General features: G+C 69.8%; 47 protein-coding genes (1 of these 47 running past the window's edge). 15 read left to right on the top strand and 32 right to left on the bottom strand.

What is annotated here, in order from left to right; genetic code table 11:
• Positions 1–790: 790 nt before the first annotated feature.
• Positions 791–3634 carry a S8 family serine peptidase gene (locus VDQ83_RS14895; protein WP_455435570.1) on the bottom strand — a complete coding sequence of 948 codons (2844 nt, stop codon included), beginning with the start codon at positions 3632–3634 and terminating at the stop codon, positions 791–793.
• A gap of 188 nt (positions 3635–3822) precedes the next feature.
• Between VDQ83_RS14895 and VDQ83_RS14900 the strand changes: the two genes are divergently transcribed.
• The 6 genes from VDQ83_RS14900 (at position 3823) to VDQ83_RS14925 (ending at position 9623) form a co-directional block, all read left to right on the top strand.
• Complete coding sequence (locus tag VDQ83_RS14900; protein WP_263397729.1) at positions 3823–4998, top strand: thiolase family protein; 1176 nt, start codon at positions 3823–3825, stop codon at positions 4996–4998.
• Between the two features lie 123 nt (positions 4999–5121).
• Positions 5122–5463 carry a hypothetical protein gene (locus VDQ83_RS14905; RefSeq protein WP_263397728.1) on the top strand — a complete coding sequence of 114 codons (342 nt, stop codon included), beginning with the start codon at positions 5122–5124 and terminating at the stop codon, positions 5461–5463.
• Positions 5464–5871: 408 nt separating this feature from the next.
• The gene (locus tag VDQ83_RS14910) at positions 5872–6231 is read left to right on the top strand and encodes a hypothetical protein (RefSeq protein WP_309912706.1); all 360 of its coding nucleotides are present in this window, start codon (positions 5872–5874) and stop codon (positions 6229–6231) included.
• Positions 6232–6900: 669 nt separating this feature from the next.
• Entirely contained in the window at positions 6901–8610 is a 1710-nt protein-coding gene (locus VDQ83_RS14915; RefSeq protein ID WP_455435535.1) for a diguanylate cyclase, read from the top strand.
• A 105-nt stretch (positions 8611–8715) separates the two neighbouring features.
• On the top strand, positions 8716–9258 hold the full coding sequence (locus tag VDQ83_RS14920; RefSeq protein WP_263397725.1) for a bactofilin family protein: 543 nt from the start codon (positions 8716–8718) through the stop codon (positions 9256–9258).
• Positions 9255–9623: a hypothetical protein gene (locus tag VDQ83_RS14925; protein ID WP_003479271.1), complete on the top strand. Its 369-nt coding sequence runs from the start codon at positions 9255–9257 to the stop codon at positions 9621–9623. Before VDQ83_RS14920 ends, VDQ83_RS14925 begins: the two co-directional genes overlap by 4 nt.
• A gap of 138 nt (positions 9624–9761) precedes the next feature.
• Here the strand turns inward: VDQ83_RS14925 and VDQ83_RS14930 are convergent, their stop codons facing one another.
• Positions 9762–11417: an acyl-CoA dehydrogenase family protein gene (locus VDQ83_RS14930; RefSeq protein WP_455435571.1), complete on the bottom strand. Its 1656-nt coding sequence runs from the start codon at positions 11415–11417 to the stop codon at positions 9762–9764.
• A 96-nt stretch (positions 11418–11513) separates the two neighbouring features.
• Between VDQ83_RS14930 and VDQ83_RS14935 the strand changes: the two genes are divergently transcribed.
• Genes VDQ83_RS14935 through pdeM form a run of 4 tightly spaced genes read left to right on the top strand, consistent with a single transcriptional unit; the run spans position 11514 to position 17284 of the window.
• Complete coding sequence (locus VDQ83_RS14935; protein ID WP_455435536.1) at positions 11514–12518, top strand: ligase-associated DNA damage response exonuclease; 1005 nt, start codon at positions 11514–11516, stop codon at positions 12516–12518.
• Positions 12515–14107, top strand: coding sequence for an ATP-dependent DNA ligase (locus tag VDQ83_RS14940; RefSeq protein ID WP_455435537.1), 1593 nt, complete (start codon positions 12515–12517; stop codon positions 14105–14107). The genes VDQ83_RS14935 and VDQ83_RS14940 overlap by 4 nt, the downstream gene beginning before the upstream one ends.
• A complete protein-coding gene (locus tag VDQ83_RS14945) occupies positions 14104–16644 on the top strand; it encodes a ligase-associated DNA damage response DEXH box helicase (RefSeq protein ID WP_455435538.1) in 2541 nt (846 codons plus the stop codon). Before VDQ83_RS14940 ends, VDQ83_RS14945 begins: the two co-directional genes overlap by 4 nt.
• Positions 16634–17284 (top strand): ligase-associated DNA damage response endonuclease PdeM, encoded by a 651-nt coding sequence (gene pdeM, locus VDQ83_RS14950; RefSeq protein WP_455435539.1) that lies wholly within the window; start codon positions 16634–16636, stop codon positions 17282–17284. The genes VDQ83_RS14945 and pdeM overlap by 11 nt, the downstream gene beginning before the upstream one ends.
• Before the next feature lie 123 nt (positions 17285–17407).
• On the opposite strand, the gene VDQ83_RS14955 is transcribed toward pdeM, so the two are convergent.
• From VDQ83_RS14955 to rlmD, 8 genes are all read right to left on the bottom strand, one after another.
• On the bottom strand, positions 17408–18664 hold the full coding sequence (locus VDQ83_RS14955) for an FAD-dependent oxidoreductase (protein ID WP_455435540.1): 1257 nt from the start codon (positions 18662–18664) through the stop codon (positions 17408–17410).
• A gap of 96 nt (positions 18665–18760) precedes the next feature.
• Entirely contained in the window at positions 18761–18967 is a 207-nt protein-coding gene (locus tag VDQ83_RS14960; protein WP_053841138.1) for a cold-shock protein, read from the bottom strand.
• Between the two features lie 89 nt (positions 18968–19056).
• The gene (locus VDQ83_RS14965; protein ID WP_455435541.1) at positions 19057–19803 is read right to left on the bottom strand and encodes an S-methyl-5'-thioinosine phosphorylase; all 747 of its coding nucleotides are present in this window, start codon (positions 19801–19803) and stop codon (positions 19057–19059) included.
• Between the two features lie 82 nt (positions 19804–19885).
• Positions 19886–20440 carry a hypoxanthine-guanine phosphoribosyltransferase gene (locus VDQ83_RS14970; protein WP_263397718.1) on the bottom strand — a complete coding sequence of 185 codons (555 nt, stop codon included), beginning with the start codon at positions 20438–20440 and terminating at the stop codon, positions 19886–19888.
• Positions 20440–21447, bottom strand: coding sequence for a beta-N-acetylhexosaminidase (gene nagZ / locus VDQ83_RS14975; protein ID WP_263397717.1), 1008 nt, complete (start codon positions 21445–21447; stop codon positions 20440–20442). The genes VDQ83_RS14970 and nagZ overlap by 1 nt, the downstream gene beginning before the upstream one ends.
• Before the next feature lie 148 nt (positions 21448–21595).
• Positions 21596–22273 carry a DsbA family oxidoreductase gene (locus VDQ83_RS14980; RefSeq protein ID WP_455435542.1) on the bottom strand — a complete coding sequence of 226 codons (678 nt, stop codon included), beginning with the start codon at positions 22271–22273 and terminating at the stop codon, positions 21596–21598.
• An 82-nt stretch (positions 22274–22355) separates the two neighbouring features.
• Complete coding sequence (locus VDQ83_RS14985) at positions 22356–22862, bottom strand: CYTH domain-containing protein (protein WP_455435543.1); 507 nt, start codon at positions 22860–22862, stop codon at positions 22356–22358.
• Positions 22863–22933: 71 nt separating this feature from the next.
• On the bottom strand, positions 22934–24310 hold the full coding sequence (gene rlmD, locus VDQ83_RS14990) for a 23S rRNA (uracil(1939)-C(5))-methyltransferase RlmD (protein WP_455435544.1): 1377 nt from the start codon (positions 24308–24310) through the stop codon (positions 22934–22936).
• Positions 24311–24580: 270 nt separating this feature from the next.
• Here rlmD and VDQ83_RS14995 point away from each other — a divergent pair, with 270 nt between their 5' ends.
• The gene (locus VDQ83_RS14995) at positions 24581–25297 is read left to right on the top strand and encodes an Hpt domain-containing response regulator (protein ID WP_455435572.1); all 717 of its coding nucleotides are present in this window, start codon (positions 24581–24583) and stop codon (positions 25295–25297) included.
• Between the two features lie 210 nt (positions 25298–25507).
• On the opposite strand, the gene recO is transcribed toward VDQ83_RS14995, so the two are convergent.
• The 9 genes from recO to rpoE form a co-directional block, all read right to left on the bottom strand.
• Positions 25508–26374 (bottom strand): DNA repair protein RecO, encoded by an 867-nt coding sequence (gene recO, locus VDQ83_RS15000; RefSeq protein ID WP_455435545.1) that lies wholly within the window; start codon positions 26372–26374, stop codon positions 25508–25510.
• A gap of 231 nt (positions 26375–26605) precedes the next feature.
• A complete protein-coding gene (gene era / locus VDQ83_RS15005) occupies positions 26606–27508 on the bottom strand; it encodes a GTPase Era (protein ID WP_263397711.1) in 903 nt (300 codons plus the stop codon).
• The gene (gene rnc, locus VDQ83_RS15010) at positions 27505–28185 is read right to left on the bottom strand and encodes a ribonuclease III (RefSeq protein ID WP_309912678.1); all 681 of its coding nucleotides are present in this window, start codon (positions 28183–28185) and stop codon (positions 27505–27507) included. The genes era and rnc overlap by 4 nt, the downstream gene beginning before the upstream one ends.
• Positions 28175–28552: a DUF4845 domain-containing protein gene (locus VDQ83_RS15015; RefSeq protein WP_455435546.1), complete on the bottom strand. Its 378-nt coding sequence runs from the start codon at positions 28550–28552 to the stop codon at positions 28175–28177. The genes rnc and VDQ83_RS15015 overlap by 11 nt, the downstream gene beginning before the upstream one ends.
• Positions 28553–28575: 23 nt before the next feature.
• Positions 28576–29376, bottom strand: coding sequence for a signal peptidase I (lepB, locus tag VDQ83_RS15020; protein ID WP_263397708.1), 801 nt, complete (start codon positions 29374–29376; stop codon positions 28576–28578).
• A 116-nt stretch (positions 29377–29492) separates the two neighbouring features.
• Entirely contained in the window at positions 29493–31283 is a 1791-nt protein-coding gene (gene lepA / locus VDQ83_RS15025; protein ID WP_455435573.1) for a translation elongation factor 4, read from the bottom strand.
• 213 nt (positions 31284–31496) lie between these two features.
• Entirely contained in the window at positions 31497–33056 is a 1560-nt protein-coding gene (locus VDQ83_RS15030) for a DegQ family serine endoprotease (protein ID WP_455435547.1), read from the bottom strand.
• Positions 33057–33156: 100 nt separating this feature from the next.
• Positions 33157–34119 (bottom strand): sigma-E factor negative regulatory protein, encoded by a 963-nt coding sequence (locus VDQ83_RS15035; RefSeq protein ID WP_455435548.1) that lies wholly within the window; start codon positions 34117–34119, stop codon positions 33157–33159.
• Entirely contained in the window at positions 34116–34736 is a 621-nt protein-coding gene (rpoE, locus tag VDQ83_RS15040; RefSeq protein ID WP_053835168.1) for an RNA polymerase sigma factor RpoE, read from the bottom strand. The genes VDQ83_RS15035 and rpoE overlap by 4 nt, the downstream gene beginning before the upstream one ends.
• 238 nt (positions 34737–34974) lie before the next feature.
• On the opposite strand from rpoE, the gene VDQ83_RS15045 reads away from it, so the two are divergent.
• On the top strand, positions 34975–37038 hold the full coding sequence (locus tag VDQ83_RS15045; RefSeq protein ID WP_455435549.1) for a 3-hydroxyacyl-CoA dehydrogenase NAD-binding domain-containing protein: 2064 nt from the start codon (positions 34975–34977) through the stop codon (positions 37036–37038).
• 119 nt (positions 37039–37157) lie between these two features.
• On the opposite strand, the gene VDQ83_RS15050 is transcribed toward VDQ83_RS15045, so the two are convergent.
• The 6 genes from VDQ83_RS15050 to VDQ83_RS15075 all read right to left on the bottom strand — a co-directional run bounded on the left by VDQ83_RS15050 (position 37158) and on the right by VDQ83_RS15075 (position 42216).
• Positions 37158–38168 carry a cation diffusion facilitator family transporter gene (locus tag VDQ83_RS15050; protein WP_455435550.1) on the bottom strand — a complete coding sequence of 337 codons (1011 nt, stop codon included), beginning with the start codon at positions 38166–38168 and terminating at the stop codon, positions 37158–37160.
• A 67-nt stretch (positions 38169–38235) separates the two neighbouring features.
• Positions 38236–39432 (bottom strand): zinc-dependent alcohol dehydrogenase, encoded by a 1197-nt coding sequence (locus VDQ83_RS15055; protein ID WP_309912665.1) that lies wholly within the window; start codon positions 39430–39432, stop codon positions 38236–38238.
• Between the two features lie 10 nt (positions 39433–39442).
• The gene (locus VDQ83_RS15060) at positions 39443–39976 is read right to left on the bottom strand and encodes an SRPBCC family protein (protein ID WP_263397702.1); all 534 of its coding nucleotides are present in this window, start codon (positions 39974–39976) and stop codon (positions 39443–39445) included.
• Between the two features lie 68 nt (positions 39977–40044).
• Complete coding sequence (locus VDQ83_RS15065; RefSeq protein WP_455435551.1) at positions 40045–40563, bottom strand: DUF4142 domain-containing protein; 519 nt, start codon at positions 40561–40563, stop codon at positions 40045–40047.
• A 357-nt stretch (positions 40564–40920) separates the two neighbouring features.
• Positions 40921–41502: a cytochrome P450 gene (locus VDQ83_RS15070; RefSeq protein ID WP_455435552.1), complete on the bottom strand. Its 582-nt coding sequence runs from the start codon at positions 41500–41502 to the stop codon at positions 40921–40923.
• 72 nt (positions 41503–41574) lie between these two features.
• Positions 41575–42216: a hypothetical protein gene (locus tag VDQ83_RS15075; protein WP_455435553.1), complete on the bottom strand. Its 642-nt coding sequence runs from the start codon at positions 42214–42216 to the stop codon at positions 41575–41577.
• 285 nt (positions 42217–42501) lie between these two features.
• Here VDQ83_RS15075 and VDQ83_RS15080 point away from each other — a divergent pair, with 285 nt between their 5' ends.
• A complete protein-coding gene (locus VDQ83_RS15080) occupies positions 42502–43383 on the top strand; it encodes an SDR family oxidoreductase (RefSeq protein ID WP_455435554.1) in 882 nt (293 codons plus the stop codon).
• 22 nt (positions 43384–43405) lie between these two features.
• Here the strand turns inward: VDQ83_RS15080 and VDQ83_RS15085 are convergent, their stop codons facing one another.
• The gene (locus tag VDQ83_RS15085; RefSeq protein ID WP_455435555.1) at positions 43406–44413 is read right to left on the bottom strand and encodes a YeiH family protein; all 1008 of its coding nucleotides are present in this window, start codon (positions 44411–44413) and stop codon (positions 43406–43408) included.
• A gap of 102 nt (positions 44414–44515) precedes the next feature.
• Between VDQ83_RS15085 and VDQ83_RS15090 the strand changes: the two genes are divergently transcribed.
• Complete coding sequence (locus VDQ83_RS15090; protein ID WP_455435556.1) at positions 44516–45415, top strand: LysR family transcriptional regulator; 900 nt, start codon at positions 44516–44518, stop codon at positions 45413–45415.
• Between the two features lie 337 nt (positions 45416–45752).
• Here VDQ83_RS15090 and VDQ83_RS15095 read toward each other — a convergent pair whose 3' ends face one another.
• The 5 genes from VDQ83_RS15095 to VDQ83_RS15115 all read right to left on the bottom strand — a co-directional run bounded on the left by VDQ83_RS15095 (position 45753) and on the right by VDQ83_RS15115 (position 54095).
• Positions 45753–47348 carry an alkaline phosphatase D family protein gene (locus VDQ83_RS15095; protein WP_455435557.1) on the bottom strand — a complete coding sequence of 532 codons (1596 nt, stop codon included), beginning with the start codon at positions 47346–47348 and terminating at the stop codon, positions 45753–45755.
• An 11-nt stretch (positions 47349–47359) separates the two neighbouring features.
• Positions 47360–50293 carry a TonB-dependent receptor gene (locus tag VDQ83_RS15100; protein WP_455435558.1) on the bottom strand — a complete coding sequence of 978 codons (2934 nt, stop codon included), beginning with the start codon at positions 50291–50293 and terminating at the stop codon, positions 47360–47362.
• A 141-nt stretch (positions 50294–50434) separates the two neighbouring features.
• A complete protein-coding gene (locus VDQ83_RS15105; RefSeq protein ID WP_455435559.1) occupies positions 50435–51463 on the bottom strand; it encodes a FecR family protein in 1029 nt (342 codons plus the stop codon).
• Positions 51460–51975, bottom strand: coding sequence for an RNA polymerase sigma factor (locus VDQ83_RS15110; protein ID WP_309912648.1), 516 nt, complete (start codon positions 51973–51975; stop codon positions 51460–51462). The genes VDQ83_RS15105 and VDQ83_RS15110 overlap by 4 nt, the downstream gene beginning before the upstream one ends.
• Before the next feature lie 191 nt (positions 51976–52166).
• Positions 52167–54095, bottom strand: a complete 1929-nt coding sequence (locus VDQ83_RS15115) for an alpha-L-fucosidase (protein ID WP_455435560.1) — start codon at positions 54093–54095, stop codon at positions 52167–52169.
• A 447-nt stretch (positions 54096–54542) separates the two neighbouring features.
• Between VDQ83_RS15115 and mutS the strand changes: the two genes are divergently transcribed.
• Positions 54543–57155, top strand: a complete 2613-nt coding sequence (mutS, locus tag VDQ83_RS15120) for a DNA mismatch repair protein MutS (protein WP_455435561.1) — start codon at positions 54543–54545, stop codon at positions 57153–57155.
• 254 nt (positions 57156–57409) lie between these two features.
• Here mutS and VDQ83_RS15125 read toward each other — a convergent pair whose 3' ends face one another.
• Positions 57410–57671, bottom strand: the 3' portion of a protein-coding gene (locus VDQ83_RS15125; protein ID WP_455435562.1) for a glutathione S-transferase family protein. It continues 392 nt past the right edge of the window; 262 of the gene's 654 nt are visible here — the last part of the coding sequence; its start codon lies beyond the right edge, outside the window; its stop codon occupies positions 57410–57412.

The following is a 57671-nucleotide window of genomic DNA, read 5'->3' on the forward strand; positions in this document are numbered from 1 at the left end:
GGACTTCCCGCACCTCCTCCGATGATCAGTCGGAAGACATAACGCCGTAGAGGCCCTATGTCCAGATACAAGGAGCGACTTCAGTCGCGACGAGCGAAGCGCTGCGCTTTCCGGCTTCGCACGCTGTCGGCGCCGAAGCCTCTCCTAAAACCGAGTCCACGCGACCAACACCGCATCCGCGCGCCGGCCGCATCAGAACCCCAACCGGTAACGCAGCGACAGCGCATGATCGTCGCCGCGCGGGCCGAAGCGCCGGTGGTAGCCGATGCCCGCGCGTCGGGACTGAAGTCCCTCCCACAAAGGCCGGCAAGCTATGCGGAGACCACTGCAGGAGCGACTTCAGTCGCGACGAGCGAAGCGGCACGCTTTCCGGCTTCGCAAATTGTCGGAACTGAAGCCTCTCCCACAAAAAGCCGGCACCGCATCGCCGGACAGCATGCTTCTGTGAAGCAGCTCGTTCACCGCATTGGCCGGCGCGCACGACGGCCGCATCAGAACTCCAACCGGTAACGCAGCGACAGCGCATGATCGTCGCCGCGCCGGCCGAAGCGCTGGTGGTAGCCGATGCCCGCGTCGGGACTGAAAGTCCCTCCCACATGCATCCGGCAGACTATCCGGAGACCACTGTAGGAGCGACTTCAGTCGCGACAAGCGAAGCGGTACGCTTTCCGGCTTCGCAAATTGTCGGCACTGAAGCCTCTCCCACAAAAAGCCGGCACCGCATCGCCGGACAGCATGCTCCTGTGAAGCATCTCGCGCAGCGCATTGGCCGGCGTGCGCGACGGCCGCATCAGAACCCCAACCGGTAACGCAGCGACAGCGCATGATCGTAGCCGCGCGGGCCGAAGCGCTGGTCGTAGCCGATGCCCAGCGCGCTGCTGTTCCAGCGCCGGTCCAGGCTCATCCCGAACAGCCCGCCCGAGCGGGCCGGCTGCAGGTCGAGCAGCGGCGCCCATGCGTCCACGCCGACGAAACTGGCCTGGCGCTGCACTCCTTGCGCGGCCAGGGTCTGCTGCCATTCGCCGTAGCCCTGCAGCGACCAGCCGCGCCAGCCGTAACCGGCGCGCAGGCCGGCCAGCGCCTGGCTGCGCGAAGAGGACGCAGCCGCGGCCATCAACCCGAAGCCGTCGCCGCCCTGCTCGCGGAAGCCGTCGCTGTCGATGCGGCTGTAGTCGGCGCCGGCGTACGGGGTCAGCCACGCCTTGCCGCGCCCGATGCGATAGCCGATCTCGACGCTGCCGGACAGGAAGCGCCCGTCGTAGCGGCTGGACGCCGCGGCGACGGTCTCGCCGAGCAGCAGGCTGCGGTCGAGCTGGCGCCGGTACTGCCCGGTCCCCAGCTGCGCCAGCGCGTAGGCATTGCCGCCGACCGCGCCGAGATAGGCCTGGCCTTGCACCTGCCGATCGCGGCTGCGGCCCAGACCGCCATCGTCGCCCCCGTCGGCGCGGGTCTCGCCGAAGGCGAAGCCGGCCACCGTATGTTCGCCCAAGCGCAGGTCCTGGCCCATCATCCAACCGTCGAGCTGGAACTGGCTGCCGGCGAAGCTGCCCTGCCCGGTGTCGCCCAAGCGCTGGCTCCACGCGCCGATCGCCCGCGGTTGCGCGATCAGGCTGTCGAAGCGACCGGACAGCGCGCGCCGCTGCAGGTCGATGGTGTCGAAGGTCATCGCCGTGGCGGCCGCATGCGCTTCGCCGGACAGGCTGCGCAGCGTCGCCGCCGCCACCGCCGCGCTCGGCGACTGCTGCACCGCGCCGGCCGCCTTCAGCAGCGACGCATCGACCGTCGCCGGATCGCGGCCGAGCTGCGCGTCCAGCTGCGCGAACGCCGCATCCACGCGCGTGGCGGAGGCGAGCGTGGCGGCAGTGATGCTGCCGAAGCTCGCCGCGGTGGCGGTGACGCTGAGCGCCTGCACCGTGATCGACGCGCTGGAACTGTCGTAGCTGAGCGAGGAGGTCAGGAACACGTTCGGCGGCGTGGTGACCGACCCGAACGTGCCGCTCAATCCACCCGTGGTCTCCAGCACCTTGTACGCGCTGTTGTTGACCACGTAATCACGCTTGCCGAGCACGTACAGCGAGCCGCCCTGCAGTGTCGCGGTGCCGGTCACCGAGAGCTTGTCGCCGACCAGCAAGGCCAGCCGGCCGCTGCTGTCCTGCACGTAATGGCCGCTCAGGCTCAGCGCCGCGGCACCGACCTGGAAGGTGCCGGAATTGCTGACGTTGCCGCGCAGCGGCCCGGTGCCGATGAAGGTGGCGCCGTTGCTGATGGCGAGGCTGGAGCCGCCCAGGCTGGCCGCGCTGAGCGTGCCGGCCTGCACCTGGGTCGCGCCGCTGTAGCTGTTCTGGGTGCCGCTCAGGGTCAGGGTCCCGCTGCCCTGCTTGATCAGGCCGCCGCTGCCGGCGATGTCGTTGGCCCAGGTCGAGCTGCCGCTGAAGGACACGCTGACGTCGCCCCAATCGAACCGGGCCGGCCCGCGCACCGCCTTGCCGACATTGAGCAGGCCGTAGCCGAAGGTGGCGTCCACGCCAGGCGTACCCAGGTCGGTGGCGGTGCCGAGCAGCGTCTGCCGCAGCAGATCGTTGCTGAAGTAGGGAAACGCCTGCCAGACCAGTGCGGCCGCACCGGAAACCAGCGGCGCGGCGAACGAGGTGCCGCTGCCGTAGTAGTAGCCCGGGTTGGCGCTGGCGGTAGTCGCCTTGGGATCGACGAACACTTCCGTGCCCGGGGCCACCAGGCAGTAGCGCATGGCCGCACCGCAGGCGTTGGAATAGGGCTCCAGGGTGCTGCCGGTACTCGAATCCACCGCGGCCACCACCAGCCAACCGCGCTCCAGGTCCGCCGCCGGATGGCTGCCGCCGGGGCCAAGCTGGCTGGGCAGCGAGGCGATATCCGACGGCGTGGACTTGGATTCGTTGCCGGCCGCGAACACCACCAGCCCGCCGTTGTTCAGCACGAACGGGCGGTATTCGGCGGCGATCGCGTTGGTCGCGCCCGGATCGGTCCAGTAGATGCCGCCCCATGAATTGTTCATCACCTTGACCCCGGCATTGATCAGGTCCTGGTGGATGCTGGCCAAACCCAGCGCGCCGCTGGTCTGGTTGCCCTCGCCGCTGCCGTCGTCGTCGGGCGAGGTGTCGTTGATGATGCGTGCCGACACGATCTGCGCACCGGGCGCGATGCCGCCCGGCCACGCGCCCACCGCCTTGCCCGCGGCCAGCTGCGCGACCGTGGTGCCGTGGCCGTCGACATCGTCGACGTTGACGTTGTTCTTGGCCGGATCGACGTAGATCAGGTTGGACACCACGCGCCCGGCCAGCGCCGGGTGGTCGCGGTTCACGCCAGTGTCGACCACGCCGATGCGGTAGCCGCTGCCGTCGTAGCCGGCGTTGCGCGCAGCGAGCGTATTGGTCAGCGCCAGGTGCGCGTCGAACGCCGGCTGCGGCGGTGGCGGCGAGGTCGGCGGCGAGGTGGGAGGGGATGTCGGCGGCGGCGGCGGCGGTGGGGAGCTCGGCGGCGGCGACGTCGGCGGCGGGTCGCTGCGGGTCAGCCCGCCGCCGCCACCGCCCCCGCAAGCGGTCAACGCCATCGCCAATGCGGTCGCCAGCAGCGACCGGGCCATCACCTTCCGCATGATCTCTCTCCAGATATGCACGCCGGCCACTGCGGCCGGCAACGCCCCATTAGCGGCCGCAAATGGACCGCCCTGAAGCGTCTCGAATCTACACCGGAAATCCGCGCCTGCGGCGATCGCCGAGCGGCGCGCGATTGGCAGACGCCGCGCCGAGGCAGATAATCGGGAACTCATCTTCGTAAGGGTTTGCCATGACCGAGATCGTCATCGCCGCGGCCAAGCGCACCGCCATCGGCGCGTTCCTGGGCCAGTTCAACGGCGTGCCCACGCCGGAGCTCGGCGCCGCCGCGATCCGTGCCGCGCTGGAACAGTCCGGCATCCCCGCCGCCGACGTGTCGGAAGTGATCATGGGCTGCGTGCTGCCGGCCAACCTCGGCCAGGCGCCGGCGCGCCAGGCCGCGCGCGCGGCCGGCGTGCCCGACGCCACCGGCGCCACCACCATCAACAAGGTCTGCGGCTCGGGCATGAAGGCGATCATGCTCGGCCACGACCTGATCAAGGCCGGCTCGGCCAGCATCGTCGTCGCCGGCGGCATGGAATCGATGAGCAACGCCCCGCACCTGCTGCCGAACTCGCGCACCGGCAACCGCTACGGCAACTTCCAGGCGGTCGACCACATGGCCTGGGACGGCCTGACCAATCCCGACGACGGCCAGGCCATGGGCGTGTTCGGCGAGGCCACCGCGGAGAAGTTCGGCTTCAGCCGCCAGGACCAGGACGCCTACGCGATCGAGTCGGTGACCCGCGCGCAGGCCGCGCAGCGCAATGGCGCCTTCGATGCGGAGATCGTTCCGGTCCGCGTCGCCACGCGCAAGGGCGAAGCGGTGTTCGCTAGCGACGAGCAGCCGGGCAAGTCCGACGTCGCCAAGATCCCCACGCTGAAGCCGGCGTTCAAGAAGGACGGCACGGTCACCGCCGCCAGTTCCTCCAGCATCTCCGACGGCGCCGCCGCCACGGTGCTGCTCAGCGCCGACGACGCCGCCCGCCGCGGCATCGCGCCGCTGGCGCGGATCGTCGGCCATGCGACCTTCTCGCAGGCGCCGGAATGGTTCACCACCGCCCCGGTCGGCGCGATCAGGAAGCTGCTCGATCAGGTCGGCTGGAGCCTGGACCAGGTCGACCTGTTCGAGATCAACGAAGCGTTCGCGGTGGTGCCGATGGTGCCGATCAAGGAATTGGGACTGGATCACGCCAAGGTCAACGTCAACGGCGGCGCCTGCGCGCTCGGCCATCCGATCGGCGCATCCGGCGCACGGCTGGTGGTGACATTGCTAAACGCGTTGCGCACGCGCGGAGGACGCCGCGGAATCGCGACCCTGTGCATTGGCGGCGGCGAGGCGACAGCGGTCGCCATCGAATTGATTTAATTGGGATTAACCCTTAAAACACAAAAATGAATGCGCGTACGCTTGACAGCCGACTTTGGCTTGTCATCATGTTGAGGGCGCGCAATAGCGCGTTGCCTAACTAAACGACGAGGATAGACACACATGAGCATCAACAAGCTGCTGATCGCAATGGCCCTGGGCCTGGCCCTGGCCGCATGCTCGAAGCAGGAGCAGGCGCAGGACGCCGCTGCTTCGGCTAACGAAGCCGCCACCGACGCGCAGGCTGCTGCCGACCAGGCTTCGGCCGCCGGTGCCGCCACCGCCGATTCCGCCCAGGCTGCTGCCGACACCGCCGCCACCGCCGCCAACACCGCTGCCGACGCTTCGCAGGCCGCCGCTGCCGCCCCGACCGATGCCGCTGCCGACAAGGCTGCTGACACCGCCAAGGCTGCTGACGACACCGCCGGCCAGGCCAAGGACGCTGCCGAAGAAGCCAAGAAGTAATAACTTCTCGCTTCAGGCAAGTCTTGAAGAAGCCGCTGGTTCGCCAGCGGCTTTTTCTTTGCCCGTGAATTGCGCCAGCGAGCCGCGAACAGCCGCGCTGCGCGCACTTCGGCCGGTCTTCACCCTCGGCGCATGGCCGGCGCGATGCCGCCCGCACACGCTGATCGCGCACTTTCAGACCCTGCTCGATTCGCGGCGCACATGCCGACGCCCTAATAGCCAACGCATGTTGCGTCTGGAGCACGACCGCTTGCGCCAACGCTGGCCTGCGGAGGTCGGACCTGCCGCATCGGCGCCCGGAACGCGCCAGCTTCCTGAACGCGAGCCGCTGCCGCTCGCCGGCATTGACACCGGCTGCATGCGCAGCCACCTAGGCTGCGCCGCATCACCCAGTAACGGAGTACGCGCATGAACAAGACCCCGATCGTGGCAATGGCCCTGTTGTCCGCGCTGGCGCTGGCCGCCTGCCAGGGCCCGGAATCGCAGCAGGCGCAGCGCGACGCCAAGGTCGCCGCCGAGCAGACCGGCGAAGCGGCCAAGGAAGCCGCCGACCAGGCCGCGCAGACCGGCCGCGAAGTCGCCGCCGACGCCCGCGACGCCGCGCACCGCGCCGCCAACTCCGAAGCCGTGCAGGACGCCTCGGCCGCCGCCAAGGAAGCCGCTGCCGACGCCAGCGAGGCCACCGCCAGCGCCGCGCAGAAGCTCGCCGACAAGGCGCGCGAGAACGCCAACCAGGATGCGCACAACGACAACCCCGAGAAGCACTGATCGGCAGCGTTGGCCGATCGCCCGCCGCATCGCGCAGCTCGCGGATGCGGCGGGAGCCGTGGCGCACCGTCATGGCTTCTCCTGCAGGGCGCGCCGGCTCACCGTCGGCGTTGCCGCTGCGGGACCCCGACTTCACTGCACCGCGGCGAATGAGCCGGTGGACCCGTCGGCTTCGACCACCATCGTGGCCGAACACCTCCTCCCCCAGTGCACCTAGCAGACTCGTCGCAAGAGCACCTGCCCTTGTAGGAGCGGCTTCAGCCGCGACGAGCGAAGCGGCAAGCCTTCCGGCTCCGATGACAGTCGGGGCTGAAGCCCCTCCTACAGTGCACCCAACTGGATGGCCGCAAGTCCCTGTAGGAGCGGCTTCAGCCGCGACGGAGCGGAGCGGCGCACCTGACGGAATCGAACACATCGAGCGGAAAGCCTCCACTAGCACCCGGCCCTCTCGCCGTAAGCCACTGCGGGAGCGACTTCAGTCGCGACGAGCGGAACGGTGACCTGACGGTATCCAACACCATCCAAACGCCTCTCCAGCGCCCCAGCCACCACACCCGCAAGTCTCCAGCACAAACGGTTTCAACCGCGACCATCACGCCACGACGTGACCTGCGGCTCCCTTTCGGTCCGCGAACGCCTGCCCGCGACCAGGCTGGTTACAATCCGCGGATGTCGACGTTCCACCGGGTGCGGATCAGAACCCGCCTAGCGCTGCTGTTCTCCGCCCTGGTCTTCGTGTCGATCGGTTTCGGCGTGTTCACCGGCGCGCAACGTTCGATCTCCGATGCGGCGCGCGTGGCGCACACCCACCAGGTCCTGCGCAGCATCGACGAGGTGCAGTCGACCTTGCTGCAGGCCGAAACCGCGGTGCGCGGCTACGAGTTGACCGACAACCAGGCCTACCTGAGCAACTATCGCGACAGCGCCGAGCGCGTGCCGAGGCACTTGGCGCAGCTGCATGCGCTGGTCGCCGACAACCCGGTGCAGTTGGCGAACCTGCGCATCCTGCAGCGGCTGGTGCACGCGCGGCTGGCGCAGATGCAGCAGATGCTCGACGTCTACCAGCGCGATGGGCTGGATGCGTTGCAGCGCGCGATGGCGCCGAACGTGTTCAAGGACTCCAGCACGATCCGCGATCACGTGCAGCAGATGATCGAACTGGAGCAACGGCTGCTGCAGAGCCGCGACCGTTCCAACCAACGCAGTTCCGACCTGCTGCTGGCCCTGGCCCTGGCCGGCATCCCGTTCGGCCTGGGCAGCGTGGGCGTGGTCTATGCATTGCTGTTCCGCGAACTGCGCAATCGCGCCACCGCCGAGCAGGCCGCCTCGGTCGCCAACGAACGACTCGGCGCCAGCATCGAGGAACTGCAGCGCACCAGCGCCGACCTCAACGCACTCAGCCGCTACACCGGCCTGCTGCAGAGCTGCATGGACCCCAAGGAAGCGCTGGCCGTGACCGCGCGCATGCTCGCCGCGCTGATGCCCGACGCCGGCGGTAGCGTGTACCTGCTGCGCGCGTCGCGGGATCGCGCCGAAGCCATCGTCGCCTGGGGCGAGGCGCCGGTGCGCAGCGAGCCGGCGGTGGCGCCGGAGCAATGCTGGGCGCTGCGCCGCGACAAGGCGCATTTCGTGCACGCGCTGCGCCACGATTCGGCGTGCGCGCATCTGCTCGACGATCCGCAGGCGGTCGGCGCCAGCAGCGCCTGCATTCCGCTGTCGGCGCAGGGCACGCAACTGGGCTTCGTGTTCCTGGCCGGTCCCGGCCCGGGACCGCTGCCGCGCATCGCCATCGCCGAGGCCGCGGCCGAGCAGCTGTCGCTGGCGCTGAGCAACCTGCGCCTGCGCGAATCGCTGCGCCTGCAGTCGATCCGCGACCCGCTCACCGGCCTGTTCAACCGCCGCTACCTGGAGGAGTCGCTGCAGCACGAGCTGGCGCGCTGCGCACGCCGTTCGATGCCGCTGTCGCTGCTGATGCTGGACGTGGACCACTTCAAGCACTTCAACGACCTGCATGGCCACGGCGGCGGCGACAGCCTGCTGGCCGCGGTCGGGCAGATGCTCACCTCGCGGCTGCGCGGCGAGGACATCGCCTGCCGCTACGGCGGCGAGGAATTCACCGTGATCCTGCCGGAAACCAGCCCGGAGGCGGCGTTGGCGATCGCCGAGCAGATCCGCAGCGCCGCGCAGCAGATGGGCAGCACGCTGGACGGCAAGGCGCTGCCGGGGGTGACGGTCTCGATCGGGCTGGCCAGCTATTCGCGCGACGGCGTGGTCGCCACCACCCTGCTGCGCAAGGCCGATGCGGCGCTGTACCGGGCCAAGCGCAGCGGCCGCAATCAGGTGCAGCAGTTCGATCCGGCGCTGGACGGGATGGGCTGAACCCGGCGGCCGCGGCCCGGCAAGCGCACTTTAGAGATGATTGTCACAAAATATACGCAGTAGAGCGGCGATAGTCCGGGTTCCCCCGACTGGAGACGTCTGCGCATGTCCATCTGGAAAGATCAGGGTACCCCGCGCAAGGATGGCCCGCCGCTGCCTGGCACGCCTGCCGCCACCGCCACGCCCGAGCCGCGCCCAGCGGTCGATCCGGTGGTCGGCGAGTCCGCCGTCGCGGTCGCCGCGGCCGCGCCCATCCCCACGCGCGCCGCTGCGCCGGCGGCGAAGGAGTCGCTGATCGCCGCCGACATCACCATCGAAGGCAAGATCGAAGGTACCGGCCATATCCGCATCGCCGGCAAGTTCAAGGGCGACGTCAACGTGCAGGGCGACCTGACCATCGAGACCGGCGCCAAGCTCAGCGGCGGCGTGCGCGCCAACAAGGTGACCATCGCCGGCGAACTGGAAGGCAACATCGAATCGGCGGCGCAGGTGGACCTGCTGGCGTCCGGCGCGCTGATCGGCGACGTCAAGGCCGGCTCGCTGACCGTGGCCGCCGGTTCGCGGATGCGCGGCCAGGCCGATTTCGGCTGGGAAGACGACAAGGGCCGCAAGAGCGGCAAGCCCACGGAGTCAGACGCCGGCGCATGAGCACGCCGCGTCCCGGCACCCCGGGGGCGACCCGGACCTGCCCGCACTGCAAGGCGACGATCCTGGAAAGCGCCAGCGTCTGCCCGGCCTGCAAGCACCACCTGCGCTTCGACTCGGCGGTGCTGCAGCAATCGGCGCCGACCGCAACGGTGCCGCTGCGCGTGCAGGGCACCATCCAGCATCCCGCCGACGGCACCGCGTGGGAGTACACGGTGGTGGTGACGATCCGCAACGGGCGTGGCGAGGAGATCAAGCGCCAACTGGTCGGCGTCGGCGCGATGCTGGACGGCGAAGAGCGCAGCTTCACCCTGTCGGTGGAAGCGACCCAGGCCAAGGGGGGAGGCAAGCGCGGGACGCGGCATTAGCCGTAATGGCTGGCCGTACCCTCATCCGCCCCTGCGGGGCACCTTCTCCCGAGGGGAGAAGGGAGCAGCCGGCTAGCCCCTCTCCCACCGGGAGAGGGGTTGGGGTGAGGGTCCGGCGCCCGCTGTCTCATCCAACAGTCAGGGCAACACCCGCGCCAACAGCTCCTCCACCGGCACGCCCGCGTCCAGCGTACCGAACGCCAGTCCATGCGCGCCGGCCAGGCGGCTGTGCACGAACGCGCCGGCAGCCGGGCTCGCGCTGCGCAGCAGCAGCGCGGCCTGCAGTGCCAGCGCGATGCGCTCGGTGATGCGCCGCGCGGCGTATTCGTCTATTTCGCCGTTGCCAGCCAGCGGCACGCGCAGCGCGTCCAGCGCCTTGTCGTAGTCCGCGCTCATGCCTGCCGCAGTCTCCAACTCGGCCAGCAGCGCCGCCGCGCTGCGCGGCTCGCGCGCCAGTGCGCGCAGCACGTCCAGGCACTGGATATTGCCGCTGCCTTCCCAGATCGAATTCAGCGGCGCCTGCCGGTACAGCCGCGGCAGGATCGATTCCTCCACATAACCGGCGCCACCCAGGCATTCCTGCGCTTCGTTGACGAAGGCCGGAGCGCGCTTGCACAGCCAGTACTTGCCCAGCGCGGTGGCGATGCGCGCGAACGCCGCCTCGGCCGGGTCGCGCTCGGCCGCATCGACCGCGCGCGCCACGCGCAGCGCGAACGCGGTGGCGGCCTCGGATTCGATCGCCAGGTCGGCGAGCACGTTGCGCATCAGCGGCTGCTCGACCAGGCGCTTGCCGAACGCGATGCGATGCCGCGCGTGATGCAGCGCCTGCGCCAACGCCATGCGCATCTGCGCGGCGGCCGCGAGCATGCAGTCCAGCCGGGTCAGCATCACCATGCCGATGATGCGCGCCACGCCGCGCCCTTCCTCGCCGATGCGCTGCGCCCAGGCGCCGGCGAACTCCACCTCGCTGGAGGCGTTCGACCAGTCGCCGAGCTTGTCCTTCAGCCGCATCAAGCGCAGCGCATTGAGCTGCCCGTCGGGAAGGCGCCGCGGCAGCAGGAAACAGCTCAGTCCGCCCGGGGCCTGCGCCAGCACCAGGAAACCATCGGACATCGGCGCGGAGAAGAACCACTTGTGCCCGACCAGCGCGTACTCGCCATCGGCGCCCAGCGGCGTGGCGACGGTGGCGTTGCTGCGCACATCCGAGCCGCCCTGCTTCTCGGTCATGCCCATGCCCAGAGTGATGCCGGCCTTGTCGGCGATCGGCACGTCGCGCGGGTCGTAATGCGGCGCGGCGGCCTTATCGGCCCACTCGCGCAGCGCCGGTTCCTGGCGCAGCACCGCGACCGCGGCGTGGGTCATCGTCAACGGGCAACTGGTGCCGGCCTCGGCTTGGTGATGCAGATAGCTCAGCGCCGCGCGCGCCACATGCGCGCCCGGCTGCGGCGTGTGCCAGGACAGGCCGGCCACGCCGTGTGCCTTCGCCGCATCCAGCAACTGATGGTAGGCCGGATGGAATTCGACCGTGTCGATGCGCTGGCCGTAGCGGTCGTGCGTGCGCAGCCGCGCGCGGTCGCGGTTGGCGTCGAAGCCGAGCCGGTACAGCGTATCGCCGGCCAGCGCGCCGTACTGCGCCAGGTGCGCGACGAACGCGTCGCCGCCCTCGCGCGCGACCGCGGCGCGCAGCACCGCATCGTCGCTCCACAGGTCGCGCGGCTCGAACGGCGGCGGCTGGTTGTCGACCACGTGCGTGGCGAATGCGGGCAGTTCCCGTTGCATGCATCTCCCTCCCAGAAGCGCGTCCCGCATTGTGGCCGATGCATCCCCACGCCGTGAACCGCCGGACTGGATTCTCATCTCCTGCACACCGCCTTGGACACAGTGGCGGCCATGCCCAAACCCGCTTCCCAGGACCTGGTGGTGCTGCGCCCGGAAGGGCTGTACTGCCCCGCCGGCGACTTCCATATCGACCCCTGGCGCCCGGTGCCGCGCGCGGTCATCACCCATGGCCACGGTGACCACGCACGCGCCGGCATGGGCGAATACCACTGCGCCGCCGCCTGCCTGCCGATCCTGCGCTGGCGCCTGGGCGAGCAGACGTACCGCGCGTACGACTACGGCACGCGCTTCGCGCTGGGCGCAGCGACGGTGTCGCTGCACCCAGCCGGGCACGTGCTCGGTTCGGCGCAGGTGCGCATCGAAGTGGATGGCGAGGTGTGGGTGGCCTCGGGCGACTACAAGCGCCAGCCCGACCCGACCTGCGCCGCGTTCGAGGTGGTGCGCTGCGACACCTTCATCACCGAGGCCACCTTCGGCCTGCCGGTGTACCGCTGGCCGGACACCGCCGCGGTGGCGCGCGAGATCGTCGCCTGGCGCCGCGAGTGCGCCGCGCGCGGCGAGGCCGCGGTGCTGTTCTGCTATGCGCTGGGCAAGGCGCAGCGGGTGCTGGCCGAGCTGCAACCGTGGGACGACCAGCCGGCGCTGCTGCACGGCGCGGTCGCCGCCGGGGTGGCGGTGTATCGCCAGGCCGGGGTGGCGATGCTGGATACGCAACCGGTCGCCGAGATGGACAAGCGCGCCGACTATGCCGGGCAACTGGTGCTGGCGCCGCCGTCGGCCGCGGGCAGCCCGTGGCTGCGCCGCTTCCGCCATGCGCAGCTCGGCTTCGCCTCGGGCTGGATGCGCCTGCGCGGCAATCGCCGCCGGCGCAACTACGATCGCGGCTTCGTGGTGTCCGATCATGCGGACTGGCCCGACCTGCTGCGCACCATCGAAGAAACCGGCGCGCGGCGGGTCATCGCCACGCACGGCAATACCGATGCGATCATCCGCGCCCTGAACGAACGCGGCGTCGCCGCCGAGGCGTTCCGCACCGACTACGGTGCCGAGGAATGAAGCGCTTCGCCGCGCTGTACCGGCAACTGGACCAGAGCACCGCGACGCTGGACAAGCGCGCCGCGCTGGTCGCGTATTTCGAACAGGCGCCGCCGGCCGATGCGGCCTGGGCGATCTGGCTGCTGAGCGGCGGCAAGCTGCGGCGCATCGCCAACACCCGCGAACTGCGCGAGTGGATCGCGCAGGAAAGCGGCCTGCCCGGCTGGCTGGTCGACGACAGCTACGACCACGTCGGCGACCTCGCCGAAACCCTGACCCTGTTGCTCGACGATCCAGCCGAAGCCTCCGATCCGGCGCCGCTGCGCGACTGGATCGAAGAGCGCCTGCTGCCGGTGGCCGCGCAGGACGAGGCCGCGCGCCACGCCGCGGTGCTCGCCGGCTGGCGCAGCCTGGATTTCGACGAGCGCCTGCTGTTCAACAAGCTGCTGACCGGCGCGCTGCGCGTGGGCGTGTCGCAGCGGCTGGTGCAGCAGGCGCTGGCGGCGATGTCGGGCATCGACATCGCGCGCATCGCCCAGCGCATGCTCGGCGCGTGGTCGCCGACCCCGGCCGCACTGGAAGACCTGCTCTCGCACGAGGTACTGGCCAGCGACCGCCAGCAGCCCTACCCGTTCTTCCTGGCCTCGCCGCTGGAAAACGACGCCGCCACGCTGGGCGCGATCGACGACTGGCAACTGGAATGGAAATGGGACGGCATCCGCCTGCAGCTGATCCGCCGCGCTGGCGAAGTGGCACTGTGGTCGCGCGGCGAGGAACGCCTGGACGGCCGTTTCCCCGAGATCGAAACGGCGGCGGCGACGCTGCCGCGCGATGCGGTGATCGACGGCGAACTGCTCGGCTGGCGCGATGGCGACGCCGCGCCGCTGCCGTTTACCGCACTGCAGACCCGCATCCAGCGGCGCAAGCCCGGCGCCAAGACGCTGGCCGATACGCCGGCGCGGGTGCTCGCCTATGACCTGCTGGAACTGGACGGGATCGACCTGCGCGAACAGCCGCTGGCGCAGCGCCGCGCGCAACTGCAGGCCCTGCTCGACGCGCATGCCGATCCGCGCATCGTGCTGTCGCCGCAGGTGCAGGCCGCGAGCTGGGAGGCGGCGGCGACGCTGCGCGAGCAGGCGCGCGAACGCGGTGTGGAAGGGCTGATGCTCAAGCGCGCCTCCTCGCCCTATCAGTCGGGGCGCCGCCGCGGCGACTGGTGGAAGTGGAAGATCGAACCGCTGACCATCGACGCGGTGCTGCTGTACGCGCAGGCCGGCCACGGCCGCCGCAGCACGCTGTACACCGACTACACCTTCGGACTGTGGGACGGCGAGCAACTGGTGCCGGTGGCCAAGGCGTATTCGGGCCTGGACGACAGCGAGATCCTGGCCCTGGACCGCTGGATCCGCGCGCACACCACCGAGCGCTTCGGCCCGGTGCGCGCGGTGACGCCGTACCACGTGTTCGAACTCGGCTTCGAGGCGGTGAACAAGAGCAGCCGGCACAAGTCCGGCATCGCAGTGCGCTTCCCGCGCATCCTGCGCTGGCGCCACGACAAGCCGTTCGCCGAGGCCGACCGGCTGGCCACGCTGCAGGCGCTGGCGCGATGACGCCGCCGCAGGTGCGCAAGCGCCCGGCCGATGCGCCGCTGTACGCGTGGTTCGCCGCACAGGGCTGGCAACCGCTGCCGTTCCAGCGCGAACTCTGGCGCCACTATCTGGATGACGGCTCGGGCCTGCTGCATACGCCCACCGGCAGCGGCAAGACCCTGGCTGCGTTCGGCGGCCCGCTGCTGGAAGGCCTGCGCGAACAGGCCGCGCGGCAGGCGGCGGCAGACAAGCGGCCGCGGCGCGCGAAGGCAGCCGCTGCAGACAAGACCGCGTCGGCACCGAGGTCGCGCCGGCAAGCGCAGCGCGACCTGAAAGTGCTGTGGATCACCCCACTGCGCGCGCTCGCCGCCGACACCTTGCGCGCGTTGCGCGAACCGGCAGAAGCGCTGGGCCTGGACTGGAAGATCGGCCTGCGCACCGGCGACGCCAGCGCGCGCGACAAGCGCCTGGCGCGCAGCGGCAAGCTCGACGTGCTGGTGACCACGCCCGAATCGCTGGCGCTGCTGCTGTCCTATCCGGACACCGCGCCGCAGCTGGCGACGCTGCGCTGCGTGATCGTCGACGAATGGCACGAACTGCTCGGCAACAAGCGCGGCGTGCTGCTGCAATTGTGTCTGGCGCGATTGCGCGCCTGGGCGCCGGCACTGCGCACCTGGGGCCTGTCGGCCACGCTGGGCAATCTGGACGAAGCGCGCGACGTGCTGCTGCCGCACGTGCCGGATGCGCCGATCGTGGCCGGGGTCAAGCCGCGCACGCTGACCCTGGAAACGCTGGCCCCGGCCAGCGGCGAGCGCTTCCCCTGGGCCGGCCATCTGGGCCTGGCGCAATTGCCGCGGGTGCTGGAAAAACTGTTCGCGGTGCGCACCAGCCTGCTGTTCACCAACACCCGCGCGCAGGCCGAACTGTGGCACCAGGCGCTGGACTCGGTGTGGCCGGAGGACACGCACACGCTGGCCCTGCACCACGGCTCGCTGGACCCGGCGCTGCGCAGCGCCGCCGAGCAGGGCCTGCGCGACGGCAGCCTGCGTTGCGTGGTCGCCACTTCCAGCCTGGACCTGGGCGTGGACTTCCCGGCGGTCGACCAGGTGCTGCAGATCGGCAGCCCGAAAGGCGTGGCGCGGCTGCTGCAGCGCGCCGGCCGCGCCAAGCACCGGCCCGGCGAGGCCGGCCATGTGCTGTGCGTGCCCACGCACGCGCTAGAACTGGTCGAATACGCCGCCGCGCGCCGCGCCATCGCCCACGGCCGCATCGAATCGCGTCCGTCCCCGCGGCTGTCGCTGGACGTGCTGGCGCAGCATTGCGTGAGCTGCGCGCTGGGCGGCGGCTTCCACGCCGACGCGCTACTGGCCGAAGTGCGCGGCACCGCCGCGTTCGCCGCGCTCGATGCGCCCACCTGGAACGCGGTGCTGGAGTTCGTCGTGCAGGGCGGCCGCGCGCTGGCGCAGTACCCGGACTATCGCAAGGTGGTGCGCGACGACGACGGCGTGTACCGCGTGCACGACCGCCGCATCGCGCTGCGCCACCGCCTGTCGATCGGCACCATCACCAGCGACGGCAGCGTCGCGGTGCGCTTCCTGCGCGGCGGCCGGCTCGGCGCGGTGGAGGAGCAGTTCGTCGGTCGCCTGCGCCGCGGCGACCGCTTCCAGTTCGCCGGGCGCCTGCTGGAGCTGGTGCGGCTGGAAGACATGACCGCCTACGTGCGCCTGGCCAAGGGCGGCGACGGCAGCGTGCCGAAATGGATGGGCGGACGCATGCCGCTGTCCTCGGCGCTGGCGCATGAAGTGGAAGCGGTGTTCGCCGAGCCGCGCGGCGAGGAGGAACTGCGCGCGTTGGCGCCGTTGCTCGGCCTGCAGCGCGCGTTGTCGGCGCTGCCGTCGCCGCAGCGGCTGCTGGTGGAAAGCGTGCGCGCCCGCGATGGCCGCCACGTGTTCGTGTATCCGTTCGCCGGGCGCCAGGTGCACGAAGGCCTGGCCGCGCTGCTGGCGCTGCGCTGGGGCCGGCACCAACGCAACACCTTCAGCTTCGCCGCCAACGACTACGGCCTGGTGCTGTCGCCGGCGCAGGAAGTGGCGATCGACGAAGCGCTGCTGCGCGCCTTGCTCAGCCCCGAGCATCTGTTCGAGGACCTGCGCGAAAGCCTCAACCTGGGCGAACTGGCGCGGCGCCAGTTCCGCGAGATCGCGCGCGTGTCCGGCCTGCTGCCGCCGAGCCTGCCTGGCGGCACGCCGCGCAGCCTGCGCCAGCTGCAGGCCTCCAGCGGGTTGCTGTACGACGTGCTGAGCCGCTTCGATCCGGAGCATCTGTTGCTGGCGCAGGCCGAGCGCGAAGTGCTGCAGGGCGAGATGGAGCTGACCCGGCTCGCCGCCACCCTGCACGACTGCGCCGCGCGCGAACTGGCCCTGCGCACGCCGCGCAGCCTGACCCCGCTGTCGTTCCCGCTGTGGGCCGAGAGCATCCGCGGGCAGCTCAGCACCGAGGACTGGAAGGCGCGGGTGATGCGCGCCGCCGCGCAGCTGGAACGACGCCATGCGCGCTGAGCTGGCCTGGACCCTGGCCGGCGAGCCGATGGCGCTGCTCGGCGAGCGCGCGCTGTACTGGCCGGCGCGCCGGCGGCTGCTGATCGCCGACCTGCACCTGGGCAAGGCCGATGTGTTCCGCCGCGCCGGCATCGGCCTGCCCAGCGGCGGCACAGCGCTGGACCTGCAACGCCTCGCCGCATTGGTGCAGGCGCAGGCCGCGCAGGAACTGTGGATCCTCGGCGACGTGCTGCACGGCGCCGCGCCCGCGGCCGCCTGGCAACAGCATTGGCACGACTGGCGCGATGCGCATCCGCAGCTGCGCGTGGCCGCGATCGCCGGCAACCACGACCGCGCGCTGGCCGGCGCGGGGCTGGACATCGCGCTGCTCGGCGAACAGGTGGAGGACGGCCCGTTCGCGCTGCGCCACGATCCAGTGCCGCACGCGCAGCTGCACGTGCTGTGCGGGCATCTGCATCCGCTGGCGAAACTGCCCGGGCTGCGCCCGCGCTGGCCGGCGTTCTGGCTGCGCGAACGGATGACGGTGCTGCCCGCGTTCTCGCAGTTCACCGCCGGCGTGGCGCCGGTGCTGGATGCGGGCGAACGCCTGGTCGCCTGCGTCGAAGGCGCGGCGCTGGCCTTGCCGGCGGCGGTGGAGTGACGCGCGAGCCCTGGAGGCTCAGATTGCCCGCTGATGGAGGGACTTCAGTCCCGACGTTTTACCGATAGCGCGTCGGGACTGAAGTCCCTCCCACAGGGAAGCGATGGCGCCGCGGCATCGTGCTCAAGGCAGTTGTTCCGCCACCGGCGCAGCCTGTGCCTCCGCCAGTGCCTGCAGGAATCCCGGCTCCAGCGCCAGCTTGCCGAACCAGCCATGCTGGGTGCCGCTGAGCACGCGCAGCATGTGCCCGCGGCCGCCGGGCATGCGCCCGGCCGGCAGCATGCCGACGTCGCGCACGCGCGCCACCAGGTCGCGCTCGGACTGGAACAGCGGGGTCAGCCAGCGGCTCCAGAACTGGTACACCGCCACGTGCGCATGGCGCTGCGCCTGGTAGCGCGCCAGCGCCGCGTCCAGGTCCGGCGCTTCGCGCAAGGCTTCGCTCAACACCCACGCATCCATCAGCGCCATGTTGACGCCCTGCCCCAGTTGCGGACTCATCGAATGCGCAGCGTCGCCGGCCAGCACCAGGCGGCCGCGATACCAGCGCTGCTGCACCGCGTCGCGATAGCTGGCCCGCGCCAGTTGCGCCGGCGCGCACACCTGCGCCAGGCGCTCGCGCGCCTGCGGCCACAGCTGCGCGACCTCGTCCAGCCACGCGTCCATGCCGCGCGTCTGCCACGCGTCGAAATCGGCGGTGGGCAGGCTCCAGAAGAAACTCATGCGCGGCTCGGGATCGCCCGGGCGGGTACCGACCGGCAGCAGCCCGATCATCTTGCGCGCGGCCACATAGCGCTGCCGCAGTTCGTCGGCGAAGGCCCAGTCGCCGCGCGGCAGCAGGCACCACAGCGCGCCCCACGGATAGAGCCGGTCCAGGCGCGTGCCCTGCACCTGCGCGCGCAGCGCCGAGGCCGAACCGTCGCTGGCGATGACCAGGTCGAACGGCCCATGCCAGCGCCCGTGCTGGTCCTGCAGCCGGCGCAGGCCATCGTCGATGGCGACGATGTGCGTGTCGCGCTGCAGTTCGGCGTAGCCGTCCCAGGCCTGCGCCAGCAGCGAGAACAACGCGCCGCGCTGCATGCCCAGGCCGAACAGGCGCGTATCCAGGTCGCGGTAACGCATGTCCATCACCGCGCGGCCGCACGGCGTCTCGCCGTACAGGCGCCGCACCGGCGCGCCATGCGCCAGCGCCTGCTCGAGCAGGCCGATCCGCCACAGCACCTGCAGCCCGGTCGGCTGCAGCAGGAAACCGGCGCCGACCGGACCCGGCTGCGGCGCGCGTTCGAACACCTGCACCCGATGGCCGTCGCGCGCCAGCAGCAGCGCCAGGGCCTGGCCCGCCGTGCCGTAGCCGACGATGCCGATCTGCATCCGTTGCTTCATCGCATCCACTGATCGCGGGCGATGCCGCAGCGGCATCGCGTCCATAAAAAACCCCGCCGAAGCGGGGCTCAAGAACAGCTCAGCCGAGCAGGAAATTTACTCGACAGGCGTAATATTGGAGGCCTGCGCGCCCTTCGGACCCTGGGTCAGGTCGTAGCTGACACGCTGTCCTTCCTGCAGGCTGCGGAAGCCCTTGGAATTGATCGCGGAGAAGTGCGCGAATACATCGGCGCTGCCGTCTTCCGGCGAAATAAAGCCAAATCCCTTGGCGTCGTTGAACCACTTGACGGTACCGTTCGGCATGGTGATGCGAGACCTTGTGCAATGAATGGGTGGTGGTTGTGCGGCATCCCGCACCGGCGGAGTATGCAAAGCTTGAGCAGCGAAGACAATCACCCGCGCGCCAGTTCGCCGATCAGCTCCGGCAGCCCCGCCGACGCCGCCTCCACGTTCGCCAGCACCTCGGCCAGGGTGATCTCCTGCGCGTCGCCGCAGCCGGCGGCCCAGTTGGCCACGATCGCCAGACACACATATTCCAGGCCCAGTTCGCGCGCCAGGCCCGCTTCCGGCATGCCGGTCATGCCGACCAGGTCGCAGCCGTCGCGGCGCAGCCGCGCGATCTCTGCAATCGTTTCCAGCCGCGGCCCCTGGGTGGCGCCGTAGCAGCCGCCGTCGACCACGTCGGCGCCGGTCACGCGCGCGGCGGCCAGGACCTTGCTGCGCAGCATCGGCGAATACGGGTGGCCGAAATCCACGTGCAGCACCTCGCTGCCCGGCTCCTCGCTGAGCGTGGAGATGCGGCCCCAGGTGTAGTCGATCAGCTGGTCCGGGCAGGCCAGCACGCGCGGCCCGAAGCGCTCGCCGATGCCGCCGACGGTGTTGAGCGCGAGCACCCGGGTGGCGCCGATTTGCTGCAACGCCGCAAGGTTTGCGCGGTAGTTGATCTTGTGCGGCGGCAGCGAATGGCCTTCGCCATGGCGGGCCAGGAACGCGACCCGGTGGCCGAGCAGCGTGCCGATGCGCACCGGGCCGGACGGACTGCCGTAGCGCGTGTCGACCTCGCGGGTCTCCACGTCGTCCAGTTGTGCGAGCTTGTAGACGCCGGTGCCGCCGATCACGGCCAGTGCGATGTTGTCCATGCGGATCCTCGAATCGAAACGTGCGCGCGCGCCGGCCGCGACGGCCGGCGCGCATGAAGGAAGCGGCGCCCTGCGGCGCGCGCTATTCCTTCATCGCGTAGATCGCCGGCAGGTTGCGCAGCGCTTCGTTGACGTCCATGCCGAAGCCGAACACGTAGCGGTCCGGCACGTCCACGCCCACGTAGTCGGCGCTGACGCCGTCCACGCAGCGATCGTGGCGCTTGACCGTCAGCGCCGCGATGCGCACGTCGGTGGCGCCCTGCTCCAGGCACCACTGGCGCACCGCCAGCAGGGTCAGGCCTTCGTCGAGGATGTCGTCGAGCAGCAGCACGCGGCGCCCGTACAGCGCGGTGGCCGGGCGGTGCTTCCACACCAGTTCGCCGCCGACGGTCTCGCCGCGGTAGCGGGTGGCGTGCAGGTAATCCAGCTGCAGGTCCTGGCCGCGCGCGCCCAGCTCCAGCGCCAGTTGCCCGGCGAACGGCAGCGCGCCGTGCATGATGGTCAGGTAGACCGGGATCTCGCCGCGGTAGTCGGCGGCGATGGCGTCGGCCATGCGCGCGATGGCCTGGTCGAGTTGCGGACGATCGACCAGCAGGTCGGCCTGGGCCAGGGCCTGGGCGATGGTGAGAGTGGACATCAGGCGGTTTTTCCGAAGGTTGCGAGCAGGTGGGATTGGGTGTGGCCGTAGCGGGCATCGGCGAGCAGGCCGTCCCAGCCGAGGGCGCCGCGGCCGATCAGGCCGAGCAGCGCGGCGGTATTGAGCGGGCGGTCGCGCACGGCCTGCAGCGACTCCTCCACCAGTTCGGGATGGCAGACCAGGACCACGTCGCAGCCGGCGTCCAGGTGCGCGGACACGCGCGCGGCGACGCCGCCGGCGGCGAACGAGGCGGCCATGCCGATGTCGTCGGAGAACACCACGCCGCGGAAACCCAGTTCCTGGCGCAGGATCTGCTGGATCCAGCGCGGCGAGTAGCCGGCCGGTTCCGGCGCCACCTGCGGATACACCACGTGCGCCATCATCACCGCATCGGCGCCGGCGGCGATGCCGGCGGCGAACGGGACCAGGTCTTCCTGGCGCAGCAGCTCGAGCGGGCGCGGATCCTCGGCGCTGTCGACGTGGGTGTCTTCCAGCACCGTGCCATGGCCGGGGAAGTGCTTGAGCGTGGCAGCCATGCCGACGCTGTGCATGCCGCGCACGTAGGCGGCGGTGAACGCGGCCACCACCTGCGGATCGTCGCTGAAGGCGCGGTCGCCGATCGCGCGGTTGCCGCGCGCCAGGTCCACCACCGGGGCGAAACTCAGGTCCACGCCGCTGGCGCGCACCTCGCTGGCCATCAGCCAGGCGTGCTGCTCGGCCAGCGCCAGCGCCGCCTCGCGGTCGCGCGCATACAAGGCGCCGAAGCCGTGCAGCGGCGGCAGCGCGCTGTAGCCGTCGCGGAAGCGCTGCACGCGGCCGCCTTCCTGGTCCACGCAGATCAGCTGCGGCCGCGCCGCCGCGGCACGGATCGCCGCCGCCAGCTCGGCGACCTGCGCGCGCGAGGCGAAATTGCGCTTGAACAGGACCACGCCGGCCACCGCGTCGTGCTGCAGCCAGTCGCGTTCCTGCGCGGTGAGTTCGGTACCGGCGACGCCGATCGCGAGCATGCGGGGGATTCTCCTGCCAGCGCGGTTCGGTGCGCCTGGGCGGGCATTGTCGCAGATGCCGGCGTCGGCGACAGGTCGAGGCATTGGCGTGCCGCGGCCCAGGCCTGGCGGTGCGCTATGCACCGCAGGTCGCCGCAGCGTCGCAGGCCTACACCGCGCAGCCGTCGGGGCCGCAGTCCCGGTCCGCGGCGGACACCTGCGGCAGCAGGCCGCGCAGGGCTTCGGCGAACGCTTCCGGCGGCTGTGCGCCCTGGATCGCGTGGCGGCCGTCGATGACGTAGGTCGGCACCGCGCGGATGCCCATCGCCTGCGCCTGCTGCAACTGCGCCTGGATCTCGGCCAGGCCCTCGTCGCCGTCCAGCAGCGCCCGCACGCGCGCCGCAGGCAGCCCGCCGGCGGCGCCGGCCTCGATCAGCGTGTCTGTCTCGGCCAGGTTGCGCCCCTCGGCGAAATGCGCATGGAACAGCGCCTCGGCCACCGCCTCGGCATCGCCCTCGCGCCCGGCCAGCCACAGCAGCCGGTGTGCGGGCAGCGTGGTCACCCGCACCTGGCCGCGGTCGAAATCGAACGGCAGGCCCTCGGCGCGCGCGGTGGCCTGGGTCTGCGCCAGGATCTGCTCGGTGCGCGCGGCGCCCCCGAACTTGGCTTCATAGGCCTCGCGCAGCGGCACCGGCTCGGTGCCGGCATCGGGATCGAGCAGGTACGGATGCCAATGGATCTCCAGCGCCGGCGCGTCCGCGCCAAGCGCCGCGATGCCCTGCTGCAGCCGGCGCTTGCCGATCCAGCACCAGGGGCAGACCACGTCGGACCAGATGTCGAGGCGCATAGGGCAGGGATTCGGGATTCGAGATTAGGGATTCGCAAAAGCATAAACCCGATCGCCGCACGCGGCCCGCTTTTGCGAATCCCTAATCCCCAATCCCGAATCCCGGCCACTGAGTGAACGGATGCGAGGCCAGCGCCAGGTTGTAGTAGCGCGCGTCGTCGGTGACTTCGGCGCCGATCCAGTCGGGCTTGGCGAAGGCTTCGTCGGCGCTGCCCAGTTCGATCTCGGCGACCACCAGCCCGGCGTTGTCGCCGAGGAACTCGTCCACCTCCCACAGATGGCCCTGGTGCTGCACCAGATGCCGGCGCTTGTCGATCAGCCCGCCCACGCACAGCGCCAGCAGCGCGCGCGCATCGTCCAGCGGCAGCGGATACTCGAACTCCTGGCGGGTATGCCCGAGCGCGCGCGACTTGAGGTTGAGGAACGCCTCCTCGCCCTGGATGCGCACCCGCACCGACGCCTTCTGCGCACCGCTGTCCATCGCCGCCTGATCGTTGATGTAGCCCTGCGCCATCGGGATCACCCGGTGCGCCGCGGCGCGCCAGCCGTCGCCGGTGACGAGGAATTTGCGTTCGATTTCGATGGGCATGGGAATGGGGAATCGGGAAAGGAGAATCGGGAAAGCATAAGCCAGCGCACAGACGCCGCTGTTACGAATCCCTATTCCCGGCTTTCCACAGCCGAACGGCTGGTCATCCCCAATCCCGGCTTCTCAAACACCGCAATACTCTCCACATGCGCCGTATGCGGGAACATGTCCATAGCGCCGGCGGCCTTCAGCACGAAGCCCTGCTCGTTGACCAAGTAGCCGGCGTCGCGCGCCAGCGAGCCGGGGTGGCAGCTGACGTAGACGATGCGCTGGAAGCTGTCCAACGGCAGCTGCCGCAACACTTCGATCGCGCCGGAGCGCGGCGGATCGAGCAGCAGCTTGTCGAAGCCCTGCCGCATCCATGGCGCCTGGCGCTGGTCCTGGGTCAGGTCGGCGGCGTGGAACTGCGCATTGTCCAGGCCGTTGCGCTGCGCGTTGTCGCGCGCCCGCGCCACCAGTCCGGCATCGCCTTCCACGCCCACCACTTCACGCACCGTGCGCGCCAGCGGCAGGGTGAAGTTGCCCAGCCCGCAGAACAGGTCGAGCACGCGATCGCCGGGCTGCGCGTCGAGCAACGCCAGCGCGTGCGCGATCATCTTCTGGTTGAGCGAGGCGTTGACCTGGATGAAGTCCAGCGGCCGGAACGCCAGCTCCACGTCCCACTGCGGCAGCCGGAACGACAGCGGCACCTCCTGCGGGTACAGCGGATGCACCGTGTCCACGCCGCCGGGCTGCAGGAAGATGGCGAAATCGTGCGCCTGGGCGAAGGCGACCAGCGCCGCCTGGTCGCGCGCGCTGAGCGGCTGCATGTGACGGAAGGTCAGCGCCACTGCGGCGTCGCCGGCGATGAATTCGATCTGCGGGATGTCGCGCTTGCCGTCCAGGCTCTCGACCAGTTCGGCCAGCGCGCTGACCTTGAAGCCGATCTGCGGGATCACCGTGTGGCACACCGACAGGTCGGCGACGAAGCGCGGATCGAGCTCGCGGAAGCCGACCAGGGTCTTGTCCTTCTTCTCCACCCGGCGCACCGAGAAACGGCCCTTGCGCCGGTAGCCCCAGGGCTCGCCGGACAGCGCCGGCAGCACCGTCTGCGGGGTCACGTGGCCGATCCGCTCCATGTTGTCGGTCAGCACCCGCTGCTTGGCCAGGATCTGCTGGTCCTCGGCCAGGTGCTGCAGCACGCAGCCGGCGCAGACCCCGAAGTGCGGGCAGCGCGGCTGCACCCGCTGCGGCGAGGCCTGCAGCACCTGCAGGGTGCGCGCCTCGTCGAAATGGCGGTTGCGCGCGGTGGGTTCGGCGAGGACCGTCTCGCCCGGCAGCGCGCCGGCGACGAAGGCGACCTTGCCGCCCTCGCCTTCGGGGCGGGCGACGCCGCGGCCGTCGTGGCTGAGGTCGGCGATCTCGGTCTGGAACGGGGTGCGGTCGAGGCGTTTTCTGGATCGGGCCACGTGGCGGCAGGCTGCGGGCGGAAAAGGGCGGCTATTGTCGCAGATGCGCCAGGGCCTGCCGATGCGTCCGGGTCGCCAGGGCGTTCCTGGGCACGTGCGCGGATGCCGCCGCGTACGCGTTCGAGCGCGGCCGTCGCCTCGCCGTGGCTATCCCGATGCGGCTGCAGATCCGACCGTCAGGGACGCCCGCTTGCGGACGCGGCGGCGGCGGCGCAAAGTGATGCGACGCATCGTCGCAGCCGCTAAGATACGCCCAGGCCGCATGGAGGCATAAGGATGGCATCGACCCAGGACCCTGTGACGCGACTTTTGCTGGTCGAGGACGACCCGATCAGTCGCGCGTTTTTGCAAGTGACGTTGGAATCCCTGCCAGCGCAGGTCGATCTGGCCGACACCGTCTCCGCCGCACTGGCCAGCGCACAGACCCAGGAACACGCCCTGTGGCTGATCGACGCCAACCTGCCCGACGGCAACGGCGCCGACCTGCTGCAGCGGCTGCAACGGCTGCGCCCCGGCACCCTGGCGCTGGCGCACACCGCCGATGCCAGCGACTCGGTCCGCGAGCGCCTGCTCGGCGCCGGCTTCGCCGAAGTGCTGCTGAAACCGCTGAGTCCCGAACGCCTGCTGCAGGCCGTGCGCCGGCTGCTGGTCCGCGGCCGCGTCGGCACCGCGCCGAGCGCGGCGGAAGCGGCGGTGGACTGGGACGAGACCACCGCGCTGGTCGCGCTCAACGGCGAACGCTCGCACCTGATCGCGCTGCGCGAACTGTTCCTGGCCGAATTGCCCGGCACCCGCGATGCGGTCGCCTCGGCGCTGCAGCTCAGCGACGAACAGGCCGTGCGCAACCACCTGCACCGGCTGCAGGCCAGCTGCGGCTTCGTCGGCGCCGCCCGGCTGGCGCGCGCGGTGCGCCAGCTGCAGGGCGATCCGGCGTCGTCGCAGGCGCGCAACCAGTTCAGCGAGGCTGTGGCGGCGTTGTTGCATTAGGAGTGTCGGGACCGGGGACCAGGGACCGGGGACCCGGAACAGCCTGGCCTGCTTGCCGTGTGCCTTCCCGGCGTGCGTAAACCGCGGCGGCGTTGCGATGAAGCCGGAGCCGTGACTGGTGGACGGGAACATCTGGCGTGTCTTTGCCAATGCCATCCAGCGCCAGAGCGCGGCTGCATCCGCGAGCCGCCGCCCTGAATTTTCTTCCGCTCAGTCCCGCATGCCGCCGTCCACGGACTCCGCGGTTCCCGGTCCCCGGTCCCCGGTCCCTGGTCCCGGCTCCACGGGTCCCTGGTCCCCAGTCCCCAGTCCCTGCTCCACGGGTCCCCGGTCCCCGGTCCCCGGTCCCGATCTCCGCCCCGCCCTCGCCAGATCCTCCAACATCTCCCACGACTTCAGGCCGCGCCCGCCCAAGTGGTGCAGCAGCACCACGCGCATGCCGCGGCGCAGGCCGGGCAGGTCCTCGGCCACCGGCATCTCGTCGGCGGCCAGCGCCAGCAGCGCGCGGCCGGTGGCCATGCCGCTGCGTTGGTCGTGGCCGCGGTCGCTCAACAGGCGACGCGGGCCGTGTTCGGCGTCCAGCACGTAGCGCGCGGCCGGGTCGATCGGGTCGCCGTCGCCGTCGTGGCGCAGGTCGAAGCCGACGCCCAGCGCATCCAGCAGGTCGCGTTCGAAGCAGCGCAGCGTCCACGCCAGCGGCGCCTCCGCGCCTAGCCGCGCGCGCACCCGCGCGTAGGCCAGGTACAGGTCCGGCGCCGGATCGTCGCGCGGCGCCAGGCGCAGAGTCAGTTCGTTGATGTAGAACCCGGCGAGCATGCCGTCCCCGCTCAGGCGCGGCGCCGTGTCCAGCGCCTCGGCGGCACGCAGCTGGCCCAGCTCGCCGCGCCGCTGCGCGCTGAAACGGATCGACTGCAGCGGCTGCAGCGCGGCGCGCAAGGGCTGATTCCTCGGCCCCTGCACGCCCCGCGCCAGCAGGCCCAGCCGCCCGTACCGCGCGCTCAGCACCTCGACCAGCAGGCTGGTCTCGCGCCAGGGGCGCGCGTGCAGGACGAAGGCGGGTTCGTGTTCTATCAGCACGCGTGGAGTCGGGACCGGGGACCGGGGACCGGGGACCCGGCAAAAGCCAAGGCAAAAGCAGGGCCTGCGTGCTGAAGAAGCACACGTTTCGACTCGATCAATCCAAGCGCCGCGATGCTGGTAGAGAGTCCGATCATCAAGACATGCCCCGCATCGCCGTTCCTCAACCTCTTTCAGCCGCCGCCGCGCCGCTTTTCCCGGGTCCCCGGTCCCCGGCCCCTGGTCCCGGCTTCACTCCCCGTACCCAAACGCCTTCAGCGCTGCCTCGTCGTCCGACCAGCCTTCGCGCACGCGCACCCAGGTCTCCAGGAAGACCTTGGCGCCGAACAGGCGCTCCATCTGCTGCCGGGCCTTGGCGCCGATGTCCTTCAGGCGGGTGCCGCCCTTGCCGATCACGATCGCCTTCTGGCCTTCGCGCTCGACCCAGATCACCGCGCCGATGCGCAGCAGCGCGCCGTCCTCGGCGAAGCGTTCGATCTCCACCGTGGTCGCGTACGGCAGTTCTTCGCCGAGTTGGCGCATCAGCTGTTCGCGCACCAGTTCGCCGGCCAGGAAGCGCTGGCTGCGGTCGGTGATCTCGTCCTCGCCGAACATCGCCGGGGCTTCCGGCACCAGCGCCAGCAGGTCGCGCACCAGCGCTTCCAGGCCCTTGCGCTTGAGCGCGGAGATCGGATGCACCGCGGCGAAGCTGCGGCCCTCGCTGACCTGCTGCAGGAACGGCAGCAGCGCGGTCTTGTCCTTGAGCCGGTCGACCTTGTTCACCACCAGCACCACCGGGATGCCGGAATCGCTGAGCACGTTGAACGCCAGCGTATCCTCGTCGTCCCAGCGCCCGGCTTCGATCACCAGCAGGCCGGCGTCCACGCCTTCCAGCGAGCCGCGCGCGGCGCGGTTCATGACCCGGTTCATCGCGCGCTTCTGCTCGCGGTGCAGGCCGGGCGTGTCGACCAGCACCAACTGCCCTTCCGGGAAGCTGGCGATGCCCAGCAGGCGGTGCCGTGTGGTCTGCGGGCGGTTGGAGACGATGCTGACCTTGGCGCCCACCAGGGCGTTGGTCAGGGTGGACTTGCCCACGTTGGGGCGGCCGATCACGGCCACGCTGCCGCTGCGGTAAGGAGGCGCTTGCTCGTTCACTTGCTCGAATCCAGTTGCTCGATGGCGGCGGCGGCGGCCTGTTGTTCGGCCAGCCGTCGCGAGGTGCCCTCGCCCTCGGTGACGAGGGCAGGCTCGGCGAGTACGCAGCGTACCCGGAATAGCTTGGCGTGGTCGTCGCCGGTTTCGCTGATCAGCTCGTAGGCCGGCAGGCTGCGCTGCCGCGCCTGCAGCCATTCCTGCAGGCGGGTCTTGGCATCCTTCTCGGCCTTGCCCACCGGCAGTGCGGCCAGCGCCGTCTCGAACCAGGGCAGGATGACCGCACGGCAGGCCTCGAACCCGGCGTCCAGGTAAATCGCGGCGACCACCGCCTCGACCGCGTCGGCCAGAATCGAATCGCGGCGATGCCCGCCGGATTTCATTTCGCCCGGCCCCAGCGTCAGCCGCTCGCCCAGTTCCAGCTGGCGGCCGATGCTGGCCAGCGAGGCCTCGCGCACCAGCTCGGCGCGGGCGCGGGTCAGCGCACCTTCGTCGGCCTTGGGCCAACGCCGGTACAGCGCCTCGGCGATCAGCTGGTTGACGATGCTGTCGCCGAGGAATTCCAGCCGCTCGTTGTGCGGCGCGCCGGCGCTGCGATGGGTCAGCGCCTGCGCCAGCAGCTGCGGGTCGGCGAAGCGGTGACCGATCCGGTCGCCGCGTTGGATGGTCTTACTCGCCACCGCGCGTCGTCAGGTCCTGGGTGATGTCGAACTTGCCGACCACGTCCAGGTTGGCGACCAGCGGCTTGCGCACTTCGTAGACCACGTGCATCTTCCAGCCATTGTCCATGCGGTCGAACTTGACGTCGTCCGGCGTCACGTTGTCGGAGTTGTTGATGTCCAGGCGGCGGAACAACAGCATCTTCGCCTGCGCCGGATCCATGTCGGCGCTGCCCGCCTCGGCGGCCAGGCCCTTCATCGCCGAGCGCACCGCGTAGTACTCCATGTACATCGGGAACAGCTTCATGCCGATGTAGGCGAAGAACCCGACCACCGCCAGCACGATCACGAACGACGTCAACGTCATGCCACTTTGCTTGTGCTTCATCGCGTTTCCCCTTACGCCAGAAATCACTGGATGCCGGTCCCGATCCGCGAGGGATCGAAACTGCCGCTGCAGAACCACCCTTCGCAATTGAGCCAGACCAGGAACGCCTTGCCGCGCAGGTTCTCCTCGGGCAGGAAGTGGGTCTGGGTCCAGAAGCGGCTGTCCTCGCTATTGTCGCGATTATCGCCCATCACGAAATACTGCCCCGCCGGCACCACCCAGTCGCCCTGGCCGGCCGGATTGTTGCGGTCGACCCATTCCAGTTCGGTGTGGGTGCGGCCCGGCAGGTATTCGGTGAGCAGCGTGGACCCGGTCATCTCCGCGCCCTTGCCCTTGCCCACGTACTCGCCGCGGACCTGGTACTTCATCGGCGCGCCGTTGATGTACAGGGTATCGCCGTGGAAGCCGATGCGGTCGCCGGGCAGGCCGATGACGCGCTTGATCCAGTTCTCGTCCGGCTTGTGCGGCGGCTTGAACACCACCACGTCGCCGCGCTTGGGCTCGCTGGTCGGGATCACCTTCTGGTTGGTGATCGGAAGGCGGAAGCCGTAGGCGAACTTGTTGACCAGGATGAAATCGCCGACCAGCAGGTTCGGCATCATCGAACTGGACGGAATCTTGTACGGCTCGGCGATGAAGCTGCGCAGGATCAGCACCACCGCCAGCACCGGGAAGAACGCCCGCGAGTAGTCGACCAGCACCGGCTCGGTGTCCAGCAGGCCGGCGCGCGCGGCGCGGCGCTTGGCGAAGAACAGCTTGTCCAGCAACCAGATGATGCCGGTGGCGAAGGTCAGGACCACCAGCGCGATTTCAAACCATTTCATTCTTGCTTGTTCCTTCGGAACGGGATTCGGGATTGGGGATGAGGGGATTCGGCTTAAGCGGGACATCGGACAGGCTTGCGCTCTGCCAATCCCCAATCCCGAATCCCCAATCCCGGCTACTTATCCATCTGCAGCACAGCCAGGAAGGCTTCCTGCGGGATCTCCACGCGGCCGACCTGCTTCATGCGCTTCTTGCCTTCCTTCTGCTTTTCCAGAAGCTTCTTCTTGCGCGAAACGTCGCCACCATAGCATTTGGCCAGCACGTTCTTGCGCATCGCCTTGACCGTGCTGCGCGAGATGATCTGCGAGCCGACCGCGGCCTGGATCGCCACGTCGAACATCTGCCGCGGGATCAGTTCCTTCATCTTCTCGCACAGCTCGCGGCCGCGCCGGTCGGCATGGCTGCGGTGCACGATGATCGACAGCGCATCGACCTTGTCGCCGTTGATCAGCGTGTCCACGCGCACGAACGGGCCGGCGTCGAAGCGCAGGAAGTGGTAGTCCAGCGAAGCGTAGCCGCGCGACACCGACTTGAGCTTGTCGAAGAAATCCAGCACCACCTCGGCCATCGGCAGCTCGTAGCTGATCTGCACCTGGCTGCCCAGGTAGTTGATGCCGATCTGGCTGCCGCGCTTTTCCTCGCACAGGGTGATGATGTTGCCGACGTAGTCCGGCGGGGTGAGGATGTTGGCGCGGATGATCGGCTCGCGGATCTCCTCCACGTTGTTCAGCGGCGGCAGCTTGGACGGGTTGTCCATCGGGATCACGCTGCCGTCGGTCTTGAGCACCTCGTAGACCACGGTCGGCGCGGTCGAGATCAGGTTGAGGTTGTACTCGCGCTCCAGCCGCTCCTGCACGATCTCCATGTGCAGCATGCCGAGGAAGCCGCAGCGGAAGCCGAAGCCCATCGCCTCGGAACTCTCCGGCTCGAAGCGCAGCGCCGCGTCGTTGAGGCGCAGCTTGTCCAGCGCCTCGCGCAGGTCCGGGTAGTCCTCGGCATCGACCGGGAACAGGCCGGCGAACACGCGCGGCTGCATTTCCTGGAAGCCGGGCAGCGCATGCGGCGCCGGGTCGGCGGCCAGGGTCAGGGTGTCACCGACCGGCGCGCCGTGCACGTCCTTGATCGAGGCGTTGATCCAGCCCACTTCGCCGGCGCCCAGCGCGGGCAGTTCCTTGCGCTTGGGGGTGAACACGCCCACCTTGTCGACCAGGTGGGTGCGGCCGGTGGACATCACCAGGATCTTGCTGCCCGGCTTGATCTCGCCCTGCATCACCCGCACCAGCGAGACCACGCCCAGGTAGTTGTCGAACCACGAGTCGATGATCAGCGCCTGCAGCTTGTCGGTGTCGCGCGGCTTCGGCGGCGGGATGCGATGCACGATCGCTTCCAGCACCAGGTCCACGTTGAGGCCGGTCTTGGCGCTGACCGCCACCGCGTCCTCGGCGTCGATGCCGATCACCGCCTCGATCTCGGCCTTGGCGCGGGCGATGTCGGCGGTGGGCAGGTCGATCTTGTTGAGCACCGGCACCACTTCCAGGCCCTGCTCCACCGCGGTGTAGCAGTTGGCCACCGACTGCGCTTCCACGCCCTGCGCGGCGTCGACCACCAGCAGCGCGCCCTCGCAGGCGGCCAGCGAGCGGCTGACTTCGTAGCTGAAGTCGACGTGGCCGGGGGTGTCGATGAAGTTCAGCTGGTACACCTGCCCGTCCTTGGCCGTGTACGGCAAGGACACCGACTGGGCCTTGATGGTGATGCCGCGCTCGCGCTCGATCGGGTTGGAATCGAGCACCTGCGCTTCCATCTCGCGCGCCTGCAGGCCGCCACAGAGCTGGATGATGCGATCGGCCAGGGTCGATTTGCCGTGGTCGACGTGGGCGATGATGGAGAAATTGCGGATGTTCCGCATCGAATCAGAGGACATGAGGTGGGCGGCGGCCAGGACCGTCGTCAGGATAACGGGCCATTATCGCATGCCCGGAGCGAAGCGGAGGCCTGCGCTGGCCCGGCCATCGCACGTGCGTACCTGGCTGCGGCGCCGCGCAGGAAAACCCAATGAAATCAAAGACGGCCAGCGAACCGGGGTTCGCTGACCGTCGTTGGCGGCACCTGGCGCGGCGGTTCAGTCGACGCTGATCGCGACGAACTGGCTGGCCGGGCTGCCCGGCGCGCGCACCAGCAGCATCACCACGTCGCCCTTCTTCGCGCCGGCGGTCAGTTTCTGGAACTGCGCCGCGCTGGACACCGGGGTGCGCCCGACCTGCAGCACGATCATGCCCGGGCGCAGCTGCGACTTGCTCGCCACCGCGCGGCTCACCTGCGCCACCTGCACGCCTTCGTCGGCGCGCAGCCCGAGCTTCTGCCGCACCGGCGCCGGGATCTCCTCCACGCTGATGCCCAGCGCGCTGCTCTCGGCGGCCTGCGGCGCCGGCGCCGCACCGCCGCGGCCGGGCAGCTGCTGGCCCATGGCCGCGCCGTCGTCGCTGAGCTCGCTCAGGGTCACGCTGATGTCGCGCGGCTTGCCGTCGCGGATCACGGTGACGCGCGCCTTGCTGCCCGGCGGCAGCATGCCCACCAGCGGCGGCAGGTCCTCGCGCGTGTTGATCTTCTGCCCGTTGAAGGCAACGATGAAGTCGCCCGGCTCGATCCCGGCCTTGGCCGCGCCGCTGCCCGGCTGCACGCCGTTGACCAGCGCGCCGCGGGTGTCGGTCAGGCCCAGGCCCTTGGCCTCGACGTCGCTGATGTTCGGCTGCATGGTCACGCCGAGCATGCCGCGGCTGACCTTGCCGGTCTTCTTGATCTGCTCGACCGCGCTCATCGCCAGGTCGATCGGGATCGCGAAGCTGATGCCCATGTAGCCGCCCGACGCGGAAAAGATCTGCGAGTTGATGCCGACCACTTCGCCGCGGGTGTTGAGCAGCGGGCCGCCGGAATTGCCCTGGTTGATCGCCACGTCGGTCTGGATGAAGGGCACGTAGCGCTGGTCGGCGTACGGGTTGCTGCGCCCGGTGGCGCTGACGATGCCGGCGGTGACCGAATGGTCCAGGCCGAACGGCGAGCCGATCGCCACCACCCACTGCCCGGGCTTGAGCACGTTGGAATCGCCCACGCGCACCGTCGGCAGGTTCTTGCCGTCGATCTTCAGCAGCGCCACGTCGTACTGCTGGTCGCTGCCGACCACCTTGGCGGTGAACTCGCGGCGGTCGGTCAGCTTGACCTTGACCTCGCTGGCGCCGTCGACCACGTGGTGGTTGGTCAGCACGTAGCCGTCGGCTGAGATGATGAAGCCCGAACCCATCGAGCGGCCGCTGGGGCCGCCGTCGTCGTCCTCGTCCGGCACCTGGCCGGGCATCCCCGGCTGACCCGGCATCCCGCCCGGCCCGAAGAAGCGGCGGAAGAACTCCGGGATCTGCGCATCGTCGGGCATGCCGCCGCCACCGCGCGCGGCCGCCGCGGCCTTGCGGCTGATCGTGGTTTCGACGTTGACCACGCCCGGCCCGACCTGTTCGACCAGGTTGGTGAAATCGGGCAGGCCGGCGACCAGCTGCGGCGCGGGCGCTGCGCGCGCGGCCGGCGCGGCCGCGGCGGCCGGCGCGGCCGACTCGGGCTGCTGCGCGCAGGCGGCCAGCGGCAAGGTCAGGGCCAACATGCCCAGCAGATGGTTGCGGATACGGTGAGTCATCGGACGCGAGCCTCCGGTTCGGGAAAGGAAAGGAACACCGCGGCGGTGCCGCGGGCGCCGCGCGCCGGAGCGAAGCACGGGCTTCGGCCGACGCCTGGCTTCAAGGGTGTGGCGACGATTCGGACGCCGCGTCGGCCGGCAGTCGCGGCTCGAACGGATAGAACGCCGCCGCTGCGCCCTGGCGCGGGAAACTGGCGGTGAACGCGCCGCCGGACGCGGCCGGCGCCAGCGTCGAGCGCGGCCAGGGGCGCGCCTGCAACGGAGCAGGCTGGTGCGCGAACGGATCGCCGGCATGCTGCTGCGCGACCACCTGCCCGGCCGCCGTCGGCGCGAGCGGCGACACAGGCGTGGGCCGCGGCGGCGTGGCGGCGGCGATCGCGCGCGCCGGCTCGGCCGCACGCGCGGCGCTGCTGCGCGCGGCCTGCTGGGTGCGGGTCGCGCCGCGGCGGGCGGCGGCGTCCTGGCGCCGGGTGGCGGCGATGGCCACCGCCGGCGCCGCGGCGACCGCCGCACCGAGATCGCCCTGCGGATCGGCCGGCGTCGGCGTCGGCGTCGGTGCCGGCACCTGCGCGACGGCCGTCGGGGCCGCAGGCGCGGCGGAAGCAGGAGCCGCGCTGCTGGCGACCTGCGTCGCGGGCGCCGGCGCCGTCTCGGGCAGGCGCTCGCGGGCCATGAACAAGGCGATCGCGGCGACCGATGCCGCCAGCGCCGCACTGCCGCCCCAGCGCCAGGCGCGGCGGCCGCCGACGGTGTCGCCGGCGCGCGCCGCATCGGCGTGTTGCGCCTCGGCCGCCACCGCCTGGCGCACCCGCGCGCCGAAATCGGCCGGCGCCGGTACGCACACGCGGCCGCGCAGGATGTCGCCGCACAGCTGCCAGCGTTCGTGGCAACCGGACAGCTCCTCGTCGTGCTGCAGCCGGCGCAGCACGAAGCGCGCCTCGTCGGCCGGCAGTTCGCCGTCGATCAGCGCGGACAGCTGCTGTCGGTAGTGCAGTTCGAACTTGTCCGGCGGCGTGGCGCCGGGGGCCGGTTCGGGCTGGGGAATGGCGGTGCTATCGGTCATACGCGGTGTCGCTCACGAGTGGCGCTGTCGGTATCCAGCAGGGGACGGAGTTCGGCGTCGATGGCGTCGCGCGCGCGGAAGATGCGCGAGCGCACCGTGCCGATCGGGCAACCCATCTTCTGCGCGATGTCCTCGTAACTCATCCCGTCCACCTCGCGCAGGGTGATGGCGGTTCGCAATTCTTCCGGCAACGCATTGACCGCCTTCATCACCGTCTGTTCCAGCTCCTGGCGCATCAGTTCGCGCTCGGGCGTGTCGGTGTCGCGCAAGCGCGTACCGCTGTCGAACTGCTCGGCGTCGAGCACGTCGACGTCGTCGGTGGGCGGCCGGCGGTTGTGCGCGACCAGGTAGTTCTTGGCGGTGTTCACGGCGATCCGGTGCAACCATGTGGAGAACTGGGCGTCGCCGCGGAAATTCCCTATCGCGCGGTAGGCGCGGATGAAGGTGTCCTGGGCCACGTCCTGACATTCGCTCCAGTCGGCGATGTAGCGCCCGATCAGGCCGACGATCCGGTGTTGGTACTTGCGCACCAGCACATCGAACGCCGCGCTCTCGCCGCGCTGCACGCGCCGGACCAGTTCCAGGTCCAGCTCCTGAGGTGTTTCGACATCGGCCATAACGGGCCGCACTCCTGTCAGCCCAACCTACGTCGGACCATCTGACCGCCAATCCGGAAAAAAGTTCAGCGTCCCTAGCGGACCGCCGCCCCACGACGTTAACCCGCATTCCGTTAGGCTGGCGGCAGGCCAGCGGTCGCGGGACGGCGTCACTTCCCTGTGGATTGGGATTTGACGCAACGGAAACAACCTCTGGATGATAACGATCTTCTCCATACACAAGCGGATGGTCCTCCCCATGCTCTCAGGCTTCGATGGGCTCCGATTCAGTCACTGGCAAGCGGACATCCGCGACGACGGCGTCGTCGTGCTCAGCCTCGACCGCCAGGACGCGCCCGTCAACGCGCTGTCGCAGGACGTGCTGCTGGAACTGGGCGACCTGCTCGAGCGCATCGCCATCGACCCGCCCAAGGGCGTGGTGATCCGCTCGGCCAAGGCCAATGGCTTCATCGCCGGCGCGGACCTGAAGGAATTCCAGGAATTCGATCGCCGCGGCACCGTCAACGACGCGATCCGCCGCGGCCAGGCCACCTTCCAGAAACTGGCCGAACTGCCCTGCCCGACCGTGGCCGCGATCCATGGCTTCTGCATGGGTGGCGGCACCGAGATCGCGCTGGCCTGCCGCTACCGGGTCGCCTCCAGCGACGGCTCCACCCGCATCGGCCTGCCCGAGACCAAGCTCGGCATCTTCCCCGGCTGGGGCGGCAGCGCGCGCCTGCCGCGGCTGGTCGGCGCGCCGGCGGCGATGGACCTGATGCTGACCGGACGCACCGTGTCGGCGTCGGCGGCACGGTCTATGGGCCTGGTCGACAAGGTCGCCGCGCCGGCGGTGCTGGTCGATACCGCGGTGGCGCTGGCCTTGACCGGCAGCGCGCGCCCGTTCAAGCAGCGCGCCACCGCCTGGGCCAGCAACACCTGGCCGGCGCGCAAGCTGCTGGCGCCGCAGATGCGCAAGCAGGTGGCGCGCAAGGCGCGCAAGGAGCACTACCCGGCGCCGTACGCGCTGATCGGCGTGTGGGAGCGCAGCGGCGGCGGCGGCATCCAGGCGCGGCTGGACGCCGAGCGCAAGGCGGTGGTCAAGCTGGCCAGCACGCCGACCGCGCGCAACCTGATCCGCATCTTCTTCCTCACCGAGCGGCTCAAGGCGCTGGGCGGGAAAGACCATGGCATCCGCCACGTGCACGTGGTGGGCGCCGGGGTGATGGGCGGCGACATCGCCGCCTGGTCGGCTTACAAGGGCTTCGAGGTGACCCTGCAGGACCGTGAGCAGCGCTTCATCGATGACGCGCTGACCCGCGCCGGCGAGCTGTTCGCCAAGCGGGTCAAGGACGACAGCAAGCGTCCGGCGGTGGCGGCGCGGCTGAAGGGCGACCTGGCCGGCGACGGCGTACCGGTGGCGGATCTGGTGATCGAGGCGATCATCGAAAACCCGCAGGCCAAGCGCGAGCTGTATCAGGCGCTGGAGCCGCGGATGCAGCCCGACGCGCTGCTCAGCACCAACACCTCCTCGATCCCGCTGACCGAACTGCGCGAGCACATCCAGCGTCCGGCGCAGTTCGCCGGCCTGCACTACTTCAACCCGGTGGCGCAGATGCCGCTGGTGGAGATCGTCTGCCACGACAGCCTGGCGCTGGACAACCAGAAGCGGCTGGCGGCGTTCTGCAAGGCGATCGACAAGCTGCCGGTGCCGGTCGCCGGCACGCCCGGCTTCCTGGTCAACCGCGTGCTGTTCCCGTACCTGCTGGAAGCGGCCACTGCCTACGCCGAAGGCGTCCCCGGTCCGGTGATCGACAAGGCGGCGGTGAAGTTCGGCATGCCGATGGGGCCGATCGAATTGATCGACACCGTCGGCCTGGACGTGGCCGCCGGGGTTGGCGCGGAACTGGCGCCGTTCCTGGGCCTGCCGATTCCCGCCGCGCTGCAGACGGTGGACGCGGGCAAGCGCGGCAAGAAGGATGGCCAGGGGCTGTACGCGTGGGAAAACGGGCGCGCGAAGAAGCCGGAGGTGGCCAAGGACTATCAGGCGCCGGACGACCTGGAAGACCGCCTGATCCTGCCGCTGCTCAACGAGGCGGTGGCCTGCCTGCACGAGGGCGTGGTGGCCGATGCGGACCTGCTCGACGCCGGGGTGATCTTCGGCACCGGCTTCGCCCCGTTCCGCGGCGGCCCGATCCAGCACATCCGTGCGGCCGGCGCCGACGCGCTGCTGGCGCGGCTGCGCGCGTTGCAGGCGCGCTACGGCGAGCGCTTCGCACCGCGCCCGGGCTGGGATGCGCCGGCGCTGCGCGAACCGGTGGCCTGAGTTCGCCGTGCGTCCTCTGCGCCACTGTAGGAGCGGCTTCAGCCGCGACGGGCGTTACCGATAGATCCTGTCGCGGCTGAAGCCGCTCCTACAGAAGGCGGAACACGCCCGACCCGGTGTCAGGAATGCGAATGCCCGTGCGCACCATGCGCATGGCCGTGCCGATGACCATGGCCGTCGTGCTTGGCGTGATCGTGATCCGTATGATCCTCGTGCGTACCCGCCCCAGCGCGCGCCGGCGTGCCGCATGGCTGCGCGCCGCAGTGTCCGGCTTCCATCTGCAAGGTGACGTGGTCGATGTCGAAGCGCGCATGCAGGCCCTCGCACAGGGTCGCGCGCAGCGCGTCGGCATCGGTACCGTCGGCGACCACCACGTGCGCGGTCAGCGCCGGCGTGCTGGAGGCCAGTGCCCACACATGCAGGTCGTGCACGTCTTCCACGCCTGCAGCGCTGCGCAGGTAGCCGCGCAGCGCGGCTAGGTCCACGCCCTTGGGCACGCCTTCCAGCAGCACGTTGATCGCCTCGCGCAGCAGCACCCAGGTGCGCGGCAGCACCCACAGGCCGATCAGCACCGCCAGGATCGGGTCGATCACCTTCCAGCCGGTCAGGCGGATCGCCAGCGCGCCGACGATCACCGCCACCGAGCCGAGCATGTCGCTCCACACTTCCAGGTAGGCGCCCTTCATGTTCAGGCTCTCGCCGCTGCCGGCCTTGAGCAGGCGCATCGAGATCAGGTTGATCAGCAGGCCGAACGCGGCGATGCCGAGCATGCCGACCGTGGCCACGTCCTGCGGCTGGCGGAACCGCTGCACCGCCTCCCACAGGATGTAGGCGGCGACCACGAACAGCATGCCGCCGTTGAACAAGGCGCCCAGCGCTTCCAGCCGCGCGTAGCCGTAGGTGCGCTTGGCGTCAGGCGGGCGCCGGCTCAGCCGCACCGCGACCAGCGCGATCATCAGCGCCAGGGTGTCGGTGGCCATGTGCGCGGCGTCGGACAGCAGCGCCAGGCTGTTGGTCAGGAACGCACCGACGATCTCCACCAGCAGGAACGTGGCGGTCAGCCCCAGGGCCCACCACAACGGCTTCTCGTGGCGGATCTCGGTCGGCGCGTGGCTGTGGTCGTGTCCCATGAGGCGGTCCGTGGCGAAGCAAGCGGAGAATGCCGCCACCTTAGAGCGCCCGCCGCCGCGGAGACTATTACACCGCCGCGCGCTCGCTCGCCATGCCCGGCACGAACACCGCGCGCACGCAACCTTCGTGCTTGTGCTTGAACATGTCGTAGCCGCGGACCGCCTCTTCCAGCGGCATCCTGTGCGTGGCCAGGAAGCGCGACTTGAGCGCACCGCTGCGCGCCAGCTCCAGCAACTGCGGCACGTAGCGCTGGCCATGCTGCTGCGCGGTGCGCACGGTCAGCCCCTTGTTCATGATCGCGCCCAGCGGGAACTTGTCCATCAGGCCGTACACGCCGAGGATCGACAGCACGCCGCCCTTGCGGCAGGCGAGGATCGCCTCGCGCAGCGCCTGCCCGCGGTCGGTGTGCAGGTGCAACGCCTGCTTGACCCGGTCGTAGGCATAGCCCAAGCCGGTGCCGTGCGCCTCCATGCCGACCGCGTCGATGCACGCGTCCGGGCCGCGCCCGCCGGTCATCTCGCGCAGCACGTCGACCACGCTGTCGACCGCCGAATAGTCGATCACTTCCACGCCGAGCACGTCGCGCGCCATGGCCAGGCGCTCGGGCAGGCGGTCGATGCCGATCACCCGCTCGGCGCCGAGCAGTTTCGCGCTCTGCTGCGCCATCAGGCCGACGCCGCCGCAGCCCCACACCGCGACCGTGTCGCCGGGCTGGATCCGGCAGAAATCCGCGCCCATGTAGCCGGTCGGGCCGGCGTCGGACAGGAACAGCGCGTCGTCGTCGGCAACCTCGTCGGGAATGGGGAAGCAGCCGACGTCGGCATGCGGCACGCGGATGAACTCCGCGTGCGATCCGGCGTAGCCGCCGAAAGCATGGGTATAGCCGTAGATGCCGGCCGTCGGGTGACCGAGCAGCGGCTCCTGCATCTCCCAGTTCGGATTGGTGTTGTCGCACAGCGAGAACTCCTGGCGCCCGCAATGCCAGCACTCGCCGCAGGAAATGAAGGACGGCACCACCACGCGCTGGCCGACGCGCAGCGACTTGACCTGCGGGCCGACCTCGACGATCTCACCCATGAATTCGTGGCCGATGACATCGCCCTCGCGCATGCTCGGAATGTAGCCATCGATGAAGTGCAGGTCGGAACCGCAGGTGGTGCTGAGTCCGACTTTCAGGATCACGTCGCGCGGATTGACGATGCCCGGATCGGGCACCGTCTCCACGCGCAGGTCGTTCACGCCGTTCCAGCACAGTGCGCGCATAAGGAGTTCCTCAGTCTTGGTGGTGGTCGCGCGCACGCGCGGACGGGTTGTTGCGCAAGGTCGGCACCTCGCCGCATTCGATCCATGCCTTGAACCGGCGCAGCACCTTGGCGACCATCGCATCGGGGGCGGCGCCGACCAGCTTCGCCACGGCCTGCGCGATCGGGCCGCCTTCCACGCGGTACTCCACCGCGAGCACGGCTTCGCATCCGAAACCATTGGGCGCAGGCCGCACGCTCAGTTCGGTCTGCAGCTGCAGGCCATGCTCGCCATCGCCTGCGTAGCGCACCGACTCGCCCATCCGCACTTCGCCGCGTCGGTAGCGCAGTGCGACATGCCGATCCAGCGGCAGGCGCAGCCGCCACTGCGATTCGTAGCCGTCGCCGGACTGCAGCTCGGCGAGGCCGTGCAGGATCTGCTGCTGTACGGTCATGTCGCACCACGCATCCAGGATGCGGTGCGGTTCGCCGAGGATGCTGACCGTGCGCAGCATGCGGGTTCCGTCGAGTGCATTGAGATGTTCGGCAACGGGAGAGTCGCTCATGGAAGGTCTCTGGCTGGAACCACGGGCGGGGCGCCCGTGGCGGGTGGAGAGCGGGATCGGCGCCGGGATCAGTGCGCGTGGGTACCGGCCGACGACGAGGTGCCCGCGTCCTGCAGTTGCTTCGCCTTGGCCAGATGGGCGGCGACGTGCGTGCGCGTGGTGCGCAGGTGCTCGGCGATCTGCGGCGTCTTGGCCGCCGGGATCAGCTTGTCGTCGAGCATCTTCAACGCCTCCGTGTGGTCCTTGACCATGGCCTTGACGTAGGCCTGTTCGAACTTGTCACCGTCCAGTTCCTGCAGCTTCTTGGCCTCGGCCTGGCCCTTCTTCGCCTGTTTCTCGGCCGGCGCGGCGCTGCGGTCCGGCGCCCACGGCGCGATCTTGGCGTTGTTGTCCGAATGCTCCTTGACCATCTGGTTGGCGTAGTCACGCACCGGGCCTTTCACCTGCTTCTGGAGCGCCAGGTTGCCGGCGTTGATTTCGGCGGTATTGATCGCCGCGAGCACGCCCAGGGCCTGCTTCTCGTCGAGTGCGGAGGAGCGTTCGCCAGCGCTGCCGGTGTTCGTTCCCGCGGCGGGCGAGGTGGACATTGGTCGGTCGACCTGCGCGGCGCCGCCGGTGGCAGGGACGCTGGACTGACCGGACATCTGGCTCTGCGCCTGCGCCGCGCCCGCCCCCAGGGCAACCACGACCGCCAAGGAGACACCGCTGATGAGATTTCGCATGACTTCTCTCCGTGCATGACTTGGGAAGGCCAATGCTCTGCAGCGGGGCGTTAGTGCGCCGTTGAACGGAAGTGCAGGCAGTGCGAAAACTCGCCGGGCGTGCGTAAGCACCTTCTCTGGAGAACCGGTTTCACCTGCCTCACGCTAGGCGCACCCGCACCTGCACCTGCACCTGCGGCGCACCATCGCCATCTCGACGCGCCCCTTCCGCTCGCCGCCGCATCAGCTCCCGGAAGCCGGGTCGCGCAAGCGCACCGCTCGGATCACGAAGCCACTGCGTGGCAGTGTCGGAAAGCGATCCAACGGATAGTCCAGGTCCTGCGCCGGCACCTCGTAGTCGCAGCCTGTCGCCAGTTCGTCCACCGCCGCCATCAGCAGTGCGATCGCGGGATCTTCGCCTGGGCAGCGGTGGTCCTGTTCGACCGAGCCGCCGCCCTGCGGCACCAGGTCGAAACCGCCCCCGCTCCAATCGCGGAAACGGTCCGGATCGAACCGCTGCGGCTGCGTCCACAGCGCCGGATCGTGATTGGTGCCGTACAGGTCGACCATCATCCAATCGCCGCGGCGGAAACTGCGTCCGCGCCACTGGAAGGGCGTACGCACGCGTCCGCCGACCATCGGGAAGAACGGGTAGAAGCGCCGAACCTCCTGCACCACATTGCGCAGCACGCCGGGCTCGCCCTGGCGCAGGCGATGCCGCACTTGCGGGTGCTGGTGCAACGCGAGCGCGGCGAAGGTGATCCAGCGCGCGACCGCCACGGTCGGGCGCAGCAGGTTGATCACCTCCACCGCGGCGACCCGCACGCTGAGCGCCCTGCCCTGCGCATCGCGATACGCCGCGATGGCCGCTGCCGGGTGGGTGTCGTCGCCCTTGGCCTAGCGCCGCAGGCCACGGACCACGCCGCGAATCCAACGCTCGGTGCTTTTGCGTCGCCACCATCCGCGCCACCAGCGCGCTCCTGCACTGCCGGCGCCATCGATCATTGCCGCGAAGTCGCCGGCGCGACGGCGACTCTGCGCGTCGTCGAGCGGCACACCGGCCCAGCGGCACACCGCGCGGCACAGCACCAGCTCGGCCTCCCGCTGCAGGATCACCTGCGGCATGCGCTCCCATTCCCGCGCGCGCTCGCGCCATTGCGCGCGGAACTCGGCCACCAGCGCGGCGGTGGCGCCCGGCGCCAGCAGGGTGCGGAACAGGCGCTTGCGCTGCAGGTGCGCATCGCCGTCCAGGCGCTGCACGCTGCCGAAGCCCTGCAGCAAGGCGACGGTGGTCGGCGGCAAGGCGCCGCGGCGAGTGAAGCGGCCGGGGTGGTAGAACGCGGCCACCGCCTCCGCGCCGCGCGCGAAGATCGCCGGCCGCAGCAGCATCCGGGTTTGGAACACGTCGCTGTGCAGCCGCTCGCATTGCTCGGAGACGAACGCATAGCCGGCGCGGCGCAGGCCGCGCGCCACCTGCATCGCGGTAAGCCGCGGAAACGGCGCCACCTGGGGCGAGGAAGAGAAAGAAGATGCCTGCATGCGGATGCTCCGAACGATGGCGCGACCACAGGCAAGCGCGCCTGGTTTTCCGATCGAGTCGCTGCGCTCGCGCAGTGCCTGCATGACCAGCATGCGCAGCGCGCGGCAACAATGCGTGATGCGGGTTTCACCGATCCTTCGCCGATCCGTCACGCCGTTCGTCGCCCAGCGGCGATGGCGCATCGCATCAGGCGAATGGGCTTGACGCGACGTCGATTTCCGCTTCACCCCGATGCTACGACACGGCGCCTAGCGTGCATGCAAACCGTCCGGGAGAAACGCATCATGGCGCAGCGACACCATCCCATCGAGCAACAGGTCATGGTCATCACCGGCGCCTCCAGCGGCATCGGCCTGTGCACCGCACTGATGGCCGCCGAGCGCGGCGCCAAGCTGGTACTGGTGGCACGCAGCCGCGACACGCTGGACGATACCGTGCGGACCATCCGCGACGCCGGCGGCGAGGCGATCGCGGTCGCCGCCGATGTCGCCGAGCGCAAACAGCTGGAGGCCGCGGCGGCGGAGGCGATACGCCACTACGGCCGGATCGATACCTGGGTGAACAATGCCGGCGTGGCGATCTACGGCAAGCTCGCGGAGGTCGTCGACCAGGACAGCAAGCGCCTGTTCGACGTCAATTTCTGGGGCGTGGTGCACGGCTCGCTGGTCGCGCTGCCGCACCTGATCGCCTCGCACGGCAGCCTGATCAACCTGGGCAGCGAAGCGTCGGAAGCGGTGGTGCCGCTGCAGGGCATGTATTCGGCGTCCAAGCATGCGGTGAAAGGTTTCACCGATGCGCTGCGGATCGAACTGGAGCACGTGGACAAGCTGCCGGTCTCGGTGGTGCTGATCCAACCCACGGCGGTGGATACGCCCTACCCGCAGCACGCGCGCAACTATATGCGCGAGGAGCCGACCCTGCCCAAACCGATGATTGCGCCGATGCGCGTGGCCGAAGCGATCCTGCACGCCGCCGAGCACGGCGGGCGCGACGTCAAGGTGGGGCTGCTGGCCAAGGCGAACACCGCGGTGACGCACATGCTGCCGCGGCTGGCGGACCGGATGTCGGCAATGCGCGGCGAGCAGCAGAAGCAGCCGGTGCCCGCGCGCGATGCCGATGGCACCTTGTACCGCGCCGGCGAGAGCGGCCGCATCCACGGCAGCTGAGCCGCTGCGCCGCTGTCGCACGCTACGGCAACCACCACACCAGCAGCGCGCTGATCGCGGCCAGCGCCAGCAGCGACAGCGTGCCGGCGGCGAGCACGCGGCCGCCAGAGGCCAGCACCGAGCGCAGGTTCACCGACAGCCCCAGCGCCGCCATCGCGACCAGGGTCAGCAGCGCGGAACCGCGCTGCATCGCGTCCGCCAGCGCCGGCGCCAACAGGCCCGACGAGCGCAGCAGCATCATGCCGATGAAGCCCAGCACGAACCACGGCAGCAAGCGATGCAACGGCACCCGCGCGGCGCCCGGGCGGCCGGCGGTCAGGCCGAGCAGCAGCATCACCGGCCCCAGCATCACCACCCGCATCAGCTTGACCAGCGCGCCGACCTGCGCGCTGACTGCGCCCACCGGCAGCGTGGCGGCCAGTACCTGCGGCACCGCGTACACGGTCATGCCGGCGAGGATCCCGTAATGGCGCTGGTCCAGGCCGAACAGCGGCACCGCCAGCGGCAGGGCCAACACCACCACGATGCCCAATGCCGCGGTGAAGGCGATCGAGGCGGCCACCTCGTCCGAATCGGCATCGATCACCGGCGCCGCCGCCACGATCGCGGAATTGCCGCAGATCGCATTGCCGCACGCCACCAGCGTGGCCAGGCGCGCCGGCAGCCCGAGCAGGCGGCCGATGCCGTAGCCGATGCCGATCGCCAGCAGCACGATCGCCGCGATCAGCCCCAACAGCAGTCCGCCGGCCGCCCCCACCGCGCTGAAGCTGACCGACGCGCCGAGCAACACGATCGCCACCTCCAGCGGCAGCTTCGCGGCGAACGCGATACCGGCGTGGACACGCGCCGGCAACCGCACCGCCGTGCGCAACACGGTGCCGAGCACGATCGCGAACACCAGCGCGTCGATCCACGGGCGGCCCAGCCAGCGCAGCTGCATCCGCTCGGCCAGCAGGGCCAGCGCCGCGACTCCGGTCGCCAACAGCGCGCCTGGCCACAGCGCGGTCCCATTTCGTAGTGCCTTGTGCATTGCCGCCATCCTGTCGAAGTGGCGGCAGGATGCGCCGGCCGATCCTGTCATTCCATCGCATAATCGTGGATAGTTCGTTCGGCCCAACCGAACGATCTTCCCGTGACCCTGGAACAACTCGCCCTGTTCGTCGCCGTCGCCGAACGCCAGCACCTGACCCTGGGCGCGCAGGCCGCGCACCGCACGCCGTCGGCGGCCAGCGCCGCGATCAAGGCATTGGAAAGCCAGTACGGCGTGGCCCTGTTCCACCGCGTGGGCCGCGGCATCGAGCTGACCGCCGCCGGCGCCGCGTTCGCCGACGAGGCCCGCGCGATCCTGGCGCGCACGCGTGCGGCCGAGCTGGCCTTGAGCGAATGGGGCGGCGTGCTGCGCGGCACGCTGGAGCTGCAGGCCAGCCAGACCGTGGCCAGCTATTGGCTGCCGGCGCGGCTGATGGCGTTCCACGCGCGCTACGCGCAGATCCAGATCCGCCTCAGCGTCGGCAATACCGAAAGCGTGGCGCGCGCGGTCGCCGAAGGCCGTGCGGAACTGGGCTTCGTCGAAGGCGGCGTGCGCGACCCGGCGCTGGCGTTGAGCGCGCTCGCCCAGGACCGGCTGGTGGTGGTCGCCGCGCCAAGCCACCGCCTGGCCGGACGCCGCCGAATCGCGCTGCCGGCACTGGCGGCGTCCAGTTCCTGGATCATGCGCGAACCCGGCTCCGGAACCCGTTCGGAGTTCGAAGCCGCGCTGCGCGCGGCGCACGTCGCCGCGGACACATTGACCGTCGCGCTGACCCTGCCGTCGAACGAAGCGGTGCTGTCGGCGGTGCTGTCCGGGCACAGCGTGGCCGCGGTCTCGCAGCTGGCGGCCGCACCATGGCTGGAAAGCGGTCGCCTGCAGCGCGTGGGCGCGGCGCTGGGCACGCGCACCTTCCATGTCGTGCGCCACCGCGAGCGCGCGCTCAGTGCTGCCGCCGCGGCATTGCTGGCCGTCGACGGCGACGGGACCACGGCGATCGTCTGACGCAAGCGCGGCTACATCCGGCGGCGCAGCGATGCGCGTTCCGCCTGGCGTCGGCATCGGCCTATGCCATCGATGGCTTTCGCGACAGCCCTTCAGCGCCAGCTTCGCCGCTCCATCAGCCACCCGCTGCGCGAGAATGCCGTGGAGCAACCCGGCGTCCGTCGGCACGCGGGAAGCTGCCGGGATTGCAACAACGCCGTTCCTTCAATGCAGCCGACGCCCATCGTTCTGCGCGAGCCGCCCGCCACGCTTGTCGGCTTCGGGCGGTGTCGGGGGCTGAAGCCCCTCCTACAGTGCTTGCGCGAGGCGGGTGCCGCAGAGGCGCCGAGAACACCGCTCACGCCTCCTGCAACCCCGGCCTGCCGTGTTCGACGGCGTAGCGCTTCCAGCTCTGCAGCGTGCCGTTCGGCTGCATCACCTGGTCCAGCGTCTTCATGTCGCCGATCCACGTATCGCGGTTCACGTCGCACAGCACATAGCCGCGCTTGTCGGTGGTGGCCTTCAGGTGCGGGCTGTGCCGCAGCGTGCTTTCGGCCGACGCATCCACGCCCAGGCCGTCGGAACCGGAACTGATCGAGGTGGCGAGGAATTCGCTGGAGACGATCCCGGAATCGGCGTTGTCCTGCACCAGGTCGCTGGCGTAATGGCGGTGCGCGTCGCCGCAGGCGGTGACCACGTTGCCGAAGCCGACCCGCTGGATGTGGTCGAGCAGGCGCCGGCGGCTGGCCAGGTAGCCGGACCATTGGTCGTCGGAGGACACCACCGCGCCGTTCTTCTCTTCCGCGTAGTTGCCCAGCGCCACCTGGTGGGCGATGGTGTGCCAGCGCGGGGCCGCGTCGGCCAGGCCGTCGAACAGCCACTGTTCCTGCTTGGCGCCGACGATGCTGCGCGCCGGCGACTCCACCTGCGTGCGTTGCGCCATGTCGGCCTGCTTGCTGCGGTACTGGCGGGTGTCGAGCAGGTGCAGGTCCATCAGGTTGCCGTAGCGCGCGCGCCGGTAGAGCTGCATGTGTCCATCGCGCGGGAACGAGGCGCGCCGCAGCGGCATGTTCTCGTAGTAGGCCTGGAAGGCTTGCGCGCGCCGCAGCGCGAACACCTCGCTGGGCGTGCCGTCCTGGTCTTGCGCACCGGCCCAGTTGTTGTCCACCTCGTGGTCGTCGAAGGTCACGAACCACGGTGCCGCCGCGTGTGCGGCCTGCAGGTCGGCATCGCTCTTGTACTGCGCGTAGCGGCGCCGGTAGTCGTCCAGCGTGTAGATCTCAGGGCCGACGTGGTTGCGCAGGTTGGTGAACGGGCGTCCGTTCATCTTGCGCACGCCCGGCTTGGTTTCGCCCTCGTAGATGTAGTCGCCGTAGTGGAAGACGAAATCCAGCGGCTCTTCGGCGATGCGCCGCCATGCGGTGTAGTGACCTTCCTCGTACTGCTGGCAGCCGGCGACCGCGAAGCGCACCCGCTCCACCTTGGCGCCCGCCGCCGGCAAGGTGCAGGTGCGGCCGACCGGACTGGCATGGCCGCCGACGCTGAAGCGATACCAGTACGGCCGGCCGGGAGCCAATCCTTCCAGCTCGACATGCACCGCATGGCCCAGTTCCGGATGGGCCAGCGACGAGCCGCGCCGCACCAGCGTGCCGAAGCGCTCGTCGCTGGCCACCTGCCACTCCACCAGCATCGGTCGCGCCGGCACGCCGCCGCCGAACACCAGCGGCTCGGTCGCCAGCCGCGTCCACAGCACCACGCCGTCCGGCGCCGGATCGCCGGAGGCCACGCCGAGGGCGAACGGCGTGCTCGCGAACCGTGGCGAGGCGAGCAGGTTGCGCGGGCTCAGGGACTTGGCGTCGGTCTGCGCGGCCAGCACCGAGGCGGTGCCCATCCAGGCGCCGAACGCGGAAAGGCCGGACAAGGCGAGGAAGCGCCTGCGATTGAATGTGCTCATGGCCAGCTCCCTCAGTTGTAGATGAGGTGGAAGTAGAAGAAGCGGCCGTAGTCGTCGATCTCGGTACGGAAACGCCCGTTCGGACCGGTGCTGTAGGTCGGCTGCGTGTTGAACAGGTTCTTGGCCTCGTACTTCAGCGTCACGTGCTTGCCGATCCGGTGGCTGAAGGCCAGGTTGAAGGTCATGTACGGGTCGTAGTACGAGTCCAGCCATTGCGTGTCGCCGAAATCGACCAGCATGCGGCTGCGGTAGGTGCCGGACATGCGCAGTTGCGCGCCCTGCCACGGCATGCGCCAGATCAGCGAGCCGTTCAACGACCAGTCCGGCTGATACAGCAGGCGGTCGAGGCGGCGTTCGCTGCCGTCGCTGATCCGGTAGTCGGTGCGGCCTTCCAGCCGGGTGGCGTTGAAATACATGTCGAAGCGCTGCTGCCCCCAGCGCAGGTTGCGGTTGGCGACGGCGAACTCCACGCCGCGCAGCGTGGATTCGTCGGTGTTCATCGGCTGGGTCACCCGGTAGCGGACGTCGCCGATGGTCTCGAAGGTGGTCAGGGTGTAGATGTCGTCCTTGATGACCTTGTCGAACAGCGCCACCGAGACCAGGCCGTTGTTGCCGTTGAAGTACAGGTCCCAGGCCAGGTCGAGGTTGGTGGCGCGGCGCGGCTCCAGGCCGGCGTTGCCCTGCTGGATGGTGCAGAAATTCCCGCCCTGGCCGTCGTCGCCGCAGCTGGTGTTGGTCGCCTGAGCGATGTTGCTCGGCGTCGGCCGGCCCAGCGTGCGGCTGGCCGAGAAACGCAGGCGCTGGTCTTCGCTGAGCTTGAAGGTGGCGTTCAACGACGGCAGCAGGTTGTCGTAGCCGCCGCCGGTCTTGCGCAGGTTGGCCGTATAGGTCGTGCCGCCGTCGTCGCTGAAGGGACTGAACGCATCGAAGCGGGTGTGGTCGTAGCGCAGACCGCCGATCAGCAGCAATCGCTCCCAGGCGTAGTGCGCCGAGACGTAGGCATTGGCGATGTCCTCGACGTACTTGTAGTCGCTGGTGACGTTGGCGTTCGGGTAGGCGGCGTTGTTGTCGCCCAGCTTCTGCACCAATTGCTCGCTCCACTTGCGGTTGTCGATCAACGGAAAGCCCGGCACGGTGCCCAGCAGGGTCGAGCCCGGATAGAGGTAATCGTTGAGCGTCGCGTTGGTCTTGTAGTAGTCGAAATCGACGTTCTGCCAGATGTTCAGGTGTCGGTACTCGGCGCCGGCGGCGACACCGAAGCCGCGCGCCTCGGCGTCGATGTTGTGGGTGAAGTCCACCCGCAGGTTGTCGATCGTCTCTTGCGCCTGGCGCGGCGAGGTATAGGCCTGCGCCGGATTGAGCTTGAACGCCGAGCTGGTCAGCAGGCTCGGATCGGAGACGCCGACCGCGTTGGGAAAGCCATGGCTGTCGTTGGCGTAGTCGACGAACAGGTTGCTCGGATAGGCGCGTACGCCCCAGTAGACCTGGGTGTTGTCGAACGTCTCTTCGGTGTGGCCGGCGCGCAGGGTGAGCTTGGACGCATCGCCCAGGTCCCAGCTGAAACTGGCGATGGCGCCGCGGTTGCTGCGGTCCCAGCGGTCGTGCCGGTTCTTGATGTAGATGCTGTTGATCTGGGTGGTGCCGCTGTCCTCGGTCTGGTTGCGGATCGGGAACTTGGCATTGGAGTACAGGTCGGTCTTGTTCATCGTCGAGTTCTCGTAGAACCGGTACGAGTACAGCAGCAGCGAGGCGTAGAAGGGCTCGTCCGACGGCTTCCACTCCAGCTTGGCCGAGCCGCCGAAGTTGGTGATGTAGTTGGTGTAGGTGCCGGTGCTGAAATTGCCCGGCGCGCGCAGGCCGTTCCAGCCGGCGGCCTCGCTGGGCTCGGTGGTGCCGTCGGTCAGGTATTTGCCGGCGTCGTTGTAGTAGTAGTTCGATTCCACCCAGCGCTTGATGCTGTTGCGCGAACGCTGCTCGTAGCGCGCCACCGCCACGATGCCGAACTGCTGGTCGGCGCCGAACTGGTTGGAGAACACCGCCTTGGCGCTCTTGCCGAAGTGGCCCAGGGTCTTGTGGTCGCCGCCGGCGCTGCGGCCGACGTCGGTTTCGGCGGTGGAGTAGATGCCGGCGACATCGGCGAACACATACTTGCCCGACCGGTCGAACGCGCTGCGGCTGATGATGTCGATCACCCCGCCGATGGCATCGGGCGCCTGCTCGGCGCTGAAGCTCTTGTAGATGTCGGTGCGGGTGCCGATATCGCTGGGAATCAGCTGCAGGTTGTTCATGCGCTCGCCGGAGCCGCTGCCGCCCACGCTGGCGATCGCGATGCCGTCGATGGTCGTGTAGTTGAGGTTGGCCTGCACGCCGCGCACGGTCACGTAGCGCGGCTCGCCCGCGTCCTCCACCGCGCTCAGGCCCGGCGCGGCCATCAGGCTTTCGGCCAGCGTCTCGTCGCCGTAGCTGTCCATCTCGTCGTAGATCACCGAATCGCGGATCATCGGCGAGCTCTTCTTCTGCTCGATCACCTCGTGCGCGGCGATCACCTTCACCGCATCCAGGGTGGGGGCGATCCTGCCCTCCTCCTCGCGCGGCGGCGGCGCGGCCGGCTTGGATTCGCTGCGCGCCGGGGCCGGATCGATGGCGATGACGTTGCCGTCCACCACCGCATAGTTCAGGCCGGTACCGGCCAGCAGCGCATCCAGCGCCTGCTTGACGGTGGCGCCCGCCGGGACCGCCCCGCCCATGCGCGTCGTGCCGGTCGGCGAGTACAGGAACTGCACGCCCGAGTTGCGCGAGAGCTGTTCCAGCGCGCGACCCAACGGCTGCGCGGCGATCGGCGCGGTGACCCGGATTTCCAGACCCTCCGGCGTCGCCGCGCGCGCGTGGGCGAGCAGACAGGGTGACAGGGCGAGGACGATCGACAGGTAAAGCTGCTTCCGCATTGCGGTTCCTTGGAGGAGAGAGGACGGCAGGCGCCACGTCGCGGATCGACGGCGGCTTCTCCTAAGAAAGAGCGGGAAAACGCGGAAGTGGAGAACGCGGATTCGATGAATTTTTTTTGACAGCGCCCGCGTGCCTCTCGCTCAGCGACTGGAGACCCGCACCGTGTCGCCGTCGCGGCGCACCGCGAAGCGCGCATCGCGCTGCAGGAAGGCCTGCAATGCCGCGACCCGGTGCGCGTCCAGGCTGCCGGACAGGCGCACCGATGCGGCCGCCGCGTCCTCGACCACCACCTGCACCGTGTTGTGGCGATTGAATGCTGCGGCGACTTCGTCCAGGCGTTCGTCGAGGAAGGAGACCTTGCGCTGCTGCCAGTCCAGCAGCATCGAGGCCGGCATGTCGAGCCGTTGCACCGCGCCGCTGCCATGATCGACCAGCACCACCCGGCCGGCATCCAGCTGCGCCAGGCGCCGCGCATCCGTGCCGCTGCGCCAGACCTCCACTTCACCGGACATCACCCCGATTCGGGTGCCCTGCAAGCGCCGCGACACATCGAACACGGTGCCGATGTCGCGGATCTGCAGGCCGTCGACCTGCACCAGGAAGGGCCGCCGATCCGCGGCGATGTCGAAGGTGGCTTCGCCCTGCAGCAGCTCAACCCGCCGCGACAGCCAGCCCATGCGCACACGCACGACGCTGTCCGCGTTGAGACGCAGCTGTGTGCCGTCGGCGAGTCTGAGGTCACGCAATTGCCCGTGTCCGGCCGTCAGCAGCAGCGCCTGCGGCTGCAGGTGCAGCAGTCCGAAGCCAAGCCCCAGCGCGATGCAGGCCGCTGCGGCCGCCAGCATCCAGCCACGGCGTGCGCGGCGCATGCGCGGCGCCGGCGTGCGCGGCGCGCTGGCGAACAACGGCACCACCTTGGCCAGGCTGCCGTGCACTGCCCGGCCGGGAGCCACCGCCTCCTGCCGCGCCATTCCCATGGCCGCGCCCACCTGGCGATGCAGGTGCAAGGCACGCAGGTATTCGCGCACGTGCTCGGGCGAACGCTGCATCCAGTCCAGGAACGCCAGGCGCTGGGGTTCGCTCAGCGGCGCCTCGCGATTGAGCAGGAACCAGCGGGCCGCCTGCTCGGCCACGGTCCCGTCCATGGATGTCGGCTCCTGCCGGCTCACGCGTCCTCCCCGGCGCCCAGCGCCTTGCGGCAGGCGTCCAGGCCCTTGCCGATGTGCTTGCGCACCATGTGCACGGATACGTCCAGCTGCGCACCGATCTGCGGACATTCCAGGCCGTCGCGATAGTGCAGTTCCATCATCCGCCGCGTGGTCGGCGGCAGCCGCGCGATGGCGCCGCGGATATCGCTCCAGCGCTGTCTGCTTTCGAACGTGCCTTCCACGTCCTCTTCGCTCTTCAGGACCTCGGCCAGCAGCTCGACATCCTCCAGCGGCGGCAGCGAAGCGCGCGAGCGCGCATGCTCGCGGGCCAGGTTGGCCGCCACGGTGTACAGATACGCCTCGGGATTGGCGACCGCCTCGGCGTTCTCGCCGGTCGTGCGCAGCAGGCGCAGGTAGACCTCTTGCGCCAGGTCCTCGGCATCCTCGGCGTGCGAGCCACGGCGAAGGAAGAAGCCACGCAGCAGACGACGCCGCAGTTCGTAGCTCTTCTCCCAGATCCTGACGCTGCTCACGCTGATCGACCGCACCGCACTCGGAAACGTTCGATCTTCCCGCGACAAGATGACATCGCGATTGCATCGCGGCGCTGTCGCACTGCACTGCCCCGCATCGCCGTCCCGTGACACGGCCTTCGCCCTATGAATCAGGACGCCGCCTCAGCGATGCACGCCCCCACCGCGCATGGCGGTGGGAGCGCAAGCGATCATCGCAAGCGCGAGAACGCGCCGATACCGGCGATCGCCAGCCGCTCGGCGGGCACCGCCGTTTCGGCGAACGACAGCCGCAGGTAGCGGATCTGGCGGACGTCGGGGAAATTCAGACGCTGGGTCGAGAGCGCGTAGGCGATATTGGCCAGCTCGCCGGCGCCGGCCGGCTGCCAGTGCTGCCCGTCCTCGCTGCTTTCGGCGCGATAGCCTTTCGGCGGCGCCGCGCCGTTCATCACCGCGCGCGATGGGGTGAGGCTGAAGCCGGCGACTTGACGCAGCGCGCCGAGGTCGATGGTCACCTGCACGGGATGGCCAGGCTTGGGCGCGGGCACGACCCAGACCGTGCCGGCATCGTCGTCGAGCAGCTTCTCCGCCCCAGGCGCGCTGGCCTCGACAATCCGCCAACCCGCGGCGGACAGCACGTCCGGCGCGGTCGCCAGCGGCCGCGCGACCGGAACCGGCGCAACCGCGCGGAACAGCGCGAATTCGCTGATCGCCGGGCAGACCGGCGCCTCGAGCACGACCAGGCGCACGCGACGCGCGGCGACCGGGCGATCGAGCCGCAGGATCCGCTGTGCGCCGATGCATTGCGCCTCGGCCAACCGCTGCCATTGCCCATCGATCTCCGCTTCGACCGCGAAGCGGGTGACGCGCACGCCCAGCGGCAGGTATTCGCGCAGCCGGATCAAGTCGAAGCTGCGCACCGCCGACAGTTCCAGCGTCAGCGTCGGCGTGGTGACGTCGTCCGGCGTAGACCAGTAGCTGTCCGCCTGGCGGTCGAGCACGCGCGCCGGCTCGAATCCTTTGCCGCGCGAATCGCTGGCGCTGGCCTTGGCGCCCTTGGCCAGATCGATGGCGAAGCTGGCGCGGATCGCATCGCCGAAGCTCTGCAGCACCGCGACGTCGTGGTCGGCGATGCGGCCGCGCCGGTCGGGCGGAAGATTGAGGTTCATGTTGGTGCCGCGCGCGACGGAGGTGTCGAAATAGCGCACCAGATTCTCCGGGCTGCGCACCTTGCCGTCTTCGTCGGCATGGTAGAACCAGCCCGGGCGGATCGAGGTGTTGGTTTCGGCCGGCCACCACAGTGGCGCCCCGCGCACGCCGGCATTGCCGTTTTCCTGCGTGTAGGGGGCATTGGGCATGGTCGGCCAGCACGGATCGCCGGCGACGCCGTCCTCGTTGCCGACCCAACGGATATCGGCGCCGAGCGGATCGAAGGTGCAGGCCATCGGCTGGTGCTGGTGGACCAGCTCGATCATCCGCGGCCAGTCGTAGTAGGCGGGCGCATCAAGCTTGCGCGTTTCGCGCGCCCCACCGTAGTAGCCGTCGCCGCCATTGGCGCCGTCGAACCAGAACTCGAACAGGTCGCCATAGCTCGTGCACAGTTCGACGATCTGCTTGCGGAAATAGTCGAGATAGCCGGGGCGGCCATACTCGGCGTGGTTGCGATCCCAGGGGGACAGGTAGATGCCGAAGGCCAGGCCGGCGCGCCGGCACGCCGCCGCCATTTCGCCGACGATGTCGCCCTTGCCGTTCTTGTAGGGCGAATTGCGAATGCAATGCTCGGTCAGGCGGGTCGGCCACAGGCAGAACCCATCGTGGTGCTTGGCGGTAAAAATCAGCCCTTTCAGGTTGCCGGCCTTGGCGGCGGCGACGATCTGATCGGCGGAGAAATCGCTGGGATCGAACTTGCGCGGATCCTCGTCGCCGTAGCCCCATTCCTTGTCGGTAAAGGTGTTCATCGCAAAATGCACGAAGGCGTATTGCTCCCACCGGTGCCACCGCAGCTGCCGCGCGCTGGGCACGGCGCCCCATGGTGCCGGCCCCTTGGGACGCGGCGGCGCCGCAATCTGGGCGGCGGATGCGCTGAAACCTGCGGCGACGGCCACGACACCCGTGGCAAGAAAGGTACGACGATCGATCATTGGCGCCTCCGACTCTACACAAGCCCGGATCTTAGCTTTTCCAACGGCAGAAGAGTCCGCCTCCCGAAGCCACGGACGGTCGTGCAACGGAGAGAAGATCAATCCGTGTGGCGATCCTTCGCCGCATGCCTGGGGATTGACCGCGCGCTGTCGCCGATCCCCATTTCCACGGACACTTGCAGCTGACGCCCAGACGACTCGACCTCACTTGCATGGACTCCGCGTTGCACGTGCCGCACACCGACCGGACATTCCTTGCCTCCCGATTGGCTTCCTGCAACTGTCCATGGAAACGGGGTGACACCCGGAGCTCCACCGTGGATCGGCAGGTGGCGCGTCGGGCCACGGAGCCAGGCTGAAGCTGCGCCACCCTGTCCTTTGCCGGCTGCACACGTCCATACTTGCCCACAGCCAGCCATCCCGAAATTCTTCAAGCCATTGAATCAGATGCAAAATCGAGAGAAGACCCAAGCGCCTGGAAGCGCAGCGGAACACACCCCGCTGATGAAGCAGTTCTTCGCCGCCAAGTCCGAGTACCCGGACCTGCTGCTGTTCTTTCGCATGGGCGACTTCTATGAGCTGTTCTACGACGACGCGCGCAAGGCCGCGCGGTTGCTGGACATCACCCTGACCCAGCGCGGCAGTTCCGGCGGCGCGCCGATCCCGATGGCCGGGGTGCCGGTGCATGCGTACGAGGGCTATCTGGCGCGGCTGGTGGCGCTGGGCGAGTCGGTGGCGATCTGCGAGCAGATCGGCGATCCGGCGCTGGCCAAGGGCCTGGTCGAGCGCAAGGTGGTGCGCGTGGTCACGCCGGGCACGGTCACCGACGAGGCGCTGCTCGACGAGCGCCGCGACACCTTGCTGATGGCGATCGCGCGCAACAAGCATGGCTACGGCCTGGCCTGGGCCGATCTGGCCGGCGGCCGCTTCCTGGTCAACGAGGTCGACAGCGAGGACGCGCTGGAAGCGGAACTGGCGCGGCTGGAACCGGCCGAGCTGCTGGTGCCCGACGAGGACCAGTGGCCGGAATTCCTGCGCGAGCGGCGCGGCGTGCGCCGCCGCGCGCCGTGGCTGTTCGACGCCGACAGCGGCCGCCGCCAGTTGCTCAACTTCTTCCAGCTGCACGACCTCAGCGGCTTCGGCATCGACGACAAGCCGCGCGCCACTGCCGCCGCCGGCGCGCTGCTCGGCTACGTGGAGGAAACGCAGAAGCAACGCCTGCCGCACCTGACCGCGATCGCGATGGAGACCGCCAGCGAGGCGATCGCGATGAACGCCGCCACGCGCCGCCACCTGGAGCTGGACACGCGGGTGGACGGCGACACCCGCAACACCTTGCTCGGCGTGCTCGACAGCACGGTCACGCCGATGGGAGGGCGCCTGCTGCGGCGCTGGCTGCACCGCCCGCTGCGCCTGCGCGAGGTGCTGGTACAGCGTCACCACGCGGTCGGCATGCTGATCGACCGCGGCGCGGATGCCGATCTGCGCGATGCGTTCCGCGCGCTCGGCGACATCGAACGCATCCTCACCCGGGTGGCGCTGCGCTCGGCGCGGCCGCGCGATTTCTCCACGCTGCGCGACGGCCTGGGCCTGCTGCCGGCGGTGCGCACGATCCTGGCGCCGCTGGATTCGCCGCGACTGGCCGCGCTGGCCGCGGAACTGGGCCAGCACGACGAGATCGCGCACCTGCTGGCCTCGGCGATCGCCGAGCAGCCGCCGCTCAAGCTCAGCGACGGCGGCGTCATCGCCGCCGACTACGACGCCGAACTGGACGAACTGCGCCGGCTCAGCACCCATGCCGACCAGTTCCTGATCGACCTGGAAGCGCGCGAGCGCGCCAGCAGCGGCATCGCCACGCTCAAGGTCGGCTACAACCGCGTGCACGGCTACTACATCGAGATCAGCAAGGGCCAGGCGGAAAAAGCGCCGGTGCACTACACGCGGCGGCAGACGCTGACCAACGCCGAGCGCTACATCACCGAGGAACTGAAGAACTTCGAGGACAAGGTGCTGTCGGCGCGCGAGCGCTCGCTGTCGCGCGAGAAACTGTTGTACGAAGCCTTGCTGGACACGCTGGGCGATCGCCTGGAACCGCTCAAGCGCGCCGCCGCCGCGCTCAGCGAACTGGACGTGCTGGCCGGCTTCGCCGAACGCGCGCAGGCGCTGGACTGGGCGCAGCCGGAACTGGACACCGCGCCGTGCCTGCGCATCGAGCGCGGCCGCCACCCGGTGGTGGAAGCGGTGCGCGAGCAGCCGTTCGAACCCAACGACCTGGACCTGCACCCGGATCGGCGCATGCTGGTGATCACCGGCCCGAACATGGGCGGCAAGTCCACCTACATGCGCCAGAACGCGCTGATCGTGCTGCTGGCGCACATCGGCAGCTACGTGCCGGCCACGCGCGCGGTGATCGGCCCGATCGACCGCATCCTGACCCGCATCGGCGCCGGCGACGACCTGGCGCGCGGCCAGTCCACCTTCATGGTCGAGATGGCCGAGACCAGCTACATCCTGCACCACGCCAGCGCGCAGTCGCTGGTGCTGATGGACGAGATCGGCCGCGGCACCTCGACCTACGACGGCCTGGCCCTGGCCGACGCGGTGGCGCGTCACCTGGCGCATCACAACCGCTGCTACACCCTGTTCGCCACGCACTATTTCGAGCTGACCGCGCTGGCCGACGAATCGGTCGAAGGCGGCGCCAGCGGCATCGCCAACGTGCATCTGGACGCGGTCGAGCACGGCGACAAACTGGTGTTCATGCATGCGGTCAAGGACGGCCCGGCCAACCGCAGTTTCGGCCTGCAGGTGGCGGCGCTGGCCGGCTTGCCGAAGTCCACCGTCGCGCAGGCGCGACGGCGGCTGGCGGAACTGGAGCAGCGCGGCGGCGAGAGCCACGCTTCGCAGATGGCGCCGCAGGCGCTGGACGCGCCGCAGCAGTTCGGCCTGTTCGCGGCCACGCCCTCGGCCGCGCAGGAAGCGCTGGCGGCGCTGGACCCGGACGAGCTGACGCCCAAGCAGGCGCTGGAAGCGCTGTACCGGCTGAAGTCGCTGCTGTAGCGGCACGGCTTCAGCCCCTCTCCCATCGGGAGAGGGGTTGGGGTGAGGGTCCGGCGCGAAGCGACTTGTGGAGTCTAGATACACGAGGCTGCGCCCGTACCCTCATCCGCCTCTACGGGGCACCTTTCTCCCCAAAAGAGGGCCATGGTCCCGATGGGAGAAGGGAACAACCGCTAACCCCTCTCCCGCCGGGAGAGGGGTTGGGGTGAGGGTACGGCCGCGCAGCACACGCAACTGCTGCGGGCCGTATTCCGCTAGGCGGCCGGCGCCGCGCGCGCCGGCATGTCCGGATTGGGATGCGCCGCGACCAATGCGTCGTCGATCGCCGCGGCACGCAATGCCGCCGGTCGCGCGCCATGCCGTTGTGCGAAGGCGGTGAATGCCGGACGCGCGTCGAGCATGCCGAAGCGCAGGTAGTACCCCAGCACCGACGCCGCATACAGGTCGGCCGCACTGAAGCGGTCGCCGGCCAGGTATTCGCGCCCCTCGACCGCCTGCTCCAGCGTGCGCAGCAGA

This window comes from Xanthomonas sp. WHRI 7945, assembly GCF_035026585.1.

Coding starts and splice junctions, on each gene's coding strand:
- VDQ83_RS14900 (WP_263397729.1), top strand. CDS start 3,823: ATGACCGAGATCGTCATCGCCGCGGCCAAGCGCACCGCCATCGGCGCG.
- VDQ83_RS14905 (WP_263397728.1), top strand. CDS start 5,122: ATGAGCATCAACAAGCTGCTGATCGCAATGGCCCTGGGCCTGGCCCTG.
- VDQ83_RS14910 (WP_309912706.1), top strand. CDS start 5,872: ATGAACAAGACCCCGATCGTGGCAATGGCCCTGTTGTCCGCGCTGGCG.
- VDQ83_RS14915 (WP_455435535.1), top strand. CDS start 6,901: ATGTCGACGTTCCACCGGGTGCGGATCAGAACCCGCCTAGCGCTGCTG.
- VDQ83_RS14920 (WP_263397725.1), top strand. CDS start 8,716: ATGTCCATCTGGAAAGATCAGGGTACCCCGCGCAAGGATGGCCCGCCG.
- VDQ83_RS14925 (WP_003479271.1), top strand. CDS start 9,255: ATGAGCACGCCGCGTCCCGGCACCCCGGGGGCGACCCGGACCTGCCCG.
- VDQ83_RS14935 (WP_455435536.1), top strand. CDS start 11,514: ATGCCCAAACCCGCTTCCCAGGACCTGGTGGTGCTGCGCCCGGAAGGG.
- VDQ83_RS14940 (WP_455435537.1), top strand. CDS start 12,515: ATGAAGCGCTTCGCCGCGCTGTACCGGCAACTGGACCAGAGCACCGCG.
- VDQ83_RS14945 (WP_455435538.1), top strand. CDS start 14,104: ATGACGCCGCCGCAGGTGCGCAAGCGCCCGGCCGATGCGCCGCTGTAC.
- pdeM (WP_455435539.1), top strand. CDS start 16,634: ATGCGCGCTGAGCTGGCCTGGACCCTGGCCGGCGAGCCGATGGCGCTG.
- VDQ83_RS14955 (WP_455435540.1), bottom strand. CDS start 18,664: ATGAAGCAACGGATGCAGATCGGCATCGTCGGCTACGGCACGGCGGGC.
- VDQ83_RS14960 (WP_053841138.1), bottom strand. CDS start 18,967: ATGCCGAACGGTACCGTCAAGTGGTTCAACGACGCCAAGGGATTTGGC.
- VDQ83_RS14965 (WP_455435541.1), bottom strand. CDS start 19,803: ATGGACAACATCGCACTGGCCGTGATCGGCGGCACCGGCGTCTACAAG.
- VDQ83_RS14970 (WP_263397718.1), bottom strand. CDS start 20,440: ATGTCCACTCTCACCATCGCCCAGGCCCTGGCCCAGGCCGACCTGCTG.
- nagZ (WP_263397717.1), bottom strand. CDS start 21,447: ATGCTCGCGATCGGCGTCGCCGGTACCGAACTCACCGCGCAGGAACGC.
- VDQ83_RS14980 (WP_455435542.1), bottom strand. CDS start 22,273: ATGCGCCTCGACATCTGGTCCGACGTGGTCTGCCCCTGGTGCTGGATC.
- VDQ83_RS14985 (WP_455435543.1), bottom strand. CDS start 22,862: ATGCCCATCGAAATCGAACGCAAATTCCTCGTCACCGGCGACGGCTGG.
- VDQ83_RS15015 (WP_455435546.1), bottom strand. CDS start 28,552: ATGAAGCACAAGCAAAGTGGCATGACGTTGACGTCGTTCGTGATCGTG.
- lepB (WP_263397708.1), bottom strand. CDS start 29,376: ATGAAATGGTTTGAAATCGCGCTGGTGGTCCTGACCTTCGCCACCGGC.
- lepA (WP_455435573.1), bottom strand. CDS start 31,283: ATGCGGAACATCCGCAATTTCTCCATCATCGCCCACGTCGACCACGGC.
- VDQ83_RS15030 (WP_455435547.1), bottom strand. CDS start 33,056: ATGACTCACCGTATCCGCAACCATCTGCTGGGCATGTTGGCCCTGACC.
- VDQ83_RS15035 (WP_455435548.1), bottom strand. CDS start 34,119: ATGACCGATAGCACCGCCATTCCCCAGCCCGAACCGGCCCCCGGCGCC.
- rpoE (WP_053835168.1), bottom strand. CDS start 34,736: ATGGCCGATGTCGAAACACCTCAGGAGCTGGACCTGGAACTGGTCCGG.
- VDQ83_RS15045 (WP_455435549.1), top strand. CDS start 34,975: ATGCTCTCAGGCTTCGATGGGCTCCGATTCAGTCACTGGCAAGCGGAC.
- VDQ83_RS15050 (WP_455435550.1), bottom strand. CDS start 38,168: ATGGGACACGACCACAGCCACGCGCCGACCGAGATCCGCCACGAGAAG.
- VDQ83_RS15055 (WP_309912665.1), bottom strand. CDS start 39,432: ATGCGCGCACTGTGCTGGAACGGCGTGAACGACCTGCGCGTGGAGACG.
- VDQ83_RS15060 (WP_263397702.1), bottom strand. CDS start 39,976: ATGAGCGACTCTCCCGTTGCCGAACATCTCAATGCACTCGACGGAACC.
- VDQ83_RS15065 (WP_455435551.1), bottom strand. CDS start 40,563: ATGTCCACCTCGCCCGCCGCGGGAACGAACACCGGCAGCGCTGGCGAA.
- VDQ83_RS15075 (WP_455435553.1), bottom strand. CDS start 42,216: ATGCAGGCATCTTCTTTCTCTTCCTCGCCCCAGGTGGCGCCGTTTCCG.
- VDQ83_RS15080 (WP_455435554.1), top strand. CDS start 42,502: ATGGCGCAGCGACACCATCCCATCGAGCAACAGGTCATGGTCATCACC.
- VDQ83_RS15085 (WP_455435555.1), bottom strand. CDS start 44,413: ATGCACAAGGCACTACGAAATGGGACCGCGCTGTGGCCAGGCGCGCTG.
- VDQ83_RS15095 (WP_455435557.1), bottom strand. CDS start 47,348: ATGAGCACATTCAATCGCAGGCGCTTCCTCGCCTTGTCCGGCCTTTCC.
- VDQ83_RS15100 (WP_455435558.1), bottom strand. CDS start 50,293: ATGCGGAAGCAGCTTTACCTGTCGATCGTCCTCGCCCTGTCACCCTGT.
- VDQ83_RS15115 (WP_455435560.1), bottom strand. CDS start 54,095: ATGATCGATCGTCGTACCTTTCTTGCCACGGGTGTCGTGGCCGTCGCC.
- mutS (WP_455435561.1), top strand. CDS start 54,543: ATGCAAAATCGAGAGAAGACCCAAGCGCCTGGAAGCGCAGCGGAACAC.